Origin of the sequence: Psychrobacter sp. S4(2024) (genome assembly GCF_036861305.1) — a bacterium.
GTDB lineage: Bacteria > Pseudomonadota > Gammaproteobacteria > Pseudomonadales > Moraxellaceae > Psychrobacter > Psychrobacter cryohalolentis.
The window spans coordinates 1-57671 of record NZ_JAZAQR010000001.1; the positions used below are offsets into that span (position 1 = coordinate 1).

Below are 57671 nucleotides of genomic sequence, written 5' to 3' on the forward strand. Positions count from 1 at the left end.
AACTCGGACTTCGCGAGTACGGATGTGGTATTAGTTATCGGTGCCAATGATGTTGTCAACCCATCTGCGAAAGATGATCCGACATCACCAATCTTTGGTATGCCAATTCTAGAAGTGACTAAAGCCCAAACCGTGATGGTTATCAAGCGTTCGATGAGTACAGGTTATGCTGGTCTAGATAACAGCTTGTTCTATATGGACAAAACCATGATGATCTTTGGTGATGCGAAGAAGATGGTCGAAGAGATGGTACGTAGTATCAATGGCGCTGGTCATTAACCTTTAAAATAGGTTTTACACATCATTTTTTAAACAGAAGCTTTCACATAAAAAAGTCACTGAGGTGGCTTTTTTGCGTTTTATGGCATTAATGATGCCAATGAATAATGTGATGCTCGTTCTTAACAAATCTTATATTTTATGTTAAAGAATAATATGACTGCCAAATATTCGTAAATTTAAGCATCAAATGTCTCGCATTAAAGCCCTTTAACGGACGTATAAATACTAATGAATTCGAATTCAAAAAATTGTTGTATTATTGGTCGTATCGCGCTAAGATATATTTATAATCAGTAGGTTTTGACATTAACAATGTTAATTTACTACACTTTATATAAAAGGTCTCATTAGTATTTTTGATTCACCCAAATAAGTATCAGTATAAGGGTTTTAGTAATAAATTCGTATGCAAAATAATTATGATGTTTGAGTGGGTCTGCACCATTAATAACATAATGTAAGAAAGCCAATCTGTTTTATCTATCAAAGAACATGCTAAATAAGCATAAACGAGGACATGGATGTGATTACCTATTTAAAAAAAGGCAAGCCTGAAGCACAACGTAGCCAAGATGATACCAAAGTGCGTCAAGTTGTTGAGAATACACTAGCAGATATCGAAAAGCGTGGTGACACTGCCATACGTGAGCTGTCAGAGAAATTCGACAATTATTCTCCACAAGCATTTCGTTTAAACCAACAAGAGATTGACGAGCTGATTGCGCAAGTGTCGCCTCGTGATTTAGAAGATATTAAATTTGCTCAAGCTCAGGTACGTAATTTTGCCCAAGCTCAGCGTGACTCGATGCAAGACATTGAGATTGAAACCATGCCTGGGGTTATTTTGGGTCATAAAAACATTCCTGTTCAGTCGGCAGGTTGTTATATCCCAGGTGGTAAGTTTCCGATGGTCGCATCAGCGCATATGTCTGTTGCTACAGCATCTGTTGCAGGCGTACCTCGTATTGTTGCTTGTACACCACCGTTTAAAGGCAAGCCGAATCCTGCCGTGATAGCTGCTATGCATCTGGGCGGCGCGCATGAAATTTATGTGTTGGGTGGTATTCAAGCCATTGGAGCAATGGCATTAGGTACAGAAACCATCGAGCCTGTGCATATGCTAGTTGGTCCTGGAAACGCCTTTGTCGCTGAGGCAAAACGTCAGCTGTTTGGTCGTGTAGGTATCGATCTATTTGCAGGACCTACTGAAACAATGGTCATTGCAGATGACACGGTTGATGGCGAGATTTGTGCTACAGATTTGCTGGGTCAAGCAGAGCATGGCTATAACTCACCTGCTGTACTGCTAACGACATCACAGCAACTGGCTGAAGACACTATGAGAGAAATCGAGCGTCTATTGAAAGTATTACCAACGGCTGATACAGCATCAGTAAGTTGGGAAGATTATGGTGAAATAATTGTTTGTGACACCTATGAAGAAATGCTTGAAGTAGCCAATGATTACGCTTCAGAGCATGTGCAAGTGATGACTGATCGAGATGATTGGTTTTTAGAACATATGACTTGTTATGGGGCGTTATTTTTGGGTCCTCGCACCAATGTTTCTAACGGTGATAAAGTCATCGGTACTAATCATACTTTACCCACCAAAAAAGCAGGGCGCTATACAGGTGGATTGTGGGTAGGAAAGTATTTGAAAACACATTCATACCAAAAAATCACCACGGATGAGGCTGCTGCCAAAATTGGAAGTTATGGGTCGCGCTTGTGCATGTTAGAGGGTTTTGTCGGTCATGCTGAACAGTGTAATGTGCGTGTACGTCGTTATGGTCATCAAGAAGTGCCTTATGGTGCAGCTGCTGACTAAGCCAGCATTATTATTCAATTATATCTATTTGATATCAAATATTTAAATTAGAGAAGATAAAGACTTATGCGATTACCAACAACACCCTCATTTAATCTGATAGGAAAGCGTGCATTAGTGACTGGAGCCTCATCTGGTATTGGATTAGGGTGTGCTGTTGCATTGGCTGAAGCTGGTGCAGACGTGACATTAGCTGCACGCTCCTCTGATAAGTTGCAAGCGGTAGTGAAGCTAATGACAGATAAAGGTTTGAAAGCCAACGCCTTAAAACTAGATGTGACCGATGTCGCTTCTGTTCGTCATTTATTTGAAAACCTCTCTAATGCAGATGCTTTTGATATTGTGGTCAATAGTGCAGGTATGGCCAAACATACGCCTGCACTAGAGACTGAGCCTGATGATTTTGATGATGTGAATGATATTAATCTACGTGCCTCTTATTTTTTAATGCAAGCGGCTGCAAAAAAACTCATTCATGCCAATAAAGTCGGCAGCCTTATCAATGTCTCCTCACAAATGGGACATGTCGGCGGACCAGATCGTGCCGTGTACTGTGCAACTAAGCATGCTGTTGAGGGTTATACCAAGGCCATGGCAATAGAGTGGGGTAAGCATGGTATTCGCATTAATACCATCTGTCCAACATTTGTAAGAACAGCCTTAAGTGCAGCAACGTTTGCTGACGCTGAAAAAAGCCAATGGATTATGAGTAAAATTCATTTAGGCAGAGTGGCTGAAGTAGAGGATATTATGGGAGCAACGGTGTTTTTGGCATCAAATGCTGCCGCCATGATAACAGGCACTTCATTGTTAATAGATGGTGGATGGACCGCAGAATAGCTAATGCTAGATATTGAGTTCTCAGCGGTTTTGACACTAAGTGTTTTTGATTTATTAGCTTAGGTATAATAATTATCAGAACACCCTATCAACACCAATGGCTAAGAGCTGAGCTATAAAAGGTTATGAGATGACAAATAAAAATTCTGATATCACAAATGTTATAAAAAACCAACGTGTCACAGCAGATCAAGTTGCTGAAGCAGCAGGGGTCAGTCAATCTGCGGTATCTCGGGTTTATACCCCAGGTGCCAGCGTATCGCAAAAAACTAAGGACAAAGTAAAAAAAGCTGCTAAAGAATTAGGCTACCGCCCCAACATGCTAGCACGCTCACTAATCACTGGGCAAAGTCGTTTAATTGGTTTGGTAGTGGCGCACTTAGAAAATCTATTTTACGCAGATGTGATCGAAAAGCTCTCTCATGCATTGCAGTCGCAAGGTTATCATTTACTGATTTTTATGGCAATGAATGACAAAGACTCTACGCTTAAGGTAGTAGATGAGCTGTTGGATTATCAAGTGGACGGTATTATCACAGCGTCTCTGAGTTTATCTAGCGATTTGACGGACCGTTGTCATACAGAGAACATTCCTGTGGTTATGCTCAATCGTTTGCAAGATGATGATCGACTCTCTGGTGTGAGCTCTGATAACTTCGTCGGTGGTCGTAAAGTAGCAGAGTTTTTTGTTAAAGGTAACCATAAAAGAATAGCTCATATTTCAGGTTGGACAGGCTCTTCTACACAGCGAGACCGTGAAGCGGGCTTTATTCTAGGGTTGCAAGAGTCTGGTCAAAAGCTATTTGCCAAAGCGATTGGTAATTACGATCGTGAAACGGCAAAGCAGGCCACGATAGAGTTATTTGCTAATAAAACTGAAACAAGTCGCCCAGATGCTGTATTTGTTGCCAATGATTTTATGGCTTTTGCTGTCATGGACACCTTACGTTACGAGTTGGGTCTTAAAGTGCCAGAAGATGTATCTGTCGTTGGATACGATGATGTTGCGGTAGCATCTTGGAAATCTTATAGCTTAACGACCGTCAGTCAACCGGCTCAGCGTATGGCAGATGAGGTGGTATCTACTTTATTAGAGAAAATAGCCAACCCTGATTCTCCACCGAGACGTATTTCTATAGATGGCCCATTGATTATCCGTAACTCGGCAAAAAAACCATAAATGCTTCTGATTGAAAAAGCTGTTTGGAATACAAATTAAAATAGGAAGAAATTAATGGAAGGTATCAGCAGATTTGAGATGGAAAAACGTATCGTGCGTTATGGAGATTTGCAGCCTTGCCGCACCGCATTTATTGATGCACATACGCCAGGGTCAAATCATAAAGAAAACTTCACTATCATTGGTGGTGGTGTGTCAGAAAGCCCAGACCAGCACGTACATATTCAAGATACCCCGGGTTTTAACATTGGTGCTGCAGGGCAACCACCACATTGTAAAAACAGCTTACATCTACACACCACGGCCGAAGTCTTTTTTGTATTAAGCGGTCGTTGGCGCTTTTTTTGGGGCCTTCATGGTACAGCGGGAGAGGTGATTTGCGAAGCAGGGGATATTTTTAATATTCCAACAGGTATTTTTCGTGGCTTTGAAAATATCGGTGACGACTACGGCATGATTATGTCGATACTGGGTGGTGACGATGCAGGTGGCGGTGTGACTTGGGCGCCGAAGTTATTGAAGAAGCTAAGGCTCATGGTCTGATTTTGGGCAATGATGGTCGACTGTATGACAGCAAAAAAGGGGAGAGCCTACCTGAAGGTATTGAGCCAATGACGCAACTTACAAAAGAAGCGCTTAAAGAGTATCCAGAAGTGCCAACCTCAGCAATCGTCCCTCATTATTGGGACATGATGGCACTGGCCAAAGAAGCACCTTGCCAAGTGATAGGTGAACATGCCTTGATCAAAGATAAGCCGGGGTTTTCGGTGGAGTTTTTGACACGCGGCTCAATCAGTGAAGCATCTTATCAGACGGATTGTCACGAAATCCTGATGGTAAAAACAGGGCATTGGACATTTAAATGGCTAGATGATACTGGTGAAGAATCTCAGACGAGCATAGCACCAGGGGATGTAGTGGCTGTACCGCCTAATCTGACACATCGTATTTACCCTTCTATGTCTGGTGAGGCTGCCTTGTTTAGAGTAAAAAACACTGCCGAAGCGGCAGGGGCGACTTGGGTACAAAGTTAACCATCCACAGTGAATAGTAGTGTGATTAAGGTTATTACCTTAGGTTTTGAGGCGTACTGTTTAGGAATATAAAAATGATACCTTTGGTTCTTATCCCCGGCATGATGTGTGATGCAAGATTGTACCAGCCTCAAATATCAGCTTTTTCACATAGAGTGCCGATTCATACTGTACCGGTTTCAACTCACAGCAATATGCAGGATTTGGCAAAAGACATTCTAGATAATGCACCACCAGTCTTTGCGCTGGCAGGATTGTCCATGGGCGGTATTATTGCCATGGAAGTGTTACGTCAAGCGCCCAATCGCATTGCCAAACTTGCGCTACTTGACACAAATCCAAGAGCAGAAGCAGAAGAAGTGAAGAGTAATCGCCATGTATTAATGGCCAATGTGCAACAAAATGGATTGGCTGAGGTGATAGCGAATACTATCCCTAAGTATTTCTCACCGACAGAAAGTCTATCAACTCAGAGAAATTTAGAAATAATTGAGCTTTGCAACGCCATGTCTCAGTCATCTGGTGTAGCCGCTTATATTAACCAAAGCATGGCTTTACGTGATAGACAAGATCAGCAAGAAACTTTAAAGAAACTTGCTGCCAATGTCCCTACTTTGATTTTGTGCGGTGAGGATGATCAACTTTGTCCTGTTGAACGTCATACATTGATGAAATCTTTGATGCCACATGCAGATTTACACATCATTAAAGATGCGGGGCATCTACCGACATTGCAAGCGCCAGAGCAAACCAACCTTGCCTTAGAGAGCTGGTTGTTTACTTAAGTAATGACACACCCTAGAGAAGAATTCGCTTGTCGCTCAAATCATACGGAAATGAAAGGAGATATCTATGAATAATACGTTACTTAAACTACTGCAATCTGTGGATACGCCAACGGTCTGTAATGCCATTGAAGTGGCTCAGGGTAAACGAGGTTTCAATAGTTTTACACGTGGAAATATGTTGTCATCTGACCCTGGTTCAAGACCGATTGTCGGTTATGCCGTGACCGCAAAAATTAGCGCGTTGGTAGAGCCCACAGAACCAAAAGAGGTGATCCGCGCCAGACGTATGGATTATTATCGTGCCATGTCAGAGGGTGCCAAAGGTGTTATGCCTTCAGTTGCAGTGGTTGAAGATGTCGATTATCCAAATTGCATTGGCGCATACTGGGGCGAAATAAACACAACAATACATAAGGCATTTGGGATGAATGGGGCATTAACAAATGGCGTAATGCGTGATTTGGGTGACATGGCAGAAGACTTTCCAGTCATTGCCCCTTCTGTCGGCCCTAGTCATGGGTTTGTCCATATTAAAGAGGTTAATACCACAGTCGATATTATGGGCATGACGGTTGAGGTAGGTGATTTAATACATGCTGACCGTCATGGCGCCGTCGTCATTCCTAAAAATATAACCGATAAATTGGAAGCAGCTATTCAGAAGTTATTAAATAGCGAGAAAATTATCCTAACACCAGCAAAACAAGAAGGCTTTGACTTTGCAGCTTTTGAGAAAGCGTGGCAAGCGTTCGAAGAATCAAGAGTTTAATTTTTGTCTTCATCAATGCTTAAAAAATAACCTTTACCTTTTAATTTAATAGAGAGAAATATTATGACAACCTTAAAACGTCCAGAGCAAGGCATCTTAACCAAAGATAATGATCTCAGTAAAACAGATGAAACTATAGGAGTGATTGATGCCATGGTTGATGGCTTAAATGATCATGATATTGACAATATGGGTCGATTTTTTGCCGAAACTTTTCGCTGGATGGGTAATGCAGGATGTGGTTACAAAGAAGGCTTAACAGAGTTTCAAAATGGTTGGCAGCGTCCGTTTCAGCAAGCATTCTCTGAAAAAGTTTGTATTGATGAAGCAAGACTAACCCAAGGTGAATGGTGTGCAGCATTTGGTCGTCAAGAAGCCATCCACAGTGGCGAATTCATGGGTATAAAGCCTACTGGCAAGAAAGTTATTATTCGTTATATGGACTTTTGGAAAGTAGCAGATGGCAAAATCGAGGATAACTATGTCATGGTCGATTTCCCTTCTATTATGATGCAGCTAGGTGTTGACCCTTTTAATGGTCATGGTTGGGAAAAGTTTGACACCAAATCAGGTGATTTGGCCCATACACCTACTATCATGGAATAGAGTTTTAACCTAAGACCTAAGACCTAAGACCTAAGGTATAAGTCACGACCAATCAAAGCCATAACCATATCTACTATTGTCGGTGTGGTTGTGATGAGTTAACTGAAAGCTTGTGAGATTTTTAATCGATTCAAATCTAAAAAATACAGCAAGGGATAGCACATGAATAACCAGATAATAGAACAGCAAAATAAACATCAAATTGAGCGGTTCAATCAAGCGCTATACAATTATGATAGTGAAAAAGTAAAGTCTCTAATCGATGAGCTCTTTACGGAATCTGCTGTCATTCAATTGGCTTATCCCTTAGAAACTCTGCAAAACCGTGATGCTTTATTTACTGAAGCGTTTGAGCCATTACAACAAGCCATTCCAGATCTAGAGCGCCGAACCTTTATTGTCATGGCTGGCAATAGTGGTAGCAGTATGACCAGCAATAAAAATAGCAATACTGACTGGGTCGGGTGTGCTGGCTACTATACAGGTACGTTCATGGAAAGCTGGCTTGATATTCCTCCCACAGGACATCAGGTTACCATGCGTTTTCATGAGTTTTACCGCTTTGAAAACGGCAAGATTGTTGAGATGCAAGCGCTTTGGGACATACCAGAAGTGATGCATCAAGCAGATGCATGGCCAATGGTAAAAAGCCTTGGGCGTGAAGGTATCACCTCAGCACCAGCTACCCTTGATGGCAACCTAGTGGGACAAGAGTACTCTGTTAAACACAATCAGCGTAGCGGGCAGTTAGTGCTCGATATGTTAAATGGTTTGGGCAAGTTTTCGACTGGCGGTGTCTCAGCCATGAATTTAGAAAAGTATTGGCATTCTCGTTGCACTTGGTACGGACCTTCTGGTATTGGTACTTGCCGAGGTATTACGGGGTTTCGCAACTGGCATCAAATCCCATTTTTAAATGCTCTGCCAAATCGTCAAACTATTGAAGAAAACGGGTATTTTTTTGCTGAAGGAGATTATGTCGCTTTCACGGCTTGGCCTGGCATGTCGATGACCGTCTCTCACGGTGGCTGGCTTGGTATTGCACCTGCCGGACAACAAATAACGCTTCGTAGCCTAGACTTTTGGCGTTGTGAGGATAGCTTAATTCGTGAGAACTGGGTGCTGGTAGATATTTTACATGCCTATAAACAAGTTGGCATAGATGTCCTCGCTCGCATGCGCGAATTTAATAAGGCACGTTACCGTCAGTTTGATAAATAAAACAAATCTACTAACATTTACTTTAAAAAAGAGCAATTTATGAAAGGATTCGACGAAAAGTTTAACGATTTTCCCGATTATATCTTAAAAATTACTAATGAGATTTGGGAAAACCGTGGATTACACACACTACATGACTATTATGCTCCAGATATTGTGGTTAGGACGCCATTAGGTATAGACTTCGGAAATCAAGGCGTGATAAATGCGACCATGAATGTGTTAGCAGAGTTCCCTAATCGCACCTTGCTGGGTGAAGATGTCATTTGGAGCGGTACGCCAGAGACTGGCATGCTGTCTTCACACCGTATCATCACTACGGCTACACATATTAAAACGGGTCAAAATCTTCGTTTTCGAGTCATTGCTGATTGCCATGCGAAGAACAATCAGATTGATGATGAATGGTTGATAAGAGATCAAGGAGCCATTGCTCGACAAATGGGTCAAACGCCTAAAGAACGTGCGCAAGAAGTGATTGAAATGCAAGAGCAAAGTGGTATTGTCAAACCACCATTTACCCCAAATATCGATCAAGATGGCCCTTATTTAGGCCGTGGTAACGACAATGAATGGGGTGAGAAGTATGCTGATATTTTAACTCGTTTAATGAATGCAGAGTTTGCTTTGATCCCACATGAGTACGACCGTTGTTGTTTAGGCGAATACCCAGGTGGTGTCTCAGGTATATCACATGGTGAGGTTGATGCTTTTTGGCTAGGGTTGCGTTCTTCCTTTCCAAGTGCTGAGTTTAAGATTCACCACCAGATTGGTCGGGAAGACAAGTTAATGTCACCTCGTGCAGCGATTAGATGGTCATTAACTGGCAAGCATGAAGGCTATGGACACTTTGGACAACCCACTGGTGCAGAGGTACATGTCATGGGCGCCTGCCATGCTGAGTTTGGACCCTGGGGACTACGCCGCGAATATGTGATGTATGATGAAGTAGCGATTTGGCAACAGATATTATTGGCTGCAAAATAATTTAGGTGCTTAAAAAATGTATCGATCAATGCTTTCTACCCTAAGCTATCAAACCCAGTATTAACTAAATAAAAATTGATTACCCGATCATAATGGCTAGTCATACCAAAAAGGATTTTATACTATGAAAGCGCTCGTCAAAAGCGAAGCAAAACCTGGCTTCTGGCTGAAAGATGTTCCTGAACCAAACGTTGGTATCAATGCATCCTGATGTACAGAAAGCAGCGCGGTAGGACCTGGACGAATGGAGCTTCAGTGCGCTTCATCTGCGGCACTCAGACACAGCATAATACCTTCGAACACAGGTTCAGCGATTTCCTCGGCATGGAAGACACCACAGGCTTTATCAGTGAACAGGGCAGGGGAACGCATGAATACCGTGGATATATAGATAGAGTCGACATCACCACGGGTACTTTGGGCAAGGCGCTTGGTGGAGCAAGCGGTGGCTACACGAGCGGCCGTCGAGAAATAGTGGAACTGCTCAGGCAGCGCTCGCGCCCCTACCTGTTTTCCAACAGTGTTGCACCTCCGGTAGTCGCTAGTGCCCTCAAGGCGCTTGATCTGGTCATGGACTCAAGTGACTTGCGCCACCAACTTCGAGAGAACACCGCAAGATTTACGCAGGGACTGGAAGAACTGGGCTTTGAGCTGCTACCTGGAGAGCATCCGATTGTTCCGGTGATGTTGCACGATGCCGCACGCGCGGCGCGCTTCGCGGAGGCATTATAGAAAGAAGGAGTATATGTGGTCGCATTTTCCTTCCCTGTCGTGCCGAAAGGCCAAGCTCGTATTCGGACGCAAATGAGTGCGGCGTCGACAGCGGAAGATATCGATACGGCGATTGCTGCGTTTGGCAGGGTCAAGGCTGAGCTGATCGACTGATCAAACCCAGTATTAATAACTTCACCTAAGTAAAATATTAGATAATGAAGGCTTGCTAGAACTTTACTATGTATGATTCTAGCAAGTGTTTTTTAACTGTTAGGGTCTAAACTGAGAAACTTATGAGCTGCCACTTAAAGGGGCTAATGTGAAATACTAAAAAGGGCCACAGCGTACTTTGCAAATGAGAAACATTAAAAAATAGTTTAGTAGACTGTTTTTTCTTTTAAAGACAAGTGATAGTTCTTCTTGCCGATTCCATTATATCTTATAAACACACGTTTATATAATCTCCAAAATTTTTCAATGCCGTTGATAGAGTTGCCATTCCGAGCAAAATCTATAAGATGTTCGAAGCAATCTATCGATAGTCGATTTATTTGAACGGCATCAAGCGTTATTTCCAGATTGATACAGTAGGCTTTATAGCAGGCAAGTGAGTTAGAAAAACCTCCATTATGGTTTAACATCTTACTAGATAATGAGTAGAACGAGTTCATTAAATGGATTGACTAGCGACATGGTTTAATACGTTAAGCTCGATTACAAATACAACAGGATCAGTGATAGCTCTGTACATTAACTCCTTAAGACAGCTCAGCTAGTAACTGTATTAGTGGTGATGAAGATGACTTTCTGAATAGTTAGTACGTATGAGAATTAATCAATCATCAACCAATCTTGATAAAGATTAATCATATAATTATAATTTCATGAACTTATTATACGGTAGCTCTAGTTTAACATAATATACATTATGCGAAAACAAACCAACGGCTTTATAATTTGGGCGCATCATATTTTGTATAATGCTATTTGCTAATCATCCCATTGATTTCTATCAGCGGTTATTAAATGTCGATATATTAGTTTCTAATTAAAGACAGTTTTTAAGCAAATGCGCTCGTAAAGATGTTCCATCCTCATCTAAGATTACATCCGCCACTTGGCACGCAGAATTATCACAGGACAATTCATAATAAACATCATGGCCATGCGCTAAGCTGACTTGAACCAAGCCTCTGGTCGTCACTGAAAATTGCTTGTCTTGTGCATAATCAGGATCTTGAGAATTCCATAATATATCATAACCCACATGACAGGATGTTTGCGCTTTAGCAAAGTAATCTTGCTCACGCTGCATGGCAGCCTTTAGATCCGGATTGGCATATTGTTGCAATACCACTGGGTTATCCATTCCTTCATTATTCACATCCTGCTGGTACATCTTAGCGACAGTATCAATTTTCATGGCAAAAGCTGTCTGTAATGGCTGCGTTAGATTAGCAGTAGCCGTGATAGCAGAAAACCCTATTGCGAGCATCATTATAGAAAATATCATTTTTTGCATGGCACCCTCCATGAAATATGACGTTTTAAGTGTTATATTCATTAAATCATATATAAACTACTACTTTACTGCTTAATTGTGTCTATCGAGTTTATTAAAAATACTGTTTACACAGCACCATTATAAACTTTGATGCGTTATTAGTACTATTGACTGGTAAATATACATTGGATCTAATATGTGTTTTGGAATGACTTAAATAAGCTACGATAAGGATATTGTTATGATGCCATCTACTCGTTCTAATATTTTTCAGTCTTATCTTTATAAGCTATCAACCGCGGCGGGTTTTGGTTTAGTGCTAGCAAGCACAGGGTGCCAATCTTCTGCTGAATCCAACGCCAGCACTCCAAATCAATCAACTGGCAACCCATCTGTACCTATAGTCTCAGATATGAGCCAGCAAACGCTCAAACAGCAAGCACTGCGTATCCAGCGCGCTCTTGCCAATAATGATTTTTCTAGAATCACAGATGATATTCACCCAACTCGTGGCGTACGTTTTTCGATGTATGCTTACGTAAGGACTGATACGGATAAAGTCTTTAGCCGCGAGCAGTATGCTCAGTATCTACAACAATCGAAAATTCGTTTTACTTGGGGCGAAAAAGACGGTACTGGCGAGGCATTGGTGGTACCACTACCAGAATATCTAAGAACTTGGATTGATGCTAAAAAATATAATAATGCGCGTATAACTATCAACGAGTTTGAATCTCGAGGCAATATGATTAATAACGTCAATGAGGCTTATCCAAAATCGGATGTGGTAGATTTTCATTATAAAGGGACAGCTGAATATGATGGTATGGACTGGCGTGGTATGCGCTTAGTGTTTGATGACTATCAAGGGAAACGCTACTTGATTGGTATCGTCAGCGATAGATGGACAGTGTAATAAAAAGATTAAGTGTTTGATTCATTAGAGGTATTTTATGATATTAGGGCAATGCATCGTTTATGATGCATCGCCCTTTTTTTACTTTAACTATTATATATTTACTTTTTGATATACGTAAATCTTACGGTCTTGGCTTAAGTGGCGTTTGGCGAAAAAACTTCACCATTATCTCGTAAATATCAGGATAAGCATCAATCAGCTTTTGCGGCGTCTCAAAAAACACTTCACTCAGTACCGCAAAAAATTCCGCAGGATTGGTCGCGCCATAGCGATCGAGACCTGATTTATGATGACTTTGAAAATCTTCAAAGTCGCGGCTCATAATTTCAGTCCAGCGCGCAGGATCCATATCCGCTTGCAGCGGCGGAAAGCCATTAGCGCGACCATTTAGCATATCAAGTTTATGCACAAACTCATGAATGACAACGTTGTGACCATCACGCTCGCCTGAGTGTTTGGCATCCTTCCACGACAGAATGACGGGACCACGCAGCCACGCTTCGCCGCTACGGTGCTGACTGCCCTCATGGACAACCCCCAACTCATCCACGGTGGTGGTTTCGCTTTTGTAAGAACCCGGATAAATAATAATGACCGACCAGCCAGCGTACCACTCAAGGCTTAGGTTTAAAATAGGCAGGCAAGCTTGTAAGGCGATAGATTGCTTGACCGCATCGGTAATCTCAAAACCCTGCGCGCCAGTAATCGACTTATCCGCCAAAAACAACGTCGCTAGCTCAAACAAACGGGTCATCTCGTCCTCGTTCAATCTATCGAGTATCACAATCCGCTTGGCCGCTTGCATCCAGTCACTACGGGTAAACTCGCTGTTGTCCAATATGCGCTGCTCGCGCCAGTCTTTTATCATGCTAAACATATTGAATTTCCTTTAATTTCGTCGTTAGACTGTGCTTTTTATTATTGGCGTTATGTGTTTTAAGGGGTTAAATGGTGTTGACAATAAGCCTATTTATCAAGATTCTAACGACAGCATATTCATAATTAGTTTAATCAAGGTTTCTTTTTGGTTGGGGTTAGACTCGGCAACCAACAAGGTTAATGCGGCAAGCCCAGTGTTATTAATAACCATGTCACCTTTATCATTGAGCAGTCGATTATTCCGATGCAGAAAATCTACAAACAAAAAAGCGCCGCTGCGTTTATTGCCATCGGTAAAAGGATGATTTTTGACCATAAAGTACAGTAAATGCGCCGCTTTACTCTCGATGGTCGGGTATGCAGGCTCGCCAAACACCGTCTGCTCTAAATTACCCAGTACACTGTCCAAACCATCACCGCGAGGCTTAGCAAATAGCTCAGTCGCCTCACCTCTATCTATCAGCTGTGCTTTTAAATCCGTTAGCGCTGCCATCGCCTCAGTCGGACTGGGTAAGATACCTCCATCCTCCCCTGAAGGATTATCAAGCAAACCTTCATCATAGCGCTGTAACCATAAGAATGTCTGTGTATAACGGCTGATAATCTCAACCAAGCCGCGGCCTTCATCGGTTTTCAGCTCAGGACTTTTCGCGGTTTTTCTAATTAAGTTTAATGCTTGTTGTAGCTCGCTTGAGTTTTTATCAAAGCGCTCTTGATTGAGCGTATAGCCTTGGACTAAGTATTCACGTAAGCGCTGGGTTGCCCATATACGGAACTGAGTGCCTTTTTTGGAATTAACCCGATAACCCACAGAAATAATAGCATCTAAATTGTAAAAGCGAATATTACGTCGAACCTGCCGATTTCCCTCTTGACGAACTACCGAGGATTGCTCGGTAGTTGCTTCTGGGTCTAACTCACCTTCTTTATAAATATTCTTTAGATGCAATCCTATGGTATCAGAGTCTTTTTCAAACAGCGTAGCCAATTGGGCTTGTGAGAGCCATAGAGTATCGTGCTCTAAACGTATTTCTATCTGCGCCTGTCCATCAGCGCTTTCATAAATCTCTACTTTTGCTGTTTTATCATTCGTAGCATCAGTCATCTTGGTTTTTCCTTAACTTAATATACGCGCTTATGCTCAATTCATAAATCATACAGCGACTGCATGACAGAGTACATAACAATGACTATCCTGTGCTTGCGCTTGTGCTTGGAGTATCTCGCGGCGTATAACCGAAATGCTGCTTATAAATGCGTGAAAAGTAGCCTTGGTCGCTATAACCGACCCTATGCGCCACTTCATCGATGGTTACGTAACTTTTGGTTTTTAAAATATGATTGGCCTGCTTTAAGCGCAATTCTTTTACCCATTCCGAAAAACTATAGGGCAACTCAGCAAACAGTTTATGCAAGTATCTGACCGATATATGACAAGCAGCAGCGACCATTGCTGGGGTTAAAGCGGGGTTTTCTAGGTGCAAATAGACGTAATGCTCGATGCGCTTTAGATGCACCGACTGTATGGACGAGCTGGTGCTCATCATCACCTCTTTCGGAGCGCTCAATGCCAATACAATAAGGTTAAGCAGCTGCTGTTCTAGGATTTTAACCTTCAATGAATGGCAATATCTTGCCCTTGCAAAATCATCTCAGGCAAATGATCAAACAGCGCATTACTATAGTCATGGGCTAAGTTAAAGACACTCGAACGGGCGGTTTTTTCTAAGGTGGTTGTCATCTCACGCTGCGCCGTTTCTAGGGCACCACGTACGACAGACAAGGTAATAGGATCTATAGAGGGGTGAGCGTTGCTCATGAAAGACTCCTTGTCGAGAAATTTGGGTCAGAAGAAGCGCATTTATACAGAAAAAATAAAAGAATATACCGGTCTATATGACCATTTATCCTTACCCTTCAGCGCGCGCTTTATTTGGCTTATCATCTATCCTAATAATCAAGCTTTTTCACTATAGCGAGGTTTTGGCAAAATAGATTGACTGTGCGTGCAGAGTTTTTGAATGTGAGTGTACACTGTATCAATAAGTAGCCTGTTTTCATCTTTATCATAGTGGGATATAAAGCGTTCAGAATAAAAAAAGAGCAATGCCTCATATGTGATGCACTGCTCTTTTTGTCTATTCTTACTAACCCTATAGGAAGCTATAAGTTATTTACTACTATGCATGAGCAGATATCCTGCCTAGGCCCATCTTCACATTTGCCAATATCAATCCAGATAAGATGAGCATCATCGCTAGCATCTTCCACCACGTCACCACCTCTCCTGTGAACAGCACTGAGGTCGCCATACCGAATATGGGCACCAGTAGAGCAAAGGGCATAACCTTGGAGGCGATATTTTGACTAAGCAAATGCGCCCATAGTCCAAAGCCGATCAGGGTTGAGACATAGACGATAAATCCAAGCGATAACCAAGATTGGAAGGATGCCTCAGTAAATGTGGCGAGATGCCATGCTTCGGTTTCGAATAGTAGAGAAGATAACGTCAAAATCACACAGGCGATCAGACCGCCCCATACCACTAGTGATAGCGCAGACAGTGCCGATGTCTTATTTGAAGCTTTGTTGTTTCTATTGCTATTGACAGGCAAGGCAGTAGAAATATTACTAGCGCTTTGCTGTGTTGAGGCTTGTTTTGAAGCAATATTGCCAAAGCTCCAACCTATGGCTGCAATCAATATGCAGATAAAGCCAACCAAGGGCATATCACCACCAAGGTTAAGCGCAATGACACCCAAACCTAGTACACCGACCAGCATACCGATAATCTGCATGCGACTCACAGACTCACCTAATATGATATACGCCAGCAAGACGGTAATAAAAATTTGAACTTGCAACAACAGCGCCGTCAACCATGCCGATGCACCCAAATGCATGGCGGTGAATACAAAGGCATACTGCATAACAAACGTACCAATAGCATAGATAAATAGCGTACGGTTGAATTTGGGCGGTTTAAGGAACAAAACCAACGGCACAGCAGTAAAGAAAAAACGTAGCGCGGTTAACATCAGTGGCGGAAAGCTTTCGAGCGCCCATGCAATAAAGGTAAAGTTTACACCCCAAATAAAGGCAACCAATACAGCTAGAGCGACGTGTAGAAGGGTCATAGGCTTTATCCTAGAATAGCTATTATTAGTTCTGAGTTGTTATTAATGTTTGAATCTTAAGAATCAACTATAGTTTAAATGCCCATAACAGACCCGATACAGTTTTACTAATGGCGAACAAAGTGTATAGTTACTCTTAACGTTACAATTAATCATGACATTGAAGAGATAAGCACATTCATTATGGTCGAAACCTATACGCTCAATCCAAATTTAACCAAGACTGCCGCCGTCGCTGAATGGTTACAGCAGCGTATTGACTGGCAGATTTACCTGCCCAATCAGCGTGTGCCCTCGGTGCGAAAGTTAGCGAAACTATTAAATATATCAAGCTTTACGGTGGTACAAGCTTATGAGCAATTGGTAGCTACCAGTGTGCTAATCGCTAAGCCCAGCTCGGGCTATTATGTCAATACGCAAGCAAAAGTAGTTCAGCCAAATAATGATAAAAGAGTGGTCGTTAAGCAACCAGTAATAGATACGCGCTGGCTGGTGCAGCAAGTCTTTAGTGATATCCCGCATAATCGCTCGCCAGGGGTGGGAACATTACCAAGAGACTGGGTACGTAATGATAAGATGGAATGGGCCATACGGCAGGTCACCCAGCAAGCCGATAGCTTTATCTATGATTATGGCAATGTTCACGGCTATCTGCCGCTACGTCAGCAGCTGGTTCAACACCTGCATACGCTAGGCATGCAAACTAATGCCGACCATGTGATTACTACAGCAGGAGTGTCGCAAGCCGTGAACATGGTTGCGCGGCTTCTTACTCAAGCTGGGGATACGGTAGTCGTTGATGGGCCGGGCTGGTATTGGCTATCGAGCTGCCTGCAACAACAGGGCTTAAACGTCGTCTCTGTAGAACGCGACCATCAAGGGCCTAATATCGAGCACATGCAAAAACTGTTTGCCACGTATCGCCCTAAGTTATACCTGACTAATAGCGTGCTGCACAACCCAACATCCTATAATCTGCATCCTGCCCGCGCGCACCAAGTACTCAATCTTGTTCATGAGTATAATGCTTATATTTTTGAGGACGATTTATACGCCGCATTTGTACCGGGTGGTCAAGTGCTGCGTTATGCCAGCCTTGATCAGTTTGAAAGGGTTTTTTATGCGACTGGGTTTTCAAAGTCAATGGCTTCAGGCTGGCGCGTCGGCATGTTGGTCTGTCCTGATAATTATATCGATGATGTATTACGTATGAAAACCTTAAGCAATTCAAACACGCCAGAATTTGGTGAACGAGTTTGTCATCATTTATGGACGCATGGTGAGTATCGCCGGCAGATTAAAAAAGTGCAGCAGCATTTATATAGCGCTCATGAAAGAATGCGCCAAGCATTACCAAAGATAGGACTTATCTATCCTGAGCATACACAAGCAGGTCTCTTTGTTTGGGTAGACACGGGGCAAGATACGAGCCAGCTGGCACTAGATGCCTACAAAGAAGGCTGGCTGGTCGCACCGGGGCAATTGTTTTATCCAGATGCGAGCGCCTCAACCCATCTGCGACTCAATGTATCAACAACAAGCGATGAGTTTTTGAGTTGGTTGGGTGATTATTTGGATAAAAGCTGTCAATACTGATAAAACTCTATCACCCCACCACCAGCCGCATCATCTGCGTACTGATATAACCGCCAAAAGTACCCACGGCATAGCCTAAAATACCCAAAAACACCCCCACTGGCGCTAGTGACGGGTGAAATGCCGTGGCAACAATGGGTGCCGATGACGCGCCGCCAGTATTGGCATTGGAGCCGACCGCCAAAAAGAAAAACGGTGCACGGATGATTCTGGCAAAAATAAATATTAATATCACATGGATGCTCATCCAAAGCAAACCAATTAGTAGCAGTCGCCACTGCGAAACGATACCCGCAAGATTAATTTGCATACCGATAGCGGCAATCAATATGAAGATAAAGACGGTACCAATTTTTGAAGCACCAACATGATCAAGTCTGCGTATTTTGGTAAAGGAGAAAATCACCCCTATTAAGGTGATAATCACCACCATCCAAAAGAATGAGCTGGCAAAGCTATACTGTACCGCCCAACTGTAAGGGGCAAAGAAGCCTGCTATTTGCCCGCCTACGAAATGCGCCACCCCAACCATGGCGAAACACAAACCAAACATCACCATCAAGTCATTTAAAGTTGCTGGACGAGCATTGTCACGCTCATAGCTCTCAACGGCTTTGACGACCTTATCAATGCTACTGCTATCCGCCCGTAAAAACTTGTCAATCTTCTCACTGTGTTTTGCCATGACTAAGATGGCCAGTAACCACAGTGAAGCATTGGTAGTATCAACCAATATCATCATCCCAAACAGATCATCACTGACGCCAAACAGCTCCTTCATCGCTGCTTGGTTTGCCGCGCCGCCGATCCAACTACCAGCAACCGCTGAAAAGCCGCGCCATAGCGTGTCATCGGTAAACATCTCAGGCGACACCCATTTAGCGATACCTAAGCTAATAGGACCACTAATGACAATAGCGATACTGGCGGCAAAGAACATAGCAATCGCTTTCCAGCCCAACCCCAATATCTTCGGTACATCCATCGACAAGGTCATTAACAGCAAACTGGCTGGCAACAGATAAGTGGCGGTAAAACCATAAATCTGCGAGCCAATACCGTCAGCGAAGACACCTAGACTATTTAGCGTCGCAGGTATAAAACAGCACAGTACGATACCCGGTAGCACCGCATAAAACCGTTGCCAAAACTTACCAGGCAATGCTTGGGTATAAAATACCAAACCAATAATCGCCATAATGATGCCAAACGCTAATGGCAAGCTTTCAATAGCTAAGTGAGAAATATCCGGCATCAACTGGCTCCACAGCACACGATGAATAAAAGTTTGTCAGTATAGACAAGGCAAAAAAAACGCGCAAGTAGCTATCGAGTACAAAGCTTAATTTTAAAAGCTTTGAATAAGCCAGAGTTTTTAAATACCTGCATATACTTGAGTCATATCTCTACGTGGTGGTTAATATCAAACTATTGGGCACAAAAAAGCCAGATAACAAGTATCTGGCTTTTTTTGCAATATCTTTAGACGATTAAGATATGATTATCAAAAATCATTAATCGTTTAAAATAAAGCTATTACGAGTTGTTACCACGGTTGCCGCCAGTTGGACGACCTTGACCACGGCTGTCTGAACGACCAGCTGGGCGACCTTGGCTGCCACTTGGACGACCACGACCCGTTGCAGCACGCTCACCGCGTGGAACGCCAGTGCTATCGCCACGACTAGGAGCACCAGTACGCTTGCCTTGATACGGCTTGCCACCTGAACGCTCATTTGGTTTGCCAGATGCGTCACGTGGCTTACCTTGATAACCGCTGTCATTGCTTGCGCGTTGACCAGTCGGTGCGCTGTCACTTGAGCGACCACGAGCATTAGCAGGGTTACCTTGATAGCCACCACCCGCGCGACCACGACCTTGACCATTACCGCCGCCACTTGAGCGTCCGCGACCACGGCCACGACCATTACCTTTGTTTTCGCTAGGTACATAAGTCTTCTTAGGCTCCATGCCTTCAATGATACATACTTCCATTTTGCGATCTAAATAACGGTTGATCGCGTTTAGCTGTGGACGGTCATCCATGCTACATAAGCTGATAGCGATACCAGTACGACCAGCACGACCACAACGACCGATACGATGGACGTAATCTTCAGTTTGGCGCGGTAAGTCATAGTTGATTACGTGCGAGATTGCTGGGATGTCTAGACCACGAGCAGCAACGTCAGTCGCTACTAGGATTTTGACTTTACCATTACGCAAATCTTGAACAATACGGTTACGCTTGCTTTGTGGCAAGTCACCATGTAGGAAGCTGGCTTTATGACCCGCTTCTTGTAGCTGTTTGGCCAGTTTTTCAGTGCTACGTTTGGTAGCAGCAAAGATAATGATTTGTTCCATATCTTGCTGGCAAACGATTTTATCAAGTAAACGGTTTTTATGATCAAAATCATCACAGTAGTACACTTTTTCTTCGATGTGTGCAGATTCTACTTTGATTGAGACACGCTCAGGGTTCTTAGTGAAGCTGGCGGCAATTTTACCTACTGGGCCATCCCAAGTTGCAGAACACATGATTGTTTGGCGATCCGTTGGTGCTGCACGTAGGATATCACTGATGTCATCAGCAAAACCCATGTCTAGCATACGGTCAGCTTCATCAAGTACCAAGATTTCTAGGCTTGATAGGTCAACGCGACCAGCATTGATATGGTCAAGTAGACGACCAGGGGTTGCAACGATAACTTGAACGCCTTTCTTCAGAGCAGTGATCTGACCATTATATGGTGCGCCGCCAACTAGTGGTACACAGAACAGGCCGCGCATGTCTTTAGAATAGGTGCGTACGCTGTCATGTACTTGCTGAGCAAGTTCACGCGTTGGCGTTAGAATAAGTGCTTTGGTTAGTTTGTCAAAGCTAGTAGCGCGGCTTAAACGATCAAGTACTGGGATAACGAATGCTGCAGTTTTACCACTACCAGTTTGCGCTGACAATAGAAGGTCACGACCTGCTAGAGCAAAAGGAATCGCTTGTGCTTGGATAGGCGTTGGGTTGGTATAACCACTGCGATCAAGTGCAGTTAGAATAGGCTTAGCGATGCCAAGATCAGTAAAAGTAACTTGGTTTTCGTCAGAAGCGTCAGTAGTAGCCGCTTGAGTATTTGTGTCAGTGTTTGGGGTGTCAGTGCTTTCGATGATACCGTTTTCAGCGGCAATTGCAGATAAGATGTCAGTCATGAGTATCCTTGGTAAGTATAAGCTGCTGTAAATTCAGCAAACTTGATGCATACCACTGATAACCGTTCACCACGCTACCCATATAATCTGATTATCAAAATAATGATAATTACATGCCAAACCCATAAGGTTTGTCAAAATTATATAAAGGCGTTCGTGCTGTCTGACGTATTTTGGTGGTAGTGCCGAGTGTCTCATCTTTGTCTGCTAAAAACTCGATATCAATGCTTATTCCAAAGCAGATAAAGGTAAATAACAACCAATCTAGCCCCTACAAGGGTCCGTAGATAAGATATGAGTCAAAAATAATAGGATTATTTAAGTACACAAAATCATCGGCAACAATTACTTTCGGTCATCCTAGACCCAAAATCGCAGGCGATGTTATCAATCTCATAATTCACATTAGACTATGCTAACGTGGCGACGCAGTATAACACAACAAAATCGTAATCAGTAGCTGTTTTTACGATTATTGTAGAAAACGGCTATAATACAAGAGTTGGTGCGCTATACATAATTAATAATATAGGTATTTTTACATTAAATATTTTTATCATGCGCGCTGCATTTACGCTAAAGAATATCGAATAAATGATCATTACCGCTTTAAAAGAAAAGCAAGCAATGAGGCATTGTAGACATTGATATTAACGTGATAGTTTCACATCAGTGACGTATAGGGGCATCTGCCAAGCACCGCCCGCTTCAATCATACGGCACAGACCAGTGCTACTCTCATGACTTTTCTCAAAATCCTTACCCGTCCATAACCATTCGGTTTTAGAGATACAGTCGCCAAGACCCCGACCTTTTTGGACAGAAGTGATCTGACCCTTGTCGTAATCGGTAGCGTTGTTTGTGATCAGCTTTGGCTCGTATGGTTTGGTATCATTGATTACCCAGACACCCTTACCTGCATTATAAGCACCTGTCCAGCAATTATGCTGTACCAACAGCTGCTTGCTGTTTAGGCGATTGACGTTCCATGACGATTTGTCATATAGGCTTGGGCAATCGCTACTGATATCTTTTATGGTGCCTTTCATCAGATCTGATAACTGAGATGAGCGCATGACGAATTTTTTCTTATTACCAGAGGTGGCTTTTGGATTGGGCATCACCATCCGTATCTCTGGTATTGACGTAGGCGATAAAACACTACTGTTAGATTTGCTTGCGCCCTCTGTACGAACAAAAGCACTGGCTGTGCCCACTCGACCTTGTGCTTCATCCGCTTTTAGCATGACCGCACTCGCCCCTTTATCGGACAAGCGCCAACGCGTATTACGGATAACCAGCTCTATTTTGCTTGATTTGGTCAGTGCCTCTAACAGCGCTGTGACTTGCAGTGAAGTGAGCTCAGCATAACCAGCAGCACCTGAAAAAGGCTTGGCTTCGCCATAATCTCTATCATTAATAAATAAAGATATCCGGTGACGGTTACCCAACTGCATCAAGGCTTTGGCAGAATTTTCTCTTGCACCGCCAAGCTTTACCCGAGCATCAACCGTGGCATTGGCACCTGCACGGCGTATTAACAATAAAGACACTGGCAATTCGATATCATTGTCTGCTTGATAACCCGCCAGTCGGCAAGTACGTGTATTGTCACAGACCACTTGCCAATCTTGGCTGGTAAAATCTATAGGCGTACCAGCACTAGCTGCGGCGCTGTATAACGCGGTACTGATAGCAGTAAGGATGGGTAATAAAATTCTTTTTGACATGGTTTTTGTTATCTTTTTTGTTTTTTTAGACGGCGCTTTGATATGAGAATTGTTTGAGTATTTAGGTTTGATAACACTACTCTGGCTACTAGGACCATTTGCACTCAATAAGAGGGTTGGTCTATTCCTAAGCATATCATTCTCCTTCATAATCATCATTCTTCAATAGAAGAGGTTTAAGCGCCTACCCTTTTTGGGTGGAGGCTGCTATCTTAACGTATCCATGTTTCTATCTGTTGTACTAATGTACCATTATGTAATTAACAAAGTATAGCTCAAATGCTTATATCTATATGTATATTTGGAATAATGAATATTTAAAACAGAAAAAGGTTAATAAGATAGGTGCTTATTAACCTTTTTGTTCGTCAACATACAGAATTATTTTATTTTTTACCTTTTATATCAAATATTTATGGATAAATAAATGAGCCACTTAGATGAATTATCGTGGCAATTGGTCTAAGCAATAGGCTCAAGGACTAAGTCCACTGCGCGTTTAACGGCTGGACGTTCAGCAATTTTTTTCGCCCAGCGCTGTAGATGTTGATACTCATCAACCTGTAAGAACTCAGCAGCATCGTATAATTTGCCAAGTGCCAATTGACCATACCATGCCCAAATAATCATATCGGCGATATTATAATCAGACTCCTCGTCTCCGCCCATATATGTATGGTCTTTCAGGTGGCGGTCAAGAACGTCAAGCTGGCGTTTAACTTCCATGGTATAGCGATTGATAGGATACTCCATTGGCTTTGGGGCATAGGCGTAAAAATGCCCAAAACCGCCACCTAAGAAAGGCGCACTGCCCATCTGCCACATTAGCCAAGACAAGCATTCTACCCGTGCCTTACCTTGCTGCATCGGAATGAATTTGCCAAATTTCTCCGCTAAGTACATTAAGATAGCGCCAGACTCGAAGATAGCTAACGGCTCGCCAGCCTCGTTAGGACTATGGTCGACCAAAGCCGGTATCTTTGAGTTTGGGTTAATAGCGACGAAGCCCGAGCCAAACTGATCGCCTTTTGAGATATCTATCAGATAAGCATTGTATGCGGCTTCCTTGATATCAAGCTCAGCAAGCTCTTCTAATAAGATATTTATCTTAACACCATTAGGCGTATTCAATGAATATAGCTGTAATGGCGCATCGCCTACTGGCAGTGCCTTATCTTGTCGTGCGCCAGCGGTTGGACTGTTGATACTTGCAAATTTGCCGCCGTTTTCTTTATCTTGTGTCCAAATTTTGGGCGGTGTATAGCTTTCTATCTGATCGTTCGTAGAATTGTTATCCTGACTCATAATGTGACCTATTTTTTGTTGTATTGATTGTCATATTTTAGAAATGGTGGTTTCTACCATATACCTCCCACTATAACGGGGACTGATCTTGCTATTAAAGTCCTGTCTTGTAATTTATATGGTAGAGATGTTTAAGTGAAATATTATTTAATATTGAGGATATAAGATGATGACAGACATTTTAAAAATTTATTAAGCCATTTCTTTTAGCTAAACCATTTCTTTTAGATAGCAACTATTTAGATCAGTCCTTTTGAATGGTTACTATGCTGCTCTTTAACTACTCGGCAGTTATTTTTATACTACGCATAATATAATGGCTTTGTTGAAAATTTACTGTCGATTAAGGTGAGTTTCCACGAGCCACGGTTTTAAGATATGGTGAAAGTAAAATGGTAGCCCTGACTCCAACGCAAGATAAATACCTACCCTATGTACTGGCGGTAGCGTTATTTATGCAAATTTTAGACGCTACTATTCTAAACACGTCCCTACCACAGATGGCACAAGCATTGGGCGAATCGCCACTACAAATGCAATGGGCAGTCATCAGCTACGCACTTACTTTGGCGATTTTTATTCCTATTAGCGGATTTTTAGCCGATAAATATGGCACACGCCGCGTGTTCTTGTCCGCCATTATCATATTTTGTATCGGTTCGCTATTATGTGCCGCTTCTCCGACACTAGACTTCTTAATAGGCTCACGTATTGTACAAGCTATCGGCGGCGCGATGATGACGCCGGTTGCACGCTTAATTTTGGTCAAGTCTTATCCGCGCAATAAGCTCTTAACGGTGATGAACTTTGCGGTAATCCCTGCTTTGGTTGCGCCATTGGTCGGACCAGTATTGGGTGGTTATATCGTACAGTACACCAGCTGGCACTGGATATTTTTAATCAACATACCCATGGGTGTTTTTGGTTTTATCATGGGCAAAAAACTGGTACCAGCATTGTTTGAGGACACCAAGCGTCTAGATTGGACAGGGTTTTTGTTGTTTGCCGCTGCCGCTTGTGGTTTTACCTTGGCGGTAGAATTTGGCGCACAAGTCGGGCGTGGGTTTTATGGGCTGATGCTTGGATTGCTGGCAAGTCTGTTGCTTGGTGCTTATATTTGGCACGCAAAACGTCGTACAGCTCCGCTATTTCCATTGAGTTTGTTTGATATCCGTACCTTTCGCATCGGTATCACGGGTAATTTGTTTACCCGATTTGGCATTAGCGCTGTGCCATTTTTGCTGCCGTTGCTTTTGCAGGTGGTGTTCGAGTACTCTCCCTCGCAAGCTGGCTGGCTACTTGCCCCTATCGCCGTAGGTGCTATCGGCATCAAGCCTTGGGTGAGTAAGATTATCCAGCGTTATAGCTATCGCACAGTATTAGTCTATAACACGACTTTTATGGGTATCTTGATTATCATCTTGGCGCAGTTTAATGATGCGGCGCAGTGGATGTGGTTTATACCTATTTTAACTGTCATGGGCGCATGTAACTCTATGCAATTCAGCGCAATGAACACCATTACCATTGGCGACCTGCATGGTACTCAAACCAGTAGCGGCAATAGCCTGATGGCTGTCAACCAACAACTCGCCATCAGCTTTGGTATTGCCTTTGGCGCTGCGCTGCTCACTCTGCTACGTGAGCGCCTACAAATGGATACATTGACCGCCTTTCAAACCACCTATTGGATATTAGGTGTCTTTACCATTCTCTCAGGATTGCATTTTTTACGCTTAAAACCCGAGGACGGTCGTGGTTTATATTAAAAGTGAGTATTGAAAGGTTGTATTTGAAATATAAAGAATAGACCAAAAAAAGCCAGCCTATGCTTGGGTTATGAGCAAAACATAGGCTGGCTTATTGTGATTCAATGAGAGTTACTAATATCTAATCGTCATTCATCTGCGATTGGATATAGTTTTGAATACCGACATCTTTCATTAAGTCTTCTTGCGTCTCAAGCCAGTCTTGATACTCTTCATTACCGTCTTTTAGAGTAACCAATAGCTGACGTGATACATAATCTTGCTGCGTTTCACACAAAGTAATCGCATCGGTGATGATGCTAAACTTTTGCTTTTCTAAGCGCAAATTGCAGTCAATCATTTCAGGCACATCTTCAGCGATAAACATCTTGCCATAATCTTGCAAATTGGGTAAACCACCTAGCAATAAAATCCGTGCAATCAAATCATCAGACCATTTCATCTCTGCGATAGACTGTTTATAGAAATTTTCGTTTAATGCTTCTAAGCCCCAATGGCGAGCAATACGTGCATGTAAAAAATACTGGTTGATGGCTATCAACGACTGACCCAGCACTTTATTCAGCGCGCGGATAATGTCTTTATCCCCATTCATATTCTCTCTCCCTATCTATTGGATATTTGATTTGACTATATAGCGATTATTATCCGTTACTATCAAACAAGATTTGAAGAGACTTCAGCCATCTGACTTTGCAAATAATTTGGCAGACCAATCATATCAATCAAGCGTAGCTGCTGCTCAAGCCAATGGGCATGATCCTCTTCCGTGTCTTTGAGCTGCACGACCAACATCTCGCGTGTGACATAGTCATGCGCTTCTTCACACATTGCGATACCGTCTTTAAGATGTTTTTGTACCTGATATTCTAAATTTAAATCAAGCTGTAGCATCTCAGGTACAGTAGTACCAATATTAATCGCGTCGACGCTCATTTTAGGCGTGCCGCCTAACATCAAAATACGACGAATAATTGCCTGTGCATGTAAGGTCTCATCTTCCATCTCATGGCTAATACGATCATACAATTTACCGTAATGCCATTCTGCATACATCTCAGAGTGGATAAAATACTGATCACGAGCTGCAAGCTCACCACCTAACAAAAAGTTTAAATAATCAATCACTTTAGGGTTGCCAATCATCACTTACACTCCTGTATGTATCATTGTTTGTTATATACATTCATAATTTTGCATATATATAAAGTGCCATTCGTAAACCAATCAGTAAAGATTAAAATCAACGAAGGCCCTTACATATTAAGAAGGATATAGTAGCATAGAGAGAGCTTAACGCTTGTAACGATATGAACTGAGAATCATAACCAACCACTATTTGTATTAGCGTATCAGCAACAGGTGCGATAGCAAACTCTTAATAGAAGTAGCTAGATCTAGTTTTGATGTGGAGTATCAGTGGAGTTATATGGACGCTTGCAACTGACGCTTTAGGTATAATACCAATAATTAAATGCGTAATAGTGAATATATACTGGTGTATCAAGCATCATGTACGCTTAGGATGTAAAGGCTAGAGCGTAAAGCCTTATAAGTATTTAGCGCTCAAACAGCATAAGCCAATACTTCGAGCTTAGCATGATGTTCCTCTAGATAATCATTTACCATAGGCTCACAGCAGCCGCAGCAGGTGGCGACATCTAATGTGTCTTTTAAGCCATCTAACGTATCGATACCAGACGCGATAGCAGCTTTTATTTGCTTTTCTTTGACATCATTACAGATACAGACGTACATAAATGGGTTCCTACTGTGATTGACTAACGTGTTATTCGCTATAATAACGATAATTATTAGCATTTACAATAGTGTTTGGTGACTTTTTCAGTCAGGTTAATGACAGATCTATGGTTATGTTGATCCTAATAAATCCATGTAACTGAATATAGTAATCCATGTAAACCGACGGTATCAAAGGTAGTAAAATGGCGACGAACTGTAAATTTGCTCATTTTTTAATCGATTTTAAGGATAACTGCTGTTATATTGTCCTCCTATTAACTAAATATACATTGGAATTGACCCATGTCTAATAATAATTCTATGATACAACCACTTGAGTTGTTTAAAGTATTATCTGACCCTACGCGCTTGAAGATTTTCCAAATCCTATATAATAAAGAATCACGCTGCGTCGGTGAGTTAGTAGAGATACTTGATCAACCACAGCCAACGATATCGCGCCACCTCAACCACTTAAAAAAACTGGGCATCCTAAATTGTGTTCGTGATGGAACTTGGATGTGGTACGAGGTCGCAAATGACTTGCCAGAATGGTGTCAAGACATTTTGGACACTACTTATAAGCAGATATCAATCAAAGAAAAAGCCATGCTAAAACTAGCCTAATGCTAATAGGCAGTGAAAGTTTTGCTTAGATAACTTTGGCTTATATTAGCCGCATAAAAAAGACCTCATCATAAGGTCTTTTTTATGCGCTATCGCTAGCACTCTTGATTGAACTTTAAACCAAGTCTAAGAAATCACTGACAAAGGCATTGGCTGGCTGATGAATCAGCGCCTCTGAAGTGCCTACTTGCTCGACACGACCACGATTCATCACGACAATTTCATCAGATACCGCCCTTGCCTCTTCTTGGTCATGAGTCACCATGATGCTGGTGATACCAAGCTCATGATGTATGTCTTTTAGCCAAGTTCGCAGCTCTTTACGCACCTTGGCATCCAGCGCCCCAAATGGCTCATCTAATAGCAGTAGTTTTGGCTTAACTGCGAGTGCACGAGCCAGCGCAATACGCTGCCGCTGACCGCCTGATAGCTGATGCGGGTAAGCATTTGCCACTTGTGGCAGCTGTACCAAATCTAATAGCTCAGCCACGCGCTTATCAATATCCGCTTTACTGGGGCGCTCGTTTTTTGGTAGCAATGTCAGACCAAAGCCTACATTGTCAGCAACATTTTTATGTCGAAATAACGCATAGTGTTGAAACATAAAACCAATGTGGCGCTTTTGTACCGGTGTATTGGTGACGTCTAGCTCATCAAATAATATCTGCCCAGAGTCTGCATACTCAAGACCGGCAATGATACGCAGCAAAGTGGTTTTACCGCAGCCTGAAGGACCTAATAAAGTCGTCAATTTGCCGGTAGGTACTGTGATATTTATATCATCTAAGGCAGTGAAGTTACCAAATTTTTTATTAACGTTACGAATCTCGATGCTCATAATGGTGTCTCTTATTATTTCTTTTATCGTAGCAGATAGTTTCAATAGTATGGCGTATAGCAATAGTGGCTTCTATGAACCGTTATGATTTGCCTGCCGATTCTGTAACAGTATCATTAGCACTGACTGGCAGTTCAGGCGCACTTATCAAACGTTCAGACTTGGCAAATTTGTGATCTTGTAGCTTGGTCATGATTTGCTGAATAAGTAACGTGACCAAAGCAAGCGCGGCAAGTAAGCTCGATAAGGCAAAGGCGGCGGTAAAGTTATAGTCGTTATAGGCAATCTCAACCAGTAGCGGCATAGTGTTGGTTTCTCCGCGGATATGACCTGAGACCACACTTACCGCACCAAACTCCCCCATCGCCCTTGCATTGGTCAAAATCAAACCATATAGCAGCGCCCATTTGATATTGGGCAGTGTCACATGCCAAAACGTTTGCCAACCCGTCGCGCCTAACGTTAATGCTGCCTGCTCTTCACTATCGCCCTGCGTTTGCATCAGCGGTATTAACTCACGCGCCACAAAAGGAAAGGTGACAAATAACGTTGCTAAAATAATACCGGGTACGGCATAAATTACCTGAAAACCCATGCTCTCAAGCCAGCCACCAATCGTAGAATTAAGTCCAAATAACAGAACAAACATCAAACCGGCTACAACGGGCGACACTGAGAATGGTAAATCAAGCAACGTCGTCACCAACTGCTTACCTTTGAAATGATAACGGGTCACTAGCCATGCAATGGCAATACCCATCACCATATTAATCGGTAAGACAATCGCAGCAGTAATTAAGGTTAGCCTAATCGCCTGCAAGGCTTCAGGATCAACGAGAGAGGCAATATATAATTCCCAGCCACCCTTAAAAGCTTCATAAAACACAGCTAGCAGCGGCACTACCAACATAATAACCATGAATAAAACCGCAATGATAATAAAGATGCGGCGTACCCATGGCGTATCTTTGGTTGCTGGGTTGCTTTGGTAGTCGTAGCTATTAGAGATTTGCATTAGCGAGCTCCTACACGGCGCGACAGCTTCCACTGTACGATATTAATGGTCAATAAAATCACAAAGGAGATAAGCAGCATAAATAATGCAACGGCTGAGGCGCCTTGAACATCGAACTGCTCAAGCTTACTGATAATGATTAATGGCAAAATCTCAGACTGCATTGGAATATTACCTGCGATAAAAATAACCGAGCCATACTCGCCGGTCGCACGGGCAAACATCATGCCAGCACCCATCAGTAACGCAGGCAACAGCTCTGGTAAAATTACCTTGCGAAATGTCGTCAAGCGATTGGCACCCAATACCGCAGACGCCTCTTCGAACTCAACCGATAACTCTGCAAGTACAGGCTGTACAGCACGGACAATAAAGGGAAAACTGACGACTACTAAAGCCAACCAAATACCAATCGGTGTAAATGCCACTTGAATATCAAACTTGGCAAACCATTGCCCAATAAGACCATTAGGCGCATATAAAGTCGCAAGAGAGATACCCGTAACCGCTGTCGGTAGTGCAAAGGGTAAATCTACTAAGGCATTTATCAATGACTTACCCCAAAATTCATAGCGTACGAGCACCCATGCAACCAATGTGCCAAACACCATATTGGTTAGCATCGCCAAAAATGACATCCATAAGCTGAGTTTGATCGCCGCCGTGACTTGTGGTTGGCTAATAGTCTCCCAAAATCCCGTCCAGCCCATTTGTGTTGTGGTATAGGCCATCATGGCAAACGGCAGTACTACCAACAGTGACAAACTAAAGACAGTGATACCCATACTTAGCCCAAACCCTGGTAGCACATTGCGCTGACGCAAGCGTGTTAACCAGCCTTTTTTCGGCACGGGTTTGATGGTAGAAGGTGTTGTTGCACTCATAATAGTGTCCTATTGCCTAGCTGATGGTACTTATCGTAAGCACTCTATCGTATCGATATAAAGAAAAAAGCATGATAAAAAGAGATTATGAATATGCTCATGGTATAAAGGACATAGCGTTGTCGGCCATGTCCTTTATGAGATTGACATAATTTCATGATGTCGTGCGTTACTGATTAATAGTCAAATAATGCAGTCGCTGTACTCAAATAAATTATTGAATAAGTAACAGCTTTATCGTCGGTTACTCACAGTACTACCGTTGTTACTGAGGCGCATTAACCGCTAACTTATCAAACAAACCACCATCACTGAAATACGTGCTCATGATCTCATCCCATGTGCCAAAAGCGTCATTTGGACGGAAGGTGTCGATAGGTGGCAATTTATCACTGTTTTTATCAAGAACACTCTTCACACTTGGGCGCAAGTATAGATCAGCTGCCAATTGCTGGGCTGCATCGCTCCATAAGAAATCAAGATAAGCTTTGGCGGCATCTGTGGTGCCTTTTTTATCAGTGACTGTTTTTACGATAGCGACTGGGCTTTCAGATTTTATTGAATATTTTGGATAAACAATATCGACTTGACCGACGCCAAAATCTTTTGCTGCAAGGTTGGCTTCGTTCTCAAATGTTACCAAGACATCACCGATACCACGCTGTACAAACGTCGTAGTCGCCGCACGTCCGCCACTTTCATAGACTTTGACATTTTTTAGCATGTCTTTGACGTATTTTTCCGCTTGTGCTTCATCTTTATTAAAAGCATGTAAGCCATAACCATAAGCACCTAAGAAGGCATAGCGACCGTTACCCGTCACTTTTGGGTTTGCCATGACAATCTCAACACCCTCTTTGGTCAAATCTGCCCAATCATTGATGCCTTTTGGATTGTCTTTGCGCACTAAAAAGACGATGGTACTGGTAAAAGGTACGGCATTGTCTGGGAATTTGCTTTCCCAATCTGACTCAACCAAGCCTTTTTTCTCAAGCAGCTCAATATCAGAGCCTTGGTTCATGGTTGCGACATCGGCTTGTAGACCATTCGCGACCGACAGGGCTTGTTTACTCGAACCACCATGCGACTGCTTGATAAGAATATTGCTGTTTGGGTGCTCGCTTTTGTAATGATCAACAAATAATGGATTGTAATCTTTATAAAAATCACGGGCGACATCGTAGGAGACGTTCAATATTTCGATGTCCTGCCCTTCTGTCGCTGCTGGCGTACCCTCTGCATTGGCAGCTGGCTCAGTTTTTTCATTGTTGCTACAGCCTGCAATACCTAGAGTGAGCGCCACACCGGCGATACTTAGGGCGCTAAGTGTCTTATTTTTATAACCTGCGGTATATGATGTCATGGCTGCCTCAAAAAATGTCTGATAAGTAATGTAAGTATGCTAACAGTGCTATCTTATTATGTTTAATGATGAATATGTGTATGTTATTGCCAAAATGGAATAAAGAAATGAGAAATATAAGATTATCAATAACTTAAATTTATCCGTAATGCATAAGTTAAATATTTTTAATGATCATTGGCTATCCGTCAATAATTTAGCCATTTGATTCAGCCTTTCATCTAAGCATGAATGCCTGAATCAAATGGATTATAACTGAACAACTTGATTACCTTTTTGGTTACCTTTACTGCACGCTTGCCAGCTTATCAAAACGCCCGCCATCAACAAAAAACGTCTCCATAATCTGTGTCCAAGGACCAAAGACACTGACTGGCTCAAACGTCTCAATATCAAGCAAAGTACCTTTATGGGCGGCAAGTACTTGCTCATTACTAGGACGCATGTACATCTGTGCCATCAGTTCTTGCGCTGGCGTGTCCCATAAACTCTTTAGATAGGTGTTTGCCGCTTCTGTTTTGCCCGCTTTGTCAGTCACCGCATTCACCACTGCAACAGGATTGGCAATCAACACTGAATAACTTGGATAGACGATATCGACTTGCCCTTTGGCAAATTGCTTGGCGGCCAAATGCGCTTCGTTTTCAGTCGTGATAAGCACGTCCCCTAGACCGCGTTGGGTAAAGCTGGTCGTTGCTGCACGTGCGCCATTGTCATAAGTGACGACGTTTGCCAAAAGTTTTTTGATGAAGGTATCTGTTTTGGTAGAGGTTTCGACCGTTTCTTTAAAATGATGCAGACCATAACCGTAGGCACCTAAAAAGGCATAACGCGCCGTACCACTGGTTTTCGGATTTGGTATTACTATAGCTACGTCACTACGTGCCAAATCTTGCCAGTCTTTAATACCCTTTGGATTGCCGCTGCGTACCAATAGAACCATGGTACTGGTATAAGGGACCGCACCGTTTGGTAGCGCTTTCTGCCAGTCAGCAGCAACCAAGCCTTTTTCAACCAATAGATTCATATCGCTTTCTTGGTTAAAGGTCACCACATCCGCTTGTAGACCATTAGCAACCGACAGGGCTTGCTTACTCGATCCACCATGTGACTGATTGATATGTACTTTGCTGTTGGGATGCTCTTTTTGGTAGCCTTTGGCAAATAAGGTATTATAGTCTTTATAAAAATCGCGTGAGACATCGTAAGAGACATTCAACAAATCAATATCTTGTGACGGCGCTGCTGATTTTTGGGCGCCGTTTTGGGTCTCACTTTGCTTAGATTCAGTAGGGCTACAGCCCGTCATGAATACCGCCATTGTCAGCACACCACCCATTATCAAGGTACGTGGTGCTTTATGTTGAATCACTTGATTATCAGTCATTGAGGTATGACGCAAAGGCTGATTCTTGGCTATATTGGTCGTTTGCATAGACGCTCTCGATAATGTCATGCTGCCACTTGTGGACCTTACTATTTTATTAATTCTATAAATAAGGATAACAAAAGGCAGTGATGGTAAGAATTTTGGGAGATACATTGGTTTTTTTGTTGATGAGAGATATGCTAGCAGCATAGATAACAAACGCTTAGTGACGAATACGCTTATCGAGTGGTGAACTTGGCATAAGCACGATTATTAGTAGCGTTATTATGAGTTATTCTATAATGGATATTTTTAGGAGCTATTTGCGATATAGAGATAAGCCATCACTTTTGAGTAAGTGATGGTATTGTTTGCCCAGTAGACGAATATTTGTGTAAGCTGTATCATCGCTGGCGCTGTATAGTCAGTCCTTAATAAAAGAAATACAAATATTATCAATCACTACTGGGGTTAATTTTTCTTGCTTGCTGTACCTACGCAGACAGAGGCTGCGAATAATGAACCCCAGTAGTTCCGTACTCTTTTAAAAGTGGATCAACTATAATCGCTGCAAATAAACGACTGCTACCTAAAACTGTTTAATTCAATCAAAAACATCCATTTTGCAAAGCCATTTTTATCACTTACTCACTTACCCAAGGCATCTTAATGATTACTTCTTTCTCTTGTTACTCGCGTTTTTTTGCCGCCCTCTCTTTGACGAGTGCAGCGCTGCTTGCTTTGAGTGGTTGTAATAACACTATAAAAGCCAATGTGGATAATCACAGCGTTACGCAACCTGCAGCGACACTCTCGCCTGCTGTAAAAGTCATCGTTGGTGACTATGCTTCTGAGGGTTATGCTAAGCGTACGCAAGGCGATGACTGGGTAGCCGTGATGGTAAAAGCAGACGGTGATAAGCAGATTGACATTAAGGTACGTGCACGCAGCGATGTCAAAAAACCGACCTGCTATTTTGATAGCAAAGCAACATTGATGGGTCAAGATGATGCACACGGCATTATTTTTCAGAGCAAGGTCAATGACAGTACGGCTTTTTTTCAATTCAAAGATGATAAATTGACTATTGATAGCCAAGATAAATACGCGCTTAACTACTTTTGCTCTGGCGGTGGCACATTGGTTGGTGACTATCAAAAGTTGGCTGGTGATTTAGAGCTCAGCTAACCACGAGATGTTCAAAACTTCAAATAACAAAAAAAGGGTCAGACTTATCATCTGACCCTTTTTTACTGTTAATAGTTCACATTTGATATAAATTTCTATACCGCAGAAGCCCCGACCAATTTAACCTCAGCACGCTCATCAAAAGCGATACCAGCATAATAATCACGCAAAATCTGCAACACTTCTGGACGGCTAAAGTTCTCTGGTACATCAAGGTCTTCTGAGAGTGCTTTGCGTAGTTTGGTTCCTGATACTTTGACATGTTCAGACGCTTCATGCGGGCAGGTTTTATCTGACGCCATGGCATTACAAGCATTACACCAAAACGTCCAACCAATCTTTAACGGTTGGGTAATCAAATCATCTTTACCGACGTGGTCAAAGATGGTTTGCGCATCAAAGGCACCATAATAATCACCAACACCGGCATGGTCACGACCAACGATCAAATGGCTACAGCCGTAGTTTTGGCGGAATACGGCATGTAATAATGCTTCACGCGGTCCGGCATAACGCATATCAAGCGGATAACCTGCTTGAATAACAGTATCAGCTCTAAAGTAATTGTCGATCAAGGTTTTAATGGCTTCTTGGCGCACGTCTGCTGGGATATCACCTGGTTTTAACGCACCCAATAATGAATGTATCAGTACGCCATCACAAATCTCAATCGCAATCTTGGCAAGGTATTCGTGTGAGCGGTGCATGGGATTACGGGTTTGGAAAGCCGCGACCGTTTGCCAGCCTTTATTGTCCAAAATTGCGCGGGTTTCAGCTGGTGTTTTATAAATCTCAGGATATAAGGTTGGAAACTCGCCTTCGCTTAGGACTTCAACGCTACCTGCAATGTTGACTTCACCTTGCTCCAGTACTTGTTGGACACCAGGATGCTCAGGATCTGTGGTGGTAAATACTTGTTGGCACTCATGCTCTTTATCAATGGTGTAGGTTTCTTCCACCGTTAAAATACCCATAATCTCGCCATCTTGCGCCGCCAAAGCAACTTTATCACCTTGATTTAGGCTATCTGCTGTCGCTTTCGGTGCTGATAAAGTAATAGGAATCGGCCAAAACAAGCCAGCATTATCACCACTTTGCAGGTGCATATTATCAACCACGCCCTGCCAATCGGCTTGATTCATAAAACCATTTAACGGCGTAAAACCGCCAATACCAAACATAATCAAATCACCGCGCTCACGTGAGCTGAGCGTAATGGTTGGCAAAGTACTAGCAAGTTTTAATGCTTGGTTGCGAGCCTCACCATTCAATAGTAACGGCTTAAGCTCAGTACTACCGTGCGGAGGAACAAGTTTTGAGGGTGTTTGATTATGGGTGATAGATGTCATAGTAATTTTACAGCCTTAAGAGATGAGAGAAAGATGAGTAACTGTAGATAAAAGTCGTAGAGAAGCAATTGGGCGAATAAAGGGATAATGGCAGTACGTTAAAGCTATTTATTAAATGATTAAAAACTGCTCATTAAAATCAGGTATTGAATTCGATAAGCATAGGCTACCTAATTTTCGTTATGAAAATTTATGCTGTGTTTGGATATAGATATGTCTTAAAGGAATTTATGTTTATAGACGCAAGCTTATATGATGTAAATCTGAATGGTTTACCTTGCGACTGGCAATAAAATCGAATACACACGCAAATCATTTTCGTCGCAGCTTTTATGTTTAAAAATAAAATTGAGATTACGTCATGTATCAATATAACTACGCTGACCAAACCTTGGTAGAAGAACGAGTCGCACAGTTTCGCGACCAAACCGAACGGTTTTTGGCAGGCGAGCTGCCAGAAGAGCAATTTTTACCGCTGCGTTTGCAAAACGGTCTTTATATTCAGCGCTATGCACCAATGTTGCGTATCGCCATTCCATATGGCCTGCTAGCCAGCTACCAACTGCGTAAATTGGCAGAGATTACCCGTAAATACGATAAGGGTTACGGACACTTCACGACCCGTACCAATATCCAGCTAAACTGGCCAAAGCTAGAAGATGTGCCAGACATATTGGCGGAGCTGGCATCGGTACAGATGCATGCCATTCAAACGTCGGGCAACTGTATTCGCAACACGACTACCGATCCTTATGCGGGTATTCATCAAGAAGAGATTGCGGATCCACGTCCTTATTGCGAAATTATCCGTCAGTGGTCTACCTTTCATCCTGAATTTGCTTTTTTACCGCGTAAATTTAAGATTGCTGTCGTTGGTACTGCCAATGACCGCGCGGCGACGCAAGTACATGATGTGGGATTGCATGTAAAAACCAATGACGCAGGCGAGCTTGGTTTTGAAGTATTGGTGGGTGGCGGTCTTGGCCGTACACCAGTGATTGGTAAAGTAATTAACGAATTCTTGCCACGTCAGCATTTGCTTAGCTATCTAGACGCTATTTTGCGCGTTTATAACCTGCATGGTCGCCGCGATAATAAATACAAAGCGCGTATCAAAATATTGGTCGAGAGCATGGGCGGTCCTGCCTTTGCGAAATTGGTCGATGCTGAGTGGGAAGCTCATACCAAAGATGGTCCACTGACGCTGACCGATGCCAATTTTGACACTGCTATTGGCTTCTTTAGTGAGCCTGATTATGTTGGTTTTGATGCCTTACAAGTACAGTCTGACTTGCAACAGCAACTCAATGCGAATAAAGATTTTGCCGATTGGTATAACCAAAATACAGTTGCGCATAAAATAGCAGGCTATCGCGCTGTCGTCATTTCGCTAAAGGCAGGTTTGGTCGACGGAACCTACGTACCATCTGGTGATGTCAGCGAATCACAAATGGATGCTCTCGCGGATCTGTCAGACAAATATAGCTTTGGTGAATTGCGCGGTACTTATCAGCAAAATCTCGTATTCTCTGATGTGCAAACCAATCAACTATATGAGCTATGGGAACAGTTGGCGGATCTGCATTTAGCACGTGCCAACATAAACACATTAACAGATATGATTGTTTGCCCAGGTTGGGACTACTGCTCACTCGCCAATGCCACAACTCACAATATCGCTGAACAAATCGAAAAGCAATTTGATGATCTCGACTACCTTTATGACTTGGGTGAGATTCGCCTCAATATGTCTGGCTGCATGAATGCTTGTGCGCATCATCATACGGGTGATATCGGTATTCTTGGTGTCGATAAAAAGGGTGAGCATTGGTATCAAATCAGCCTTGGCGGTAACTCTAGTAACGATGCCAAAGTCGGTAAAATATTGGGTAAAGCAGTACCAGCCGAAGATGTGGCGATTACCCTACAAAAAATACTGGATGTCTATTTAGAGCAGCGCGTGAGCAATGAGAACGACGTAGAAGCTTTTAGTGACTTGGTCAATCGCGTTGGCGTGGCACCTTTTAAGGAGAAGGTCTATGGGTAATCATCATGTGTTAAACAGCAAAGGTATTGATATCGGTCAAAGTGATACGTGGTTGGCGCTTAATACCGATGAGCTACCAGATGGCATTGCTCTTAGCCATATATCGCTGCTTGAGCTATTACATAAACAAGAAAAATTCGATATCGTATTGCCGCTCACTGATTTATTGAATGCTGAAGGCAAGCTTGCTGGCGGGCTATTACAGCAGCTGAACGAGCTATTGACTGAACATGCCAGCCGTGTTGGCGTTTGGGTTACGTCAGATAATGACACCGATACATTGGTTGGTTTGTCAGAGTTTTTATTACAACAAGATTTGATTGTGATCCATGTACCAGCCTTTACCGACGGACGCGGTTTTAGTTATGCGCAAACCCTGCGTCAAATAGGCTATCAGGGCGAGATTCGTATGGCTGGCAAGTTTGGCCGTGACCAAATTGCTTACCTTTTACGCGCGGGTGCAGATAGCTTTGTGCTCAGTGAGCATGATATGAAATCTATCTCTGATATCAGTCAAGCATTTAATGCGCTTGCCAGCAGTTACGATGGACGCGATGCTAGCGCATTACCGATGTTTGCAGGCACTTAGTTTTAGAATAAATCATAAGCACTTATATTAGTTACTTTTCACTCAAATCATTTTTACATGAACTTTCATCAAGGAATCTACCATGAGTCAATTACACCCAAATCTAGATATCGATCAAGCCAACCAAGACTTGCAAGGTCAAACGCCAGAACAAATCGTAGAATGGGCATTAAGCCAAGCGAAAAACCCGATTATTACCACTAACTTCCGTCCTTACGAGTCAGCGATTTTGCATTTGGTTGCGTCGCTGCGCCCTGATATCACGGTACTATGGGTAGATTCTGGTTATAACACTGACGCCACTTACCAGTTTGCCAATAAAGTCATCCGTGATTTAAATTTAAACGTGATCACCTATATTCCTAAGCAAACTGCTGCCCATCGTGACGTGACAATGGAAGGTATTCCTGGTATTGATAACCCACTACATGATGAGTTCACCGATCAAGTGAAGCTTGAGCCATTCCGCCGCGCTTTAGATGAGCTAAAACCTGATGTTTGGTTCAATGCTATTCGTAAAGATCAAACCGAATTCCGTCAAGGTCTTGATGTCCTGAGCTTGTCTAAAGACGGCGTGTTAAAAGTCGCACCGTTGTTTGATAAGACAGATGCTGAGCTAGACGTGTATCTTGAAGAACATAACCTACCTAATGAGTTTGATTACTTCGATCCGACTAAGGTAGAAGAGCATCGCGAGTGTGGCTTGCATACACAGTTGTAATTGCTAAATACAGAATTATGATTTAATGAATACAATGGATAAAAATCCCGCTTAACCGGTTTATACCGAGTTAAGCGGGATTTTTTCAGTATCATGATTTTATATTGCTATTCCCTTTCTCAACAAAAACTACTTTTAATATCTCAAAAACGAATATACTAATGCCAATACATTACGTGAGCCTGCGCAACTGATAACTCATAATAGTAGTATATATTCAATTGAATGACTGGTCATACTATGAATACCTTTCCCCTATTTTTTAAATTAGAAGATCGTAAAGTACTGATTGTTGGCGGCGGTGATGTGGCATTACGCAAAGCTGATTTGCTGAGCCGTGCTGGCGCGTGTATCACTGTCCTTGCGCCAAGCATTAGCCATGAGATACAAGCCTTGCTCAGTGAGAGTAAGCACGCGCTGATTTATGAGAATTATAATAAAACCTATATGACAGATTCGCGCGTTATTATCGCGGCGACTGATGATGAGATGCTTAATCACCAAATCCATACTGATGCCACTGAACTCAACATTCCGGTAAACGTCGTCGATACGCCGCATTTATGCGATTTTATCTTCCCAGCTATTGTTGATCGCAATCCCATCGTCATTGGTATCTCGTCCAACGGTAAAGCACCGGTGCTGGCACGTTTGCTGCGGGCACGCCTTGAGACCTTGATTCCGCAAGGCTATGGTAAGCTTGCCAAGCTGGCTGGCGAGTTTCGTGGTGACGTTAAAGCCAAAATTCCAACATTGACTGGGCGTCGGCAGTTTTGGGAGCGAGTATTTGAAGGTAAAGTCAGTCAATTGATGTTTTCCGGTAATGAAAACGAAGCCATTGCCCAATTGCAAACTGATCTGGATAACACAGCGGCAAATATCACTGCAAAAAATGCTACAGATGAATCAACAGAAGCCCAAAATACGATGGGCGAAGTCTATATCGTTGGTGCCGGTCCCGGTGACCCAGAGCTTTTAACCTTTAAAGCACTACGCTTGATGCAGCAAGCGGATATTGTCTATTATGATGCGCTGGTATCACCGCAAGTATTGGATTTATGCCGCCGCGATGCCGATAAAGTATTTGTCGGCAAGAAACGTAGCAATCATGCCGTCGCGCAATTGGGCATCAATGAGCTATTGGTTAATAGCGCAAAAGAAGGTCGGCGTGTGGTGCGTCTAAAAGGCGGTGACCCGTTTATCTTTGGGCGTGGCGGTGAAGAGATTGAAAGTCTGCGCTCTCACAATGTTCCGTATCAAGTAGTGCCAGGCATTACCGCTGCCAATGCCGCTGCTAGCTATGCTGGTATTCCGTTAACCCACCGTGACCATTCGCAATCAGTACGTTTTGTGACAGGGTTTTTAAAGGCAGGCTCGCCTAATAATAACTTCAAAAGTTTTTTGAATACTGATGAAACAGTCGTATTCTATATGGGTCTGCATTCGCTACCGCGCTTGACGGAAGGTTTGATTGATGCCGGGCGTAGTGCGGAGACCCCGATTGCCATCGTCTCTAACGCCAGTATGCCCAATCAGCAAGTATTGACGGGTACACTTGCCAGTATCGTTGAATTACAAGCACAACATCAACTACCTACGCCTGCTCTACTCATCATGGGTGATGTCGTAAGCTTACATCATGATTTGGCCTGGTATAATAATAAAAAGACCTCAGAAAACGATAATAACTGGTTACGAGGCGGTACTGCTACGACACCAAAACCAAATCCTAACCAACAAGCACATGCGCTATCTATGATTGCTAATTTGGCAACAGAAGATGGTGGTCTTGAGCAGTTAGTGATTGATTAGAAAGCGCCCTAAAAGCCCCTTTTTATTTAAAGCCCTGCCAATCTAGTGGTAGGGCTTTTTTCTGATTGCAACAGAGCAAACTTCTCCAATCCTTGCTAGAATAATGGCTGTCTTTTTATTCACTACTAAGCCTCATTATGCCTGTATCTGCTGTTACCCCTCTTACTATCCTGCACACCTCTGACTGGCATTTGGGGCGCAGGCTTTATGGACGTCTGCGCTATGATGAATTTTCTGCATTTTTAAGTTGGCTACAAGACACCATTAGTGCGCAGCAAGTGGATGTACTTATTGTCGCTGGTGATATCTTTGATACCATGACCCCGAGTAATAAAGCCCAAGCGCTGTATTATGAGTTTTTAGGCAAGGTTTCAAAATCATGCTGTCAGCATGTCGTCATCGTCGCTGGCAACCATGACTCGCCAACATTTCTAGATGCCCCAAGCAATGTCCTTAAGTTTTTAAATGTCCATGTCGTTGGTACCGCTTGTGAAGACTTAAACGATGAAGTCATGGTGTTAGATGATGCTGACGGTACACCGCATTGCATTATCGCCGCTGTCCCTTATCTGCGTGACCGCGACGTGCGTAGTAGTAGTGCTGGCGAGTCAGCTCAAAGCAAAGACGCCAATGTCATCGCTGGTATCTGCGCGCACTATGATGAAGTCGCAAAGATTGCTAACGCCAAACAAGCTGAATTATTAAAATCGCATAAGCGCCATATTCCTATTATTGCTACAGGACATCTGTTTGCTGCCGGCGGCACTACTACCGATGATGATGGTGTTCGTGAGCTATATGTTGGCTCGCTTGGTAAGGTGTCCGCCGATATGTTCAGTGAAAGCTTTGATTACGTGGCGCTTGGGCATTTACATGTGCCGCAGCGCGTCGGTGGGCGTGAAACCCTTCGATATTCAGGATCACCCATTGCAATGGGCTTTGGCGAAGCACGTCAGCAAAAACAGATATTGCTGGTGCAGTTTGGTACCGCCGCAAACGATTTTGAAGATAAAGTATTAGTAGATCCTATCGAGACTTCTTTGACACCAATCAAGCAAGTTACCAAAAAGGCAGTCGTTCAAACCTCTGAATTTATGGACGACTTATTTGGCTTTGATGAGTCAGCAGCAAGTGCTGAGAGTAGAAAAGTTGAAGCAGAAAGCTCGACTCAAATAGATGCTATACAGCATAGTGACTCTACTTTTCATATAATGCCTACGTTGAATGCTCAGTTATTGCATCATGATAAAGAACGTCAGATGCAAGTTATCTCAATGCCTATTCCAAAGTTCCAAAAATTAGCGCAAGTATCAGGTGATTTCGAGACTATTAATCAAAAAGTTGATAAGGTTATTGAAGCTCTGTCTGATACAGAATCGGTCTGGTTAGAGATTATCTACACTGGTGATGAGGTGGTTAGCGAATTGCGTGAAAGTATTCAAGCGATGGTAGAGGGCTTACCCTGTGAGGTGTTAAAAATAAAAAATACGTGCACTTATAACAAAGTCCTTAATCAGCAACAAATCTCTGAGACGCTACAGGATTTAAATGAACAAGAAGTATTTGAGCGTTGTCTAGCCACTCATAACATCCCCGATGAGCAAAGACTCACCTTGCGAGAAGCTTATGGTCAGATCGTTTATGACCTGCATCATATAGATACCCAAGCTGAATAATAGCTAAAACTTATAAGCCTGATACAACTAATCGCAAATTATCATTGATATCTATAAAAATAAGACCCTGCCATGCGCCTAATTGAACTAAGACTTAAAAACCTCAACTCCTTAAAAGGCGAATGGCACATTGATTTTAGTGACGCCGCTTTTCTTAACGAAGGTATTTTTGCCATTACCGGGCAAACAGGCGCTGGCAAGACCACTATTTTAGATGCGATTTGCTTGGCGCTCTACAGCCAAACGCCACGACTCGGTGATATTACTGGCTCTACCAATGAGATCATGACCCAAGGTACAGGAGAGTGCTCGGCTGAAGTTATTATCGAGATTGATGCCAAGCGATATCAGTGTTCATGGTACCAACATCGTGCCCACAAAAAAGCCAAAGGTAACTTATTACCGATTAAGCACGAGATTAGCGAGGTCAAGTCTGGCAAGATTTTAGAAGAGAAAAAATCCAAAACCTCTGCTTATATTCAAACGCTTATTGGCATGGATTTTAGCCAATTTACCCGCTCCATCATGCTTGCGCAAGGTAGTTTTGCCGCGTTTTTAAAATCTGATATTGGGGATAGAGCGGCGATTTTGGAGAAAATAACAGGTACTGCTATCTATGCCAAAATCTCACTCAACGTTCATGAGAAAAAACGCTTGGAAGAAGATGTGCTCAGTAAGTTGCAGGCAGGCGTTGATGGCTTGTCTTTACTAAGTGTTGAAAACGAAAATCTGCTAGCAGCCGATCTAAAAGTATTGAATCAGCAGCAAAGCACGCAGCGACAAACCTTTAAGACATTAAGTGAGCAGCTGCAATGGCTAAATAACATACAACAGCTACAAAGTAACCTGTCTATTTATCAGAGCGAGTTTGCAAGCGCCCAGCAAGCGCAGCAAGCTTTTATTCCAGAAGCTAAGCGTTTAAGTATTGCAAACAAGGCATTAGAGATTGATAGCCAGTTTCGTGAGCTTAGCTATCGCCGTGATACGGTCCAGAAGCTAGATGTTGAGCAACAGAGTTTGCTAAATCAAATCCCTGCCCAGCAAGAATCGCTGACGCAAGCTGCTCGCCATTTAGACAATGCCAATACGCTAGAAAAGCACGCATCAGACAACCTTCAAATAAATTTGCCCCTCATCGCACAGGTACGCGAATTAGACAGCAATATAAGGCAACAGTCTCAATCCTTAGTGGAATACAACCAGCACAAGGAATTATTGGCAGGCAATGTACAGATATTAAGCCAAGCCATCCAAAGTCATCAGCAAACTGCCAATCGCACCAAAACTCAGCTAAATAATATCGACCAGTACTTTAGCGACCACCCAGAGATGAGCGACCTTGATACCGATATGACAATCTTTGATAGTAGCTGTCAACGATTAAGAGCACTACTAGAAGACAACTCTGAGCTTTCAGCCGCTAGGATGAGTCAACATAGCCATGCCCGCCAGCTACAAGCGGATTTTGAGATATTGTCTAAACAGCAAGATACTGATCTTTCATTGGTAGCGCAGCGGCGCGGGCAACTGCTAAAGCTACAACAGCAGCAAGCAGTCATCACTCAAAACCAGCCCCTTGCCAGTATGCGTAGTGAGCAAGAGCAAATTGATCCAATTCTCATACAAATTGAGCAGGTGAGCTTTAAGATTACACAGCGTTCTCAGCTGATCAGTCAAATCCATAAAATAAACCTTGCGCTACCCGTACTGAAGCAAGAACTGACGGTCTTAGACGACTTAATTGCCACTCATCGCGCCGACATTCAGAGCATTAAGCTTAAAAAACAAGACAAACAGACGCACCTTCATTTACTGCAAAAAGTTGCAAGACTTGAAGATTATATCTTGGAGCTTAAAGACGGTACGCCCTGCCCACTGTGCGGCGCGCATGAGCACCCTTATGGTAAGCATCATCCGCTATTGGATAGTCAGAGTAACAATAAACAAGCGTTGCCACTAACACAGCAGACCCAGCAGCAAATAGCTGAGCTTGAGATACTCATTGAGAGTCTAGAGCAAACGTTATCTAAACATCATATCGACCATGCTACTAAAAATGAAACCATTAGCAACCAACAGCAGCAGTTAGCTCCGTTACAGCAGCAGTGTAAGATGTTGAGCAACGACATTCAAGATAGTCTACTTTCACTTTTTAACGCCAATAAAAATTATTCCAAAGCGATTGCAGGGATTGTCCATCCGCTTTATCAACTGAGTGAGGATATCAATAAACTTGATAATGATATTGAGCGTACTTTATCTTTATTAGACAGCGTCAAACAAAAGCTACTCGAGCAAAAGCAGTGTCTTAAAGACTTATTATTTCAATATGATGAGCTGACGGCAAGCATATCAACGCTAAGTATTGCTATAGAGAATGATGAAAAGCAGCATCAGGCACTGATGAATAAAATCAATAACCTGACGACGAAGATCAAGCTACACTCGCAGAAAATAGACACCACTCAGGATAAAATAGCCACCAACTTTTTGGCATTAACCCCTATTACTAGCAGTATTCTAACTTTGGCAGATAAGTATCCGGCGGATAACTATGCAGAATACTTAAGTATTGATTTTAAAAAAGCAGACATTCAAAGTGCAATTAAGCAATTAGACGCTAGTATTCATAATAAAACCGTACTAGATAGCAGTAACTATGAGCGTCATATTGACAGATTACGTCAACAGCGCAGCATGCTAAGTCAGCTAAAAAAGTATTTTACTGAACAAAAAAACATCCAGCAACAGCTAACCAATACATTAAGTACAGTGAGCGCTCAAATTGACACTAAGCAAGCCCAGCTTTGCACGGATGAAAGCGCTCTAAAGAACCTCGAACACTTGATAGCGGAAAAAAAGATAGATCTTGAGCTGCTCAAGAGCAAAAGAACAGAGCTTTTTTCAGATAAAAACCCAGAGTCAGAAGACACTCTACTGCGCCGCACAGTGGATGAGGCAAAAGCCAAACAAGCAAATGCTCAAAGACAGCTAGACAGCACGCAGCAAGTATTAGCGCAATTTCAAAGCAGACAACGACAGCTATTGGCAGAATTGCAGTCTGCTACGACAGCGCTAGATACGCAGCAAGCGGTATTTCTAGAGCATCTAACAGCGGCGCAGTTTGTGGATGAAGATGCTTTTATCCATGCGCGCTTGCCTAAAGAAGAGCGTGATGCTTTACATACTCGTAAGCTTACGATTGATAGCGCCTTGCAGCAGGCAAAGTCACAGTTAGGTAGCACTCAACAATCATTAGAGCAGAACCTATCTCTTGCTATGACGAATGTCAGCCAAGAAACGATTGCTGCGCAGCATCAGCACATTCAGATGGAGATTGATCAGCTCAGCCAACAGATTGGTGCTATTGTTCAAAAGCTCAAGGACAATGAGAACCAAAAAGGTCAACGAGCAACGCAGCTTACCGCCATTAATACGCAAAAAGAGAAGTTACAAGTTTGGCAGCAGCTTCATACTTTAATTGGTTCAGCCGATGGTAAGAAATATCGCACCTTTGCTCAAGGCTTAACCTTTGAAGTGATGATTAGCCATGCCAATAGCCAATTACAAAAGATGAGTGACCGCTATTTGCTGATTCATGATGACAGCAATCCACTTGAGCTTAATGTGATTGATAACTATCAGGGCGGCGATATTCGCAGCACCAAAAACTTATCTGGTGGTGAAGGCTTCATTATCAGTCTCGCGCTCGCTCTTGGACTATCTCAAATGGCCAGTCACAACATCCGTGTGGATTCGCTATTTTTGGATGAAGGTTTTGGCACGCTTGATGAAGAGTCGTTAGATATTGCTCTAGATACCTTGACAGGCTTGCAACAAGAAGGGAAATTGATTGGTGTTATCTCTCATGTACAGGCGTTAAAAGATCGCATTTTGACCCAAATAAAGGTCGAAAAAATATCGGGCGGCTTTAGCCAAATCAGCGGTCAAGGATGTCGGCGCGTTATGAGTGATAAAGTATGATAGGTTAGCCTGATTGATGACGACATATGATAAAGAAGTACGTTTAAAGGCATTTATTAAATGATACTGGCACGGCTATTTAGCATAAAAACATAAAAAAACCACCGTTAACGAATAACGGTGGTTTTTTATAATCAAACTATCTATTTACTTACTCGATTCGCTATTTGGTCACTAAACCACTTAACTCACTCATCAAGACGGATAACGTTGAGAGGCTGATTTGGCTATCATTATTGCTATCAAGTTTGTCCATTTCAGCAGTAACGCCGGCAAGCTGACTGGCATGACGCGATTTCCAATCACTGAAGGCTTGAATGGCATCAGGTTGAGTCAATAACGTCTCCATCAGCATACGTAAGCTGCGCGATACGTCATTGGCAAGCGCATGACGCGCACGGCGATCCCAGTGGTCTTGCTGCGGCAAGATAGCAATATTATCCATCATCCAATCAAGCTGCAAAACGTGATATGCCTCAAAGTATAAAGTGGCAATCTCGTCAACCGGACGTTCGTACTGCTCTGCTAAGAGGGCAGCATCAAGGGCATCAACATGGTATGGCAACATTGCAAACATCGATGCATCATTGATAGAAAGACCATCTTCTATCAATCTTGTGGTATCGGCTTGCAAGTATTGTGAAAATTGCTGCTCAATAAATCCACCTGATTTGGTTAGCTTTTCGACACTGTCTTCAAAACGGCTAATCATATCAGCCACTTGCAAATCTTGTCCAAATGCATTGATAAACCAAACTACTCCGTTTTCGAGTGCATCGCGCAGACGTAGTTCAAGCTCAAGCAGCAAAGTGGCATCGACTTGATTATCAAGTGCTTCTAACAGCTTCCATGCTTTTGAGACATGGAACACATCACGCGCAATGGCATAGCCGCGCACGATAGTGGCAAGCGTTTGTCCTGTTTCTTCATGCAGACGGAATAATGCTTCGATACCCAGACGGTTGACCACACTATTGGTCATATACGTACTGATGATTTCACGGTGTAAACGGTGCTCAGTCATCTCATCAAAGAAGCGCGATGCCAGCTCATCGGGGAAATACTTGCGTAATTCATTAACGAAATACGGCGCATCCGGTAAATCTGAGAGCAGTAAGTTGTCATAAACCCACATTTTTCCGTAAGCCATCACAACGGCTAGCTCAGGATTGGTCAGACCTGTGCCAGATTTTTGGCGTTTAGCAATCTCTTCATCTGATGGCAGATACTCAATCGCTCGATCAAGACGCCCTTCTGCTTCTAACATCTGAATAAAGCGCTGATGATCGCTTAAGTTTGCAGCTGCTCGGATTTGACTCAGCTCAATTGCTTGCGGTTGCAGATAGTTTTGACGCAGCACCAATTCGCTAATGGTCTCGGTCATGCTTTCAAGAAGCTCATTACGCTGCTTCAACGTCATATCACCTTGCTCAACCACTTTGCCAAGTAAGATTTTGATATTGACTTCATGATCTGAGCAGTTGACGCCGCCTGAGTTATCGATAGCATCAGTATAAATGCGTCCACCAGTTTGGGCATACTCGATACGACCTCGCTGCGTGAGGCCTAGGTTACCCCCTTCACCGACGATAGCCGCACGTAATTCGCCACCGTTGACACGTACGGCATCATTGGCACGATCACCTACGTCGGCATGACTCTCTTCACTACTTTTCACATAAGTACCGATACCACCATTCCAAATGAGATCTACTGGCGATTTTAGCAACGCGCTGATAAAGTCATTGGGTGCTAAGCTGTCATCTGAGATATCAAAAACCGCTTTCATTTCAGGGCTGATAGCAATGGTCTTGTCTTGACGTGAGAAGATACCACCGCCTTGGCTAATGAGAGACTGGTTATAATCTTCCCATGACGAGCGAGGTAAGTTAAATAAGCGCTCGCGTTCTGCAAAAGACGCTGCTGTATCTGGATTTGGGTCAATGAAAATATGCAGATGGTTAAAGGCAGCAACCAGTTTGGTATGGGTTGATCTGAGCATACCGTTACCAAAGACGTCACCACTCATGTCGCCAATCGCCACAACGGTAAAATCATCGCGATTTTGAATGTCCATGCCGCGCATACGGAAGTGGCGCTTGACCGACTCCCAACCACCGCGGGCGGTAATGCCCATCGCTTTGTGGTCATAACCAACCGAGCCACCAGAAGCAAAGGCATCATCTAGCCAAAAGTTATATTCAGCAGATAAGGCATTGGCGATATCAGAAAAGGTTGCCGTACCTTTATCGGCAGCGACCACCAAATACGGATCATCTTCATCATGACGTACGGTATTGGCTGGCGGGACAATCGCACCATCGACGATATTGTCGGTCACATCAAGCATACCGCGAAGAAATGTTTGATAGCAGGCAATACCTTCAGCTTGGAACACATCACGACCATCCGCCATCGTTTTGGTTTTAACAATAAAGCCGCCTTTTGAGCCAACCGGTACGATAACAGCGTTTTTGACCATTTGTGCTTTAACGAGTCCAAGTACTTCAGTACGGAAATCTTCCATACGATCAGACCAGCGCAGACCGCCGCGAGCAACTTTACCGCCACGCAAATGCACTGCTTCAACGCGTGGTGAATAGACAAATATCTCAAACATTGGTTTAGGCTTGGGTAGATTTGGAATATCTGCTGCCAAAAATTTAAAGGACAAACGATCTTTACGTTGCCCATCCGCCTCTCTTTGATAAAAGTTGGTACGTACCATGGCGTTAATTAAATCCAAGTACCAGCGGAAGATACGGTCTTCATCCAAGCTACTGACACCTGCTAATGCGGTGGTAATCTGTGCTCGAATCTGGCTGGTTTTGCTGGCACGTTCCTCTTCACTATAGTTAGGATTCATTCGTGCATCAAATAAACTGCCTAATGCGACACTGATGTCACTGTTTTTGACCATAGTTTGTTGAATATAGACATTTGAGAATGGTGCTTTCGCTTGCATCATATAGCGTGACAAGGCGCGCAGTACCACCACATCATAAGTATCTAATTTGGTGGTCAATACCAATTCGTTAAGCGAATCACTCTCAACCTGTCCTGCCCAAATTTGCTTTAAGCTGTCCTCAAACTGTGCACGCACCACTTGCATATCAATGGTATCAACGTGCTCTAAGACCAGCTCATACTCCTGCATCCAAATAGGTTGCTCAGGTAAATCAAACTCATAGGTCTGCGCTGAGATAACTGATACCCCGAAGTTCTCTAGTACGGGTAAGACTTTAGATAAGATAACTGCTTTTTGACGACCATATAGCTTTAAGTGCAACTGATTGCTTGCGTCACCTGTCGATTGATACAAGTGCCAAATCATCGGCTGCTCATCGCTAAGTCCAGCCAAACGCTTGGTATCTTCAACGGCAGTACGTGCATCGAATCGCTCTTGGTAAGCGGCAGGGATATAACTTAAAAATCTGCGCGTCAAAGCATTGGCATGCTGCTCACCGACATTATCCAGCAGCATTTTTTGATAGTTATCACTCCACGACTGCATCAAAAAAGACAGCTTGGCTTGGAGCGCAGCGGTATCCACCTCATGCACTTGACCTGGCACTGTACGGACATGCACATGGACGCGGGCATGTTCAGATTCATTGAACTCCGTTGTAAAGCCTGAAGATGTACCACCATAGGCTTCTTTTAGGACGTTCTGTACCTTGATGCGAAGTTCGGTATTGAATTTATCACGCGGAATATAGACCAAGCAGGAAACAAAACGCTGGTAATGATCGATACGGCAAAATAAGCGCAGGCTTTTTTTGTCCTGTAGTTGGCTAATTCCTAGTACTGTCGGGTAAAGATCATCAATGCTGGCTTGAAACAAGTCATCGCGCGGCAAGGTATTAATGATATGCATCATTTTGTGATACGCATGACCATCACGTGGTAGTTTTGCCATCGCCATGATTTTATTGGATTTTTCGCGTAATAAGGGAATTTGTTGCACGCTTAGTTGATAAGCTTGTGCTGTAAAAAGACCAATAAAACGATGCTCACCGATGAGCTTGCCATTATCATCAAACTTATGAATGCCCAAAAAATCCATATAAACTGGGCGGTGTACTGGCGATACTCGGCTTGATTTTGACAATACCAATACTTGCGGCGCTGTTAGCAGTCTTTTTAGATTGCTTGGCAGCTCGTCAAAGCTTTTTGAAAGCTGGTCTTCACTACCGCCACGTAATAGTCCAAGCCCACTATTACCAATAGAAAATAAATCCAAATCACTACGGTCGTCTTGGTTGGCTATATTGCCAACACTATTAACCTCGATTCTGTGCCCGTCTTCTAAGCGGTACTCTCGATATCCCAAAAAGATAAAGTGATCGTCCAAGACCCAATCTAAAAATGCTTGAATCTCTTGTTGAGAGTAAAATACTTCCGGCAGTGTTTTTGTAGCAAGTTCCGCTTTTATATCGGTTAGCTTGGCACGTATCTGCTGCCAGTCATCAACGACGACATCAAGTGTGTCTACTTTTGCCAGCAGCATCTGTTTTAATGCCGCCAATTCATCATTGTCTTGATAAGAGATTTCACAATGAATCAAAGACATGTGTGAGGTGCCACTTTCCTGAGCGCTTTCAACTTTAGTGATCGCGCCATTTTCATCGCGTTCGACATTGACGATGATATGATAAGTACGATGCACATCGATGCCTTGCTCTTCAAGACTCATCAATAGCGTGTCGACCAAAAATGGTCGGTCATAGGCAACGATTTGGATAACGGTATGTGAGCTGTGAAAATGCTGCTCTTCTGCAATGGGGTTTAATATGGCAAGCTGCGGATGGCTACGATCATAGGCTTTTAATAGCGTAAAATGATGCAGTGCCATCCCAGCCAAATCAGCATTACTGATGTCCTTTGCAGTCTCTTGATGCAATGGCTGATAGTAGCTATGAATAAAGTGGTCAAATAATGATTTGTCCGCTTGTACATAACTGGTGGCAATATCGCTTATCTGGCTGATCCGCTCTTTTGCGATATTTAGAGAGTTTGGCATATCCTTTGTCCTTGCGCTTTTTTATAAGCTTCTTATTTAGGTGTTATGTCTTATGTATTGTGAATAATTAAGTTTGAACTTATTGAACATTAGCAATCATGGTTTGTCTGACTCCCGCTATACGAACTATTTTGTGAGGTTTAACAGGTCTATGAGTAAATAATTTCACTCAAGGCTATCTCTCAGGTGGAATTGTAACGCACCTGCTGTCATAGCTAAAGCGTACAACATCATTTCATGAATCAGTAAGATGTCGATAACATTTACTAATGAGACGATTGTGATTTGATACGGCTGAATATAGACGGACAGGCGCATAGCTATGACACATAGTCATGACAATGGCAGCATTTTTTTGTTAGAATAGCGCAGAATATTGGACAGTATTTTGCTGGCTCGCTATTAACTCACTTATTATGAATTTTAATGCTAAGGGCAAGAGGTATGATGAATATTTTGGTGATTGGTTCAGGTGGTCGTGAACACGCACTAGCATGGCAGTGCGCAAAAGATAATAATGTAAAAAATATCTATATCGCGCCTGGTAATGCTGGCACCGCCCTTGAGCCCAAATGCCAAAACGTCATTTTGGAAGATGCCACTGATGCAGGTGAGCACAGCGCTGTTATCAAGTTTTGTCAGAATAACGCTATCGACATGGTCATCGTTGGTCCAGAAGCACCGTTGGTAACAGGCATCGTCGATGCTTGTCGTGCTGCTGGCATCAAAGCTTGGGGTCCAACAGCGTATTGCGCGCAGTTAGAAGGCTCAAAGACTTTTGCCAAAGAATTCATGGAGCAACACAATATCCCAACGGCAGCTTATCAGGGCTTTACCGACGCAGTAGCGGCAAAGGCTTATATAGATGAGCAAGGCGCACCTATTGTCATTAAAGCCGATGGTCTTGCTGCCGGTAAAGGGGTCATTGTTGCTGAGACGATCGAACAGGCGCATGAAGCCATTGACGATATGTTGGCAGATAATAAATTTGGCGATGCCGGTAGCCGCGTGGTGATTGAGCAGTTTTTGCAAGGCGAGGAAGCCAGTTTTATCTGTATGGTCGATGGTGAAAATATCCTGCCAATGGCAACCAGCCAAGACCATAAGCGTGCTTTTGAAGGTGATGCGGGTCCAAACACAGGCGGCATGGGTGCATATTCTCCTGCGCCAGTTGTCACTCAAGAGGTTCATGATAAAGTCATGGCACAAGTGATTCAGCCTGTTGTAGATGCGATGAAAGCTGCCGGTCATCCTTATACCGGATTTTTATATGCTGGACTCATGATTGATGATGCGGGCGACCCGTATGTGATTGAGTTTAACTGCCGTTTTGGCGATCCGGAGACGCAGCCTATTTTGATGCGTTTACAATCGTCAATGGTTGATTTGGTTGCACAAGGACTTGAAGGTAAATTACCGAGCGAAGCCAACTGGGATGAGCGCCCTGCCCTTGGTATTGTCGTCGCCTCAAAAGGCTACCCTGAAACTTCATCGAAAGGTGATGTGATTGCAGGCTTGCCAGAACTAAATAATGACAATCAAAATTCGGTAAAAGTCTTTCATGCGGGTACGGCTTTTTCTCATGAAAATGCTCCTAGCAATGAGAAAGAAGTGGTCACTAATGGCGGTCGCGTATTATGTGTGACTGCATTAGCAGATAGCATCTCAGATGCACAGCAAGCAGCATTAACGGTCACTGCTGCCATTAGTTTTGATGGTGCTCATTATCGCCGTGATATCGGTCATCATGCTATTGCCCGTGAAAACATATAAATAGTAGTGATAAGTAGCACCTACCTATAACAACTTTTGATAAATTCGACCTAGCATGATGCTGGGTTGAGTTTTTTGATGGGTTATAGTTTTTAAAGCCTGCTAAAACTAATAGGCAAAAAATGCTTAAGAATTTCAGCATGCTAGCCTAAATTACAAAGTAAATAACGTCGCTTGGCTAAGCTGCAAAACCTGCCTTCTTTATATGATACAATTCTGTACACTCATAGCACATCTCCCTTGTATTGTAGGTACATCACCCACAAATCAATACCAACTCGATGAAATGACGATATCTATGGCAAACAATACCTCTAGGTCTTCTAATAATAAGCAGTCTATCGATAATTTAAAAACCTCGGGGTTTGATCGTCGTATGTCGATTGCCAAAACCTCATTGAACATCGGTCGTCGTTGGGCAGGTAATAGTGTGTCTGGTATGTTTCTCAATAAAGAAGCACGTACAGCACGTAACCAGATTTTTATGGAAGAACAGGCGCATTATTTGGCAGAAGAGCTTGGTAAATTAAAAGGCTCTGTCGTGAAAATTGGTCAAATGCTGGCGATTTATGGTGAGCATATCTTACCACCTGAGATTACCCGTGCCTTACAAACGCTTAATGATGATACAGCAACACTTGCATGGCCAAAAATCGAGCAGAATTTACAGGATTTATTGGGTAATAAGCTGCAGGAGCTTCAGGTTGACCCTGTCCCTATTGGTACAGCATCCCTAGCCCAAGTTCATCGTGCAACCGTTATAGCCACGGGTGAGCAAGTGGTATTAAAGATTCAATATCCGGGTGTGGCTGATGCGATCAACTCTGATTTGGCTCTCTTTAAGAGCCTATTAAAGGTTAGTAATATCGTTCCACAAACCCGTTCACTCGATGCATGGTTTGAAGAGATACGTGATTTATTACATCATGAAGTCGATTATGAGGCGGAAGCTGACACAACAGAGCGGTTCTATAACCGTTTGATTGACGATGCACGTTATGTTGTACCTAAAATTAACCGCCATTATTCGACCAAGCGCTTACTTTGTATGTCTTATGAGCCGGGTATCAGTGTGGTTTCTGACGCATTGCAACTACTCCCTCTTGAGCGTCGAAACGCCATCGGTCAGGCGGCTATCGAAATCATGATACAAGAGATTTTCGTTTGGGGTGAGATGCAAACGGATCCAAACTTTGGTAATTACCTTGTCCGTGTCGCACGCGACGAAACCGAAATTGATAAACTGGTCTTATTAGATTTTGGCGCGATTCGGCAGTTCGATAATAACTTATTGACGATTGCTCATAATTTATTACGTGCCGGTTATTATCATGATCATCAATCTATGATGAGTGCCATGACTGGTTATGACTTTTTTGATACCATGAGTGATAAAGTACGTTCAGATATCGCCTCATTGTTTTTGTTGGCAACTGAACCTTTTAGTGATCCTGTGATAAACATTGATATGCCTGCTAATTGTTTAGATGAGCAACAGCGCTATATTTGGGCTAACAGTAAGCTGCATACTCGCCTCTCAAATGATGCGACACAAGCGATGCAGTCTTTCGAGTTCAATCTACCACCTAAAGAGTTTATGTTTATCAGTCGGAAATTTATCGGTGCTTATACTTTTTTGACCGTGCTTGATGCTCGTACTGATTCTAATAATTTAGTAAAACCGTTTTTATAAACTTATTTTAACGTACTTACTCAACGGATTTTTGAACCGCCTTTTTAGAGGCGGTTTTATTTATTATGATTTTAATTGCTTAGGCTATTTTATGGTTTTAACTTAACCTTAGCGCTTGATAGGAAATGTAATTCTTTTGTTTTTTACTTAGGCTATTATCTTAAATACTCACATCAGCTATCATCCACTTATCGAATCTGGTTTGATAACCTTCAGGTTTCTTCATGCCTAACTCCCAACAGGTTTCTTGCCGTGCTAAGTATTTAACTTCAAAATGTGTACGCTGACTGCTGCTTGCAACCTGACTACGCGTATTGGGTAAACACCATACTTCATTCGCTTGATGCTCGGCATTGTCCATATATGTTTCGATGTTGGTTGCCAATATTATCTCCCCGCCTACCTGTAAGCGTGACAGTAAAAACTCAAAAAACGGCATATTAAGCCATTGTTGATTGGGATTGTGCTGCTCAGGATTGGGATATAAGATATAGATACTATCGATACTATTTGGCGCAATTGCATGTACGATCCATGCAATTGCATCAGCATGAATAGCGGTCAAATTGGCAGAATTCTGCTGCGCTGCCAATTTTTTAAATGCCTCAAACTTATTGCGCGTACGCTCAATCGCAATCAGATGCTTATCAGGATTTTGCATGGCAAAGCTTAAGGCATGCTTGCCCTTCCCTGCGCCAATCTCCAAAACGAGTGATGATTTAGGTTTAAGTGCTGCCTCTGGCATCACAAAATCACGTGGTGCTGAGAGTCGTTGAGGTTGAAATGCCCGCTCTTGCTGATGTGAAAGCTCAAAGCTGTCAGTCATTTGCTGTCCTTGAAGTATTTGTCATTTGTCATTATTCGGCTGCATGCTATTATATAGTCAATGCAACCCAATAGTAATATCACGATATCGATTACTCATCGACAGATAGCTTTCTCAATCAGATTAATAGAGCAATGATTTTAAAATCAATCATTGCTTACTTTTTGAGGATACTTTGTTGATAAAACCAAGGATCTCTCTACTTTTATTATGACCGAATCTACTTCTAACGCCAGCCCTTCACCTAAAACGTATCCTTGTCCAGAATGCGGTAAGCAAACCACATGGCAAGATAATAAATATAAGCCATTTTGTAGTCATCACTGTAAGCTGATCGATCTTGGCGCATGGGCAAACGAAGACTATACATTGCCTGCTGAGTCCACGCCGTTTTCTGATGAGCTATAATATTAAGCGCTTTACCCTCTTACTTTTATCACTTTATTATTCCAAGGATTCTGTACATGTCTGCTACTTACCTGATGCCCACTTACCTTCGCCAACCTATCAGTTTTACCCGCGGCTCAGGAAGCTGGCTCTATACTCAAGATGAGACGCCTTATCTAGACGCATTGACTGGTATCGCGGTATGTGGTCTAGGACATTGCCATCCACAAGTAACTGAAGCTATTCAACAGCAGGCAGCAACGCTCGTTCATACTAGTAATTTATTTGGCATTGATTGGCAAGAACGTGCTGGTGAAGCATTATGTAATGCCGCGCAAATGGACAGTGTTTTTTTTGCCAACAGTGGCGCTGAAGCAAATGAAGCAGCACTAAAATTGGCGCGTCTATACGCACATCAGCAAGGGTTTAAGCGTCCCAAAGTCATTGTGATGGAGCAATCTTTCCATGGTCG

The 57671-nt window shown here is 42.9% G+C and carries 48 protein-coding genes and 1 pseudogene (1 of these 49 running past the window's edge); 27 read left to right on the top strand and 22 right to left on the bottom strand.

What is annotated here, in order from left to right:
• From VLA57_RS00005 to VLA57_RS00060, 12 genes are all read left to right on the top strand, one after another.
• On the top strand, positions 1 to 279 hold a 279-nt coding region (locus tag VLA57_RS00005), incomplete at its 5' end, for an NAD(P)(+) transhydrogenase (Re/Si-specific) subunit beta (RefSeq protein ID WP_333953943.1).
• A gap of 520 nt (positions 280 to 799) precedes the next feature.
• Positions 800 to 2113, top strand: a complete 1314-nt coding sequence (hisD, locus tag VLA57_RS00010; RefSeq protein ID WP_133104680.1) for a histidinol dehydrogenase — start codon at positions 800 to 802, stop codon at positions 2111 to 2113.
• A gap of 66 nt (positions 2114 to 2179) precedes the next feature.
• Positions 2180 to 2953 carry an SDR family NAD(P)-dependent oxidoreductase gene (locus VLA57_RS00015; RefSeq protein WP_133104679.1) on the top strand — a complete coding sequence of 258 codons (774 nt, stop codon included), beginning with the start codon at positions 2180 to 2182 and terminating at the stop codon, positions 2951 to 2953.
• 130 nt (positions 2954 to 3083) lie between these two features.
• Positions 3084 to 4133, top strand: coding sequence for a LacI family DNA-binding transcriptional regulator (locus tag VLA57_RS00020; RefSeq protein WP_133104678.1), 1050 nt, complete (start codon positions 3084 to 3086; stop codon positions 4131 to 4133).
• A 54-nt stretch (positions 4134 to 4187) separates the two neighbouring features.
• The gene (locus tag VLA57_RS00025; protein WP_333953945.1) at positions 4188 to 4676 is read left to right on the top strand and encodes a cupin domain-containing protein; all 489 of its coding nucleotides are present in this window, start codon (positions 4188 to 4190) and stop codon (positions 4674 to 4676) included.
• Entirely contained in the window at positions 4634 to 5167 is a 534-nt protein-coding gene (locus VLA57_RS00030) for a hypothetical protein (RefSeq protein ID WP_333953946.1), read from the top strand. Before VLA57_RS00025 ends, VLA57_RS00030 begins: the two co-directional genes overlap by 43 nt.
• Before the next feature lie 74 nt (positions 5168 to 5241).
• Complete coding sequence (locus tag VLA57_RS00035; protein WP_133104677.1) at positions 5242 to 5952, top strand: alpha/beta fold hydrolase; 711 nt, start codon at positions 5242 to 5244, stop codon at positions 5950 to 5952.
• 67 nt (positions 5953 to 6019) lie between these two features.
• Positions 6020 to 6724 carry an RraA family protein gene (locus VLA57_RS00040; protein WP_133104676.1) on the top strand — a complete coding sequence of 235 codons (705 nt, stop codon included), beginning with the start codon at positions 6020 to 6022 and terminating at the stop codon, positions 6722 to 6724.
• Positions 6725 to 6787: 63 nt separating this feature from the next.
• Entirely contained in the window at positions 6788 to 7330 is a 543-nt protein-coding gene (locus VLA57_RS00045) for an ester cyclase (RefSeq protein ID WP_133104675.1), read from the top strand.
• A 162-nt stretch (positions 7331 to 7492) separates the two neighbouring features.
• The gene (locus VLA57_RS00050; protein ID WP_133104674.1) at positions 7493 to 8551 is read left to right on the top strand and encodes an ester cyclase; all 1059 of its coding nucleotides are present in this window, start codon (positions 7493 to 7495) and stop codon (positions 8549 to 8551) included.
• 39 nt (positions 8552 to 8590) lie between these two features.
• Positions 8591 to 9538: a nuclear transport factor 2 family protein gene (locus tag VLA57_RS00055; protein ID WP_133104673.1), complete on the top strand. Its 948-nt coding sequence runs from the start codon at positions 8591 to 8593 to the stop codon at positions 9536 to 9538.
• 324 nt (positions 9539 to 9862) lie between these two features.
• Complete coding sequence (locus tag VLA57_RS00060; RefSeq protein ID WP_333953948.1) at positions 9863 to 10270, top strand: aminotransferase class I/II-fold pyridoxal phosphate-dependent enzyme; 408 nt, start codon at positions 9863 to 9865, stop codon at positions 10268 to 10270.
• Positions 10271 to 10644: 374 nt separating this feature from the next.
• Here VLA57_RS00060 and VLA57_RS00065 read toward each other — a convergent pair.
• Positions 10645 to 10761: pseudogene (locus tag VLA57_RS00065) on the bottom strand (IS1595 family transposase); the annotation flags it as partial.
• Positions 10762 to 11300: 539 nt separating this feature from the next.
• The gene (locus tag VLA57_RS00070) at positions 11301 to 11774 is read right to left on the bottom strand and encodes a hypothetical protein (protein WP_133104672.1); all 474 of its coding nucleotides are present in this window, start codon (positions 11772 to 11774) and stop codon (positions 11301 to 11303) included.
• A 223-nt stretch (positions 11775 to 11997) separates the two neighbouring features.
• Between VLA57_RS00070 and VLA57_RS00075 the strand changes: the two genes are divergently transcribed.
• On the top strand, positions 11998 to 12672 hold the full coding sequence (locus VLA57_RS00075; RefSeq protein ID WP_133104671.1) for a hypothetical protein: 675 nt from the start codon (positions 11998 to 12000) through the stop codon (positions 12670 to 12672).
• A gap of 124 nt (positions 12673 to 12796) precedes the next feature.
• Here VLA57_RS00075 and VLA57_RS00080 read toward each other — a convergent pair whose 3' ends face one another.
• From VLA57_RS00080 to VLA57_RS00100, 5 genes are all read right to left on the bottom strand, one after another.
• Entirely contained in the window at positions 12797 to 13552 is a 756-nt protein-coding gene (locus tag VLA57_RS00080; protein ID WP_333953949.1) for a zinc-dependent peptidase, read from the bottom strand.
• 96 nt (positions 13553 to 13648) lie between these two features.
• Positions 13649 to 14659, bottom strand: a complete 1011-nt coding sequence (gene rhuM, locus VLA57_RS00085; RefSeq protein ID WP_333953950.1) for a RhuM family protein — start codon at positions 14657 to 14659, stop codon at positions 13649 to 13651.
• An 85-nt stretch (positions 14660 to 14744) separates the two neighbouring features.
• Positions 14745 to 15098, bottom strand: a complete 354-nt coding sequence (locus VLA57_RS00090; protein WP_333953951.1) for a helix-turn-helix transcriptional regulator — start codon at positions 15096 to 15098, stop codon at positions 14745 to 14747.
• Between the two features lie 71 nt (positions 15099 to 15169).
• A complete protein-coding gene (locus VLA57_RS00095) occupies positions 15170 to 15373 on the bottom strand; it encodes a hydantoinase B/oxoprolinase family protein (RefSeq protein WP_333953952.1) in 204 nt (67 codons plus the stop codon).
• Positions 15374 to 15734: 361 nt separating this feature from the next.
• Positions 15735 to 16691 carry an EamA family transporter gene (locus VLA57_RS00100; RefSeq protein ID WP_133104667.1) on the bottom strand — a complete coding sequence of 319 codons (957 nt, stop codon included), beginning with the start codon at positions 16689 to 16691 and terminating at the stop codon, positions 15735 to 15737.
• Between the two features lie 183 nt (positions 16692 to 16874).
• Here VLA57_RS00100 and VLA57_RS00105 point away from each other — a divergent pair, with 183 nt between their 5' ends.
• Positions 16875 to 18287, top strand: coding sequence for an aminotransferase-like domain-containing protein (locus VLA57_RS00105; protein ID WP_133104666.1), 1413 nt, complete (start codon positions 16875 to 16877; stop codon positions 18285 to 18287).
• Positions 18288 to 18297: 10 nt separating this feature from the next.
• On the opposite strand, the gene VLA57_RS00110 is transcribed toward VLA57_RS00105, so the two are convergent.
• The 4 genes from VLA57_RS00110 to yghU form a co-directional block, all read right to left on the bottom strand.
• Positions 18298 to 19542 carry a DUF819 family protein gene (locus VLA57_RS00110; RefSeq protein ID WP_133104665.1) on the bottom strand — a complete coding sequence of 415 codons (1245 nt, stop codon included), beginning with the start codon at positions 19540 to 19542 and terminating at the stop codon, positions 18298 to 18300.
• A gap of 281 nt (positions 19543 to 19823) precedes the next feature.
• The gene (locus VLA57_RS00115; RefSeq protein ID WP_333953953.1) at positions 19824 to 21488 is read right to left on the bottom strand and encodes a DEAD/DEAH box helicase; all 1665 of its coding nucleotides are present in this window, start codon (positions 21486 to 21488) and stop codon (positions 19824 to 19826) included.
• A gap of 650 nt (positions 21489 to 22138) precedes the next feature.
• Positions 22139 to 23218, bottom strand: coding sequence for a DUF1176 domain-containing protein (locus tag VLA57_RS00120; protein ID WP_333953954.1), 1080 nt, complete (start codon positions 23216 to 23218; stop codon positions 22139 to 22141).
• A gap of 462 nt (positions 23219 to 23680) precedes the next feature.
• Positions 23681 to 24523 carry a glutathione-dependent disulfide-bond oxidoreductase gene (yghU, locus tag VLA57_RS00125; protein WP_333953955.1) on the bottom strand — a complete coding sequence of 281 codons (843 nt, stop codon included), beginning with the start codon at positions 24521 to 24523 and terminating at the stop codon, positions 23681 to 23683.
• Between the two features lie 392 nt (positions 24524 to 24915).
• Here yghU and VLA57_RS00130 point away from each other — a divergent pair, with 392 nt between their 5' ends.
• The gene (locus VLA57_RS00130; protein WP_020443554.1) at positions 24916 to 26292 is read left to right on the top strand and encodes a DHA2 family efflux MFS transporter permease subunit; all 1377 of its coding nucleotides are present in this window, start codon (positions 24916 to 24918) and stop codon (positions 26290 to 26292) included.
• Positions 26293 to 26413: 121 nt separating this feature from the next.
• Here VLA57_RS00130 and bfr (VLA57_RS00135) read toward each other — a convergent pair whose 3' ends face one another.
• The 3 genes from bfr (VLA57_RS00135) to VLA57_RS00145 form a co-directional block, all read right to left on the bottom strand.
• Complete coding sequence (bfr, locus tag VLA57_RS00135; RefSeq protein WP_133104661.1) at positions 26414 to 26887, bottom strand: bacterioferritin; 474 nt, start codon at positions 26885 to 26887, stop codon at positions 26414 to 26416.
• A 62-nt stretch (positions 26888 to 26949) separates the two neighbouring features.
• A complete protein-coding gene (gene bfr, locus VLA57_RS00140; RefSeq protein ID WP_011513715.1) occupies positions 26950 to 27438 on the bottom strand; it encodes a bacterioferritin in 489 nt (162 codons plus the stop codon).
• Between the two features lie 420 nt (positions 27439 to 27858).
• On the bottom strand, positions 27859 to 28050 hold the full coding sequence (locus tag VLA57_RS00145; protein ID WP_011513716.1) for a (2Fe-2S)-binding protein: 192 nt from the start codon (positions 28048 to 28050) through the stop codon (positions 27859 to 27861).
• 288 nt (positions 28051 to 28338) lie between these two features.
• On the opposite strand from VLA57_RS00145, the gene VLA57_RS00150 reads away from it, so the two are divergent.
• On the top strand, positions 28339 to 28662 hold the full coding sequence (locus tag VLA57_RS00150) for an ArsR/SmtB family transcription factor (RefSeq protein WP_133104660.1): 324 nt from the start codon (positions 28339 to 28341) through the stop codon (positions 28660 to 28662).
• A gap of 115 nt (positions 28663 to 28777) precedes the next feature.
• On the opposite strand, the gene VLA57_RS00155 is transcribed toward VLA57_RS00150, so the two are convergent.
• From VLA57_RS00155 to VLA57_RS00175, 5 genes are all read right to left on the bottom strand, one after another.
• Complete coding sequence (locus tag VLA57_RS00155; RefSeq protein ID WP_333953957.1) at positions 28778 to 29500, bottom strand: sulfate/molybdate ABC transporter ATP-binding protein; 723 nt, start codon at positions 29498 to 29500, stop codon at positions 28778 to 28780.
• A gap of 82 nt (positions 29501 to 29582) precedes the next feature.
• Positions 29583 to 30515 carry a sulfate ABC transporter permease subunit CysW gene (gene cysW / locus VLA57_RS00160; protein ID WP_333953958.1) on the bottom strand — a complete coding sequence of 311 codons (933 nt, stop codon included), beginning with the start codon at positions 30513 to 30515 and terminating at the stop codon, positions 29583 to 29585.
• A complete protein-coding gene (gene cysT / locus VLA57_RS00165; RefSeq protein ID WP_011513720.1) occupies positions 30515 to 31399 on the bottom strand; it encodes a sulfate ABC transporter permease subunit CysT in 885 nt (294 codons plus the stop codon). The genes cysW and cysT overlap by 1 nt, the downstream gene beginning before the upstream one ends.
• A gap of 265 nt (positions 31400 to 31664) precedes the next feature.
• Complete coding sequence (locus VLA57_RS00170) at positions 31665 to 32762, bottom strand: sulfate ABC transporter substrate-binding protein (RefSeq protein WP_011513721.1); 1098 nt, start codon at positions 32760 to 32762, stop codon at positions 31665 to 31667.
• Between the two features lie 286 nt (positions 32763 to 33048).
• Complete coding sequence (locus VLA57_RS00175; RefSeq protein ID WP_333953959.1) at positions 33049 to 34218, bottom strand: sulfate ABC transporter substrate-binding protein; 1170 nt, start codon at positions 34216 to 34218, stop codon at positions 33049 to 33051.
• 582 nt (positions 34219 to 34800) lie between these two features.
• On the opposite strand from VLA57_RS00175, the gene VLA57_RS00180 reads away from it, so the two are divergent.
• Entirely contained in the window at positions 34801 to 35319 is a 519-nt protein-coding gene (locus VLA57_RS00180) for a hypothetical protein (protein WP_333953960.1), read from the top strand.
• A gap of 95 nt (positions 35320 to 35414) precedes the next feature.
• Here VLA57_RS00180 and sat read toward each other — a convergent pair whose 3' ends face one another.
• The gene (gene sat, locus VLA57_RS00185) at positions 35415 to 36668 is read right to left on the bottom strand and encodes a sulfate adenylyltransferase (RefSeq protein ID WP_333953961.1); all 1254 of its coding nucleotides are present in this window, start codon (positions 36666 to 36668) and stop codon (positions 35415 to 35417) included.
• A 361-nt stretch (positions 36669 to 37029) separates the two neighbouring features.
• On the opposite strand from sat, the gene VLA57_RS00190 reads away from it, so the two are divergent.
• From VLA57_RS00190 to VLA57_RS00215, 6 genes are all read left to right on the top strand, one after another.
• Positions 37030 to 38715, top strand: coding sequence for a nitrite/sulfite reductase (locus VLA57_RS00190; protein WP_201531651.1), 1686 nt, complete (start codon positions 37030 to 37032; stop codon positions 38713 to 38715).
• Positions 38708 to 39304, top strand: coding sequence for a DUF934 domain-containing protein (locus tag VLA57_RS00195; RefSeq protein ID WP_201531649.1), 597 nt, complete (start codon positions 38708 to 38710; stop codon positions 39302 to 39304). Before VLA57_RS00190 ends, VLA57_RS00195 begins: the two co-directional genes overlap by 8 nt.
• 82 nt (positions 39305 to 39386) lie before the next feature.
• The gene (locus VLA57_RS00200) at positions 39387 to 40025 is read left to right on the top strand and encodes a phosphoadenosine phosphosulfate reductase domain-containing protein (RefSeq protein ID WP_201531647.1); all 639 of its coding nucleotides are present in this window, start codon (positions 39387 to 39389) and stop codon (positions 40023 to 40025) included.
• A 240-nt stretch (positions 40026 to 40265) separates the two neighbouring features.
• Entirely contained in the window at positions 40266 to 41837 is a 1572-nt protein-coding gene (cysG, locus tag VLA57_RS00205) for a siroheme synthase CysG (RefSeq protein WP_333953962.1), read from the top strand.
• Between the two features lie 137 nt (positions 41838 to 41974).
• Positions 41975 to 43513, top strand: coding sequence for an exonuclease SbcCD subunit D C-terminal domain-containing protein (locus tag VLA57_RS00210; RefSeq protein WP_333953964.1), 1539 nt, complete (start codon positions 41975 to 41977; stop codon positions 43511 to 43513).
• Between the two features lie 72 nt (positions 43514 to 43585).
• Positions 43586 to 47497, top strand: coding sequence for an AAA family ATPase (locus tag VLA57_RS00215; RefSeq protein ID WP_333953966.1), 3912 nt, complete (start codon positions 43586 to 43588; stop codon positions 47495 to 47497).
• 163 nt (positions 47498 to 47660) lie between these two features.
• Here VLA57_RS00215 and VLA57_RS00220 read toward each other — a convergent pair whose 3' ends face one another.
• Complete coding sequence (locus tag VLA57_RS00220; protein WP_333953967.1) at positions 47661 to 52520, bottom strand: NAD-glutamate dehydrogenase; 4860 nt, start codon at positions 52518 to 52520, stop codon at positions 47661 to 47663.
• Positions 52521 to 52967: 447 nt separating this feature from the next.
• Here VLA57_RS00220 and purD point away from each other — a divergent pair, with 447 nt between their 5' ends.
• Entirely contained in the window at positions 52968 to 54293 is a 1326-nt protein-coding gene (gene purD, locus VLA57_RS00225; protein WP_333954459.1) for a phosphoribosylamine--glycine ligase, read from the top strand.
• 298 nt (positions 54294 to 54591) lie between these two features.
• Positions 54592 to 55986 carry an ABC1 kinase family protein gene (locus VLA57_RS00230; protein WP_333953968.1) on the top strand — a complete coding sequence of 465 codons (1395 nt, stop codon included), beginning with the start codon at positions 54592 to 54594 and terminating at the stop codon, positions 55984 to 55986.
• 160 nt (positions 55987 to 56146) lie between these two features.
• On the opposite strand, the gene VLA57_RS00235 is transcribed toward VLA57_RS00230, so the two are convergent.
• A complete protein-coding gene (locus VLA57_RS00235; RefSeq protein ID WP_133104646.1) occupies positions 56147 to 56812 on the bottom strand; it encodes a methyltransferase domain-containing protein in 666 nt (221 codons plus the stop codon).
• 210 nt (positions 56813 to 57022) lie between these two features.
• Here VLA57_RS00235 and VLA57_RS00240 point away from each other — a divergent pair, with 210 nt between their 5' ends.
• Together VLA57_RS00240 and VLA57_RS00245 are read left to right on the top strand one after the other, a co-directional pair.
• Positions 57023 to 57220: a DNA gyrase inhibitor YacG gene (locus VLA57_RS00240; RefSeq protein ID WP_020443572.1), complete on the top strand. Its 198-nt coding sequence runs from the start codon at positions 57023 to 57025 to the stop codon at positions 57218 to 57220.
• Between the two features lie 56 nt (positions 57221 to 57276).
• A protein-coding gene (locus VLA57_RS00245; RefSeq protein WP_333953969.1) for an aspartate aminotransferase family protein crosses the window boundary here: on the top strand, positions 57277 to 57671 show its start. The gene runs 787 nt beyond the window's last position; the window shows 395 of its 1182 coding nt (coding positions 1-395); it begins with the start codon at positions 57277 to 57279; its stop codon lies beyond the right edge, outside the window.

Coding starts and splice junctions, on each gene's coding strand:
- VLA57_RS00040 (WP_133104676.1), top strand. CDS start 6,020: ATGAATAATACGTTACTTAAACTACTGCAATCTGTGGATACGCCAACG.
- VLA57_RS00150 (WP_133104660.1), top strand. CDS start 28,339: ATGTCTAATAATAATTCTATGATACAACCACTTGAGTTGTTTAAAGTA.
- VLA57_RS00035 (WP_133104677.1), top strand. CDS start 5,242: ATGATACCTTTGGTTCTTATCCCCGGCATGATGTGTGATGCAAGATTG.
- VLA57_RS00060 (WP_333953948.1), top strand. CDS start 9,863: ATGGAAGACACCACAGGCTTTATCAGTGAACAGGGCAGGGGAACGCAT.
- VLA57_RS00070 (WP_133104672.1), bottom strand. CDS start 11,774: ATGCAAAAAATGATATTTTCTATAATGATGCTCGCAATAGGGTTTTCT.
- VLA57_RS00100 (WP_133104667.1), bottom strand. CDS start 16,691: ATGACCCTTCTACACGTCGCTCTAGCTGTATTGGTTGCCTTTATTTGG.
- VLA57_RS00110 (WP_133104665.1), bottom strand. CDS start 19,542: ATGCCGGATATTTCTCACTTAGCTATTGAAAGCTTGCCATTAGCGTTT.
- VLA57_RS00215 (WP_333953966.1), top strand. CDS start 43,586: ATGCGCCTAATTGAACTAAGACTTAAAAACCTCAACTCCTTAAAAGGC.
- VLA57_RS00230 (WP_333953968.1), top strand. CDS start 54,592: ATGGCAAACAATACCTCTAGGTCTTCTAATAATAAGCAGTCTATCGAT.
- VLA57_RS00050 (WP_133104674.1), top strand. CDS start 7,493: ATGAATAACCAGATAATAGAACAGCAAAATAAACATCAAATTGAGCGG.
- VLA57_RS00075 (WP_133104671.1), top strand. CDS start 11,998: ATGATGCCATCTACTCGTTCTAATATTTTTCAGTCTTATCTTTATAAG.
- VLA57_RS00190 (WP_201531651.1), top strand. CDS start 37,030: ATGTATCAATATAACTACGCTGACCAAACCTTGGTAGAAGAACGAGTC.
- VLA57_RS00055 (WP_133104673.1), top strand. CDS start 8,591: ATGAAAGGATTCGACGAAAAGTTTAACGATTTTCCCGATTATATCTTA.
- VLA57_RS00095 (WP_333953952.1), bottom strand. CDS start 15,373: ATGAGCAACGCTCACCCCTCTATAGATCCTATTACCTTGTCTGTCGTA.
- VLA57_RS00080 (WP_333953949.1), bottom strand. CDS start 13,552: ATGTTTAGCATGATAAAAGACTGGCGCGAGCAGCGCATATTGGACAAC.
- cysW (WP_333953958.1), bottom strand. CDS start 30,515: ATGCAAATCTCTAATAGCTACGACTACCAAAGCAACCCAGCAACCAAA.
- bfr (WP_011513715.1), bottom strand. CDS start 27,438: ATGATTGGCAACCCTAAAGTGATTGATTATTTAAACTTTTTGTTAGGT.
- VLA57_RS00235 (WP_133104646.1), bottom strand. CDS start 56,812: ATGACTGACAGCTTTGAGCTTTCACATCAGCAAGAGCGGGCATTTCAA.
- VLA57_RS00025 (WP_333953945.1), top strand. CDS start 4,188: ATGGAAGGTATCAGCAGATTTGAGATGGAAAAACGTATCGTGCGTTAT.
- cysG (WP_333953962.1), top strand. CDS start 40,266: ATGAATACCTTTCCCCTATTTTTTAAATTAGAAGATCGTAAAGTACTG.
- VLA57_RS00020 (WP_133104678.1), top strand. CDS start 3,084: ATGACAAATAAAAATTCTGATATCACAAATGTTATAAAAAACCAACGT.
- VLA57_RS00115 (WP_333953953.1), bottom strand. CDS start 21,488: ATGACTGACATCTTATCTGCAATTGCCGCTGAAAACGGTATCATCGAA.
- VLA57_RS00170 (WP_011513721.1), bottom strand. CDS start 32,762: ATGACATCATATACCGCAGGTTATAAAAATAAGACACTTAGCGCCCTA.
- VLA57_RS00090 (WP_333953951.1), bottom strand. CDS start 15,098: ATGAGCACCAGCTCGTCCATACAGTCGGTGCATCTAAAGCGCATCGAG.
- VLA57_RS00145 (WP_011513716.1), bottom strand. CDS start 28,050: ATGTACGTCTGTATCTGTAATGATGTCAAAGAAAAGCAAATAAAAGCT.
- VLA57_RS00220 (WP_333953967.1), bottom strand. CDS start 52,520: ATGCCAAACTCTCTAAATATCGCAAAAGAGCGGATCAGCCAGATAAGC.
- VLA57_RS00195 (WP_201531649.1), top strand. CDS start 38,708: ATGGGTAATCATCATGTGTTAAACAGCAAAGGTATTGATATCGGTCAA.
- bfr (WP_133104661.1), bottom strand. CDS start 26,887: ATGAATGGGGATAAAGACATTATCCGCGCGCTGAATAAAGTGCTGGGT.
- VLA57_RS00180 (WP_333953960.1), top strand. CDS start 34,801: ATGATTACTTCTTTCTCTTGTTACTCGCGTTTTTTTGCCGCCCTCTCT.
- VLA57_RS00155 (WP_333953957.1), bottom strand. CDS start 29,500: ATGAGCATCGAGATTCGTAACGTTAATAAAAAATTTGGTAACTTCACT.
- purD (WP_333954459.1), top strand. CDS start 52,968: ATGAATATTTTGGTGATTGGTTCAGGTGGTCGTGAACACGCACTAGCA.
- VLA57_RS00200 (WP_201531647.1), top strand. CDS start 39,387: ATGAGTCAATTACACCCAAATCTAGATATCGATCAAGCCAACCAAGAC.
- sat (WP_333953961.1), bottom strand. CDS start 36,668: ATGACATCTATCACCCATAATCAAACACCCTCAAAACTTGTTCCTCCG.
- rhuM (WP_333953950.1), bottom strand. CDS start 14,659: ATGACTGATGCTACGAATGATAAAACAGCAAAAGTAGAGATTTATGAA.
- VLA57_RS00120 (WP_333953954.1), bottom strand. CDS start 23,218: ATGTCAAAAAGAATTTTATTACCCATCCTTACTGCTATCAGTACCGCG.
- VLA57_RS00015 (WP_133104679.1), top strand. CDS start 2,180: ATGCGATTACCAACAACACCCTCATTTAATCTGATAGGAAAGCGTGCA.
- VLA57_RS00175 (WP_333953959.1), bottom strand. CDS start 34,218: ATGACATTATCGAGAGCGTCTATGCAAACGACCAATATAGCCAAGAAT.
- VLA57_RS00210 (WP_333953964.1), top strand. CDS start 41,975: ATGCCTGTATCTGCTGTTACCCCTCTTACTATCCTGCACACCTCTGAC.
- VLA57_RS00045 (WP_133104675.1), top strand. CDS start 6,788: ATGACAACCTTAAAACGTCCAGAGCAAGGCATCTTAACCAAAGATAAT.
- VLA57_RS00240 (WP_020443572.1), top strand. CDS start 57,023: ATGACCGAATCTACTTCTAACGCCAGCCCTTCACCTAAAACGTATCCT.
- VLA57_RS00130 (WP_020443554.1), top strand. CDS start 24,916: ATGGTAGCCCTGACTCCAACGCAAGATAAATACCTACCCTATGTACTG.
- VLA57_RS00105 (WP_133104666.1), top strand. CDS start 16,875: ATGGTCGAAACCTATACGCTCAATCCAAATTTAACCAAGACTGCCGCC.
- yghU (WP_333953955.1), bottom strand. CDS start 24,523: ATGAGTCAGGATAACAATTCTACGAACGATCAGATAGAAAGCTATACA.
- hisD (WP_133104680.1), top strand. CDS start 800: ATGGATGTGATTACCTATTTAAAAAAAGGCAAGCCTGAAGCACAACGT.
- cysT (WP_011513720.1), bottom strand. CDS start 31,399: ATGAGTGCAACAACACCTTCTACCATCAAACCCGTGCCGAAAAAAGGC.